Source organism: Nocardioides convexus (genome assembly GCF_011090295.1).
Genome location: NZ_JAAMYA010000001.1, coordinates 1 through 55,486, shown reverse-complemented (window position 1 = coordinate 55,486; position 55,486 = coordinate 1). Strand labels below are relative to the sequence as shown.

The window sequence follows — 55,486 nt, the reverse complement described above, 5'->3', positions numbered from 1 at the left end:
CCGACAACGGCCGGCCCGACGCGGTCGAGTGGTTCCCGCTCGTGCGGACGACGGTCGACCTCACCCCGCGCGTCAGCGACCGCTGGCTCCTCATCAACGCCCGCCACGCACCGATCCCCGACCAGTACGAGGGCGAGATCTACGACTGCGCACCGCTGCACCCGCCGTACCTGCGGCTCCCCGTCCTCGACGCCCCCGCGACCGGCCACCGGTTCGAGCCCAGGACCCTCAAGGCGCTCGAGCCTGACCGGCTGGCGCCTCCGGCTCCTCGACTACACGACATGGGAGGCCGGGCTCCGGCAGCGCCGCCGGTACGTCGCCGTGGTCACCGCCGATGGCGAACACATCGGCTGGACGGTGACCCGGTACGACGGCGACAGCACCGGCCCGACCTACAAGGAGCCACGGTGAGCACCGGCGCGCCGCCGCCGGACCTCAAGGCCGGCGAGCCTGCTCGCCCGGCTCCGTCGCCACTACATCAAGCCCGGGTCCGCGCTCGCCGGCGGCGTCTTCGTACCCGAGTGCGGGATCAACGGCCCGGGCCGGCAGCGGCGCGCGGACGCGCTCTACATCGGCTTCACGTCGACGAGCGGACGCCAGGCTCGTCGGGCACGAGATCAAGGTCTCGCGGGCGGACTGGCGCAAGGGAGCCGACACCGCCGGCAAGGCCGACTTTTGGGCCGATAAGCTGCCACGCCTGGTTCATCGTGGCCCCGGGCCCGCACGTCGTACCCGCCGAGGAGATGCCCCACGGCTGGGGCCTGATGTACCCCGACCCTCGGACCACGACGCGGATGAAGGTCGCCGTGCGACCCGAGATCCACGCCGACCGCCAGCCCTCGTGGAAGGCCGTGCGCTCGATCATGGCTCGCCTCGACACCCTCCACGTCCAGCGCCAGGCGAGCCTCCGAGCGCGACGCCCTCGACAAGGCCCGCGCGAAGGCCGACGAGGAGCGCGAGGCGAACGCCCGCGCCAGCGGACGCCGGGCGCTCTCGACCGAGGACCAGCGGCGCCTCCACGCACTCGACGTGCTCGAGCAGGCTGCTCGGCAAGAAGGCTCGCGCCCTACGTCCTGGACACGGACCGGATCGAGAAGATCCCCGCCGACGAGCTCGCGGCCGCCCTGCGCCTGGTGCTCAGCGTCAAGCGGCTGGACGTGCTCCACGGCGACGCCTACGGCGCCGACAGGCTCCGCAAGCAGGCCCTGGCGATGCTCGCCGGCCTGGACGAGTTCACCGAGGCACGCACCGTGCTCGCCAAGCTCGCGGAGGTGCACCAGTGAGCCGCCGCCGCCCCCGGTCGACCGCCGGCGAGATCACCGAGATGAGCCGCGCGGCGGGCGTCGAGCTCACCCCGTGGCAGCAGGCGTACCTCGAGCGCGTCTACCCGCCGCGCGAGCCCCGCCGGCGGCCCCGGTGGCGGCTCGTGACGGCCTTCCCGCGCAAGCGAGGCCGACTCCCCCACGGCTTCGACCCCCACGACACCCCAGGAGGACTGTGATGCCCACCCCGGGCGCTCTCGACCAGCACCGACAGCGCCAGCCCAGGTCGCAACCGCGGCCCCTCGTGACGATCGCCGCGGTGCTGCTCGCGATCGCCTACCTCTTGGTCCTCGGCTTCGCCGTCTACACGCTGCTCGGAGCAGGACGATGAGCGGCCACCTGATCGGCTGCGCCGGCGACCTCAAGAGCATCCCCGGCCTCGTCGATGACGACGGCCGGCCCGTGCCGATCCCGAAGAGCCACAAGTCGGCGCTGCTCGCCTTCGCCGACTCCGCCGACAACATCACCCACATCGGGTTCGCCGGCTACGCCGGCGTCCAGAAGTGGGCCGTGTGCTCACGAGGGCGGGCCGCCGAGTCGATCCGCGACCTCGTCGAGTGGCGGCTCCTCAAGCCGCACAAGCGCGGGTACCGCGGTCAGCGCGCCGAGTACGTCGTGTTCCCCGATGGGTGCTGCGACCTGCACCGCAAGCCCGTCGACGAGCCCGGGGCGCCCGACGTCGAACAGACTCGCCGCAGCCGCCGGCGTCAGCGTCGACCGGGCCCGGATGATGCTCTCCGCGATGGCCGGTGGCACCCCAGCGACGCCCGTCGTACCAGAGGCCGATCCACGCGGCCTTCCACAGGAGAAAGGGTCCGGCGCCCCGGACGCAGTGAGCGGGACTGAGTCCGACGCGCCGGACCCTATTTCGCCCGTCGTACAGCGCTCCCCCGCTGAGCCTGTGGATAACCCAGGAATGGGTCCAGAAAGGGTCCACGGCTCAGGCGTAAACGCGGACGCCTTCACTCCTTCAAACCAAAACCCCCCAACCCCCGCAAGCGGGGGCGCCGGCTGCGCACGCCACCCCGACCCGGCCAAGCCCGGCGCGAACTGCCGCGGCTGCGGTACGACGAACCGGCAGGCTCGCCGCACGCCGGCGCGCCGACCAGGCCGCCGCGCGCCGGGCCGCTGAGCAGGCCGCGATCGCCGCCGAGCGGGCCAAGCCCCGCGGCCGGAAGCCCGGCACCGACGGAGCCCGCGCGGCCGCCCGCGCCGGCATCGCCGCAGCACGCACGACCGCCACGACAGGAGCCACCCGATGAGCCGCTACGCCGAGAGCACCAGCGTCACCTCCGACGCATCCCGCGCCGAGATCGAGCGCACCCTGGCCCGGTACGGCGCGCAGTCGTTCATGTACGGCTGGGACCAGGACAAGGCCATCGTCGGCTTCATCGCGGCCGGCCGCCAGGTGCGTTTCTACCTGCCGATGCCGGACCGCCAGGCGCGGGAGTTCACCCACACGGCCGAGCGCGGCCTGCAGCGCACGACGGCGGCAGCGGAGAAGGCCTACGAGCAGGCGGTCCGCCAGCGTTGGCGGGCGCTGTCCCTGGTCATCAAGGCGAAGCTCGAGGCCGTCGAGGCCGACATCGTCAGCCTTCGACGAGGAGTTCGGGATGCACTTCATGCTCCCCAACGGACAGACCGTCGGCCAGTGGGTCACCCCGCAGATCGAGCAGGCGTACGCCGGCGGCACCATGCCGGCGCTCCTGCCCGGCGGCGGCGCCTGATGGCCACCGAAAGCGGCGCCGGCAACGCACGGCACCAGGCCGCCCTCGCGACCACCGCTGAGCGCGTCGACGAGCTCCGCGTCGACGTCCACGCCGTGCTCGCCGAGCCTGCGCAAGTTGCTCGCCCAGGCTCGACGACCTCGCCGGCACCCGGCAGTCGATGGGGCTCGGCTTCCAGACCCCACAGTCGCGCGCGGCCCGGGCGAAGCAGGACGCCGCAGACCGGACCGCGATGAGGAGCGCGATCCCGCCGCGCGGGGCCTCGCTCGGGCACGCATGGATGAACACCCCCGCCGGCGCCGTACCCGGCGTACACGAGGCACCGGTCACGATGCCCGCGGTCTCGGTCAGCGCCGAAGTCCTCTTCGCGCTGCAGCACCACATCCGCCGGCTCGGCCGGGCGGTCATGCCCGCCCTCATGGCCGAGGACCTCGTCGAGCACGGCGAGTGGCTGGCAGCGAAGGCCGCGTGGGAGGCCTACGAGGGCGCCCGCCGCGACCGGATCCGCAGCGAGGACCGGCGCGGGCTGTGCGACTGGCCGTCCACCCGGATGCCGGCGAAGATCCCGCCACCCGAGCCTGCAGGGCGCCACCCGCTCGTGCGCAACCCGATCACCACGGACGCGCCCGCGGCCGAGTCTCACCCAGCATCTCGAGCGCCCGGTCGACGCCTACCCCGAGCGGCCCGGCCTCGAGGCACTGCTCCGCGACCTCGAGCACCTCGAGCGCCGGGCGCGCGACGTCGTACACGGCCCCGCACGCACGAACCACCCCAGCCCCTGCCCGTGGTGCGGCCGCAACACCCTCGTGATCCACCACCGGGCCAAGGGGCGCGACACCGCCTTCATCCGGTGCGAGGGCACGCACCCGTGCGAGTGCCGCGACCAGTGGTGCGCCTGCCACCTCCACCCGGTCCGACACCGCCACGAGTGGGCCAACAGCGGCCGCGCGTCCAAGAACTGGCAGACCCTCGCCCGAGAGCAGGACCACCGAAAGGACCAAGAGTTGCTCGAGACCAAGGCGCTCGACGCCGTCGCCCGTGCCCTGACGCTGCACGCCGAGACCACCGTCTACCCGTGGGCCGACGACTGCCCGACCCCCGCCGAGCATGCCCCCGCCTTCCAGGAGCCGATCGGTCCGGACGGCGACCCGGTGATGAATGTCGGGCTGATCTGCACGAAGTGCATTCCCATCTCGACGGTGTGCGTCCATTGTCGTGACGACGCCGGTGACTACCACCCGTACCCCTGCCCCACAGCGCAGGCGCTCGACCTCGAGCAGACCACAACCCCCACCCAGGAGTGAACCGATGATGCATGCCCGAAACCTCACCATCGCCGCCGCCGTGCTCGTCCTCGCCGGCGGATCGGTCATCGCCGCGAACGCCGACACCGACAGCACCAGCGGCCTCGAGGAGACCACCAGCCTCTACGCCTTCGCGGTCCAGCCCGACGGCTGCACCCCCGGCTACGTCCACATCAACTCCGCTCGCGGCGCTGCCTGGTCGATCGGTGGCCAGCCCGTCGACGTCACCGGCCCCTCCTCCCGGTTCGCCTTCCCCGCGGGCCTGCAGGACGACGTCACCGCCACCGCCCTCGACGGGTACCGCATCGCACGCAACGTCCGCAGCACCTTCTACCTCACCGTCAACGCCCTCCCGGCGAGCCTGCACCACGCCCCCCGCAGAGGACGCCACCACCGCACCAACCGGCCCGCAGGAGGCGCCGACCAACACGCCGACCTCCACGCCCAGCGACAGCGCCAGGCTCGAGCGAGAGCGGCACCCCGACCGCGGCCGGGTCGCCCGAGGCCCAGTCGCCGGCCAGCGAAGCGCCCGCCCTCGAGACCGCACCGGCCCCGAGCGCGTGCGTGGTCGACCAGTGACCGCCGTCGGCGACGCGCGCAAGCGCCACCAGGACGCGGCCGGGCACCCCGCACCCGAGCCCACCCCCCATGAGGTGCAGGTCGGAGTCGCGCCGGATCCCGCCGGCCGACTCGGAGTACTCCTGCAGGCTCCCGAACGGCTGGATCGTCACCGCGCCGGCCGGTGCGCGCGCGATCGCCGACGCCCTCGTCGAGGCCGCCGACACCGCCGACGCGCTGCTGAACATCGACCAGAGAAGCGCATCCCTCAGCGCAGCCCTGGCCACGCCGCCCGCGTCTGGATGAGCGCCACCGCACGACGATCGACCGCCCGGCGTGATGACGACCGGGCGGTCATCGTTGCGGCGCTCGAGGAGGCCGGCGGCCCGCTCCGCTTCGACGAGTTTGCTCGCGGCCGTCGTCGGACACAACCGCGGCACCAACCGTGACGAGGCCTACCTCATCACCGACATCCGAGCCCTGCAGCGAGCGGGCACGATCGTCGGCACGTGGGAGGAGGTCTGGACCTACGCCTACCGGCTGGCCACGCCCGAGGACCTGGACGCCGAGGACGACCGCCGGGAGGTCGAACGTCTCCGAGCCTGCCTGGATCCCCGCCGAACTGATCGACGACCGGGGATGATTGCTGCGATGAGGGAACAGACTCTACACCACCGAGCAGGCCGCGGCCGCGCTCGAGGTACCGGCCAGAGTGATCAGGCAGTGGCGGTACGCCGGCCGAGCGATGCCGGCCGGCATGCTGCGGGGCGAAGGCCGCGGCGGCCTGCAGGCGCTCTACACGTTGGGCGAGTCTCGAGCCGCTCGCCGAGAGGTACCACCAGCACCAGCGCCACAAACACACCGCCCGCCACTGACGAGCGAAGGGCCACCCGCCTCCCAGCACGGGACGGGTGGCCCCTCTCGGTCCCTGGCTCATCGCGACCGGCCACCACCCTGCACCACGCCACCGACACCGCCTCACAGCCCCGCTCCCGGCCAATGGCGCGGGCCCGCGCCAGGCGGGCCGACGGCGTGTCGTTTGGCCGCGAGCGGGCCCGCGATGTACAAACGTGCCAGCGGTACACCTGTACCCGCAGCAAGGCCCGAGCGCATCGCAGAGCGCCCGGGCCTTCGTCGTTCTCCGGCCCGGGTTCAGGGTGGGGCTGCCTTCGAGCCCGGGCCGGCGCCACCACCTCGAGGGGGCGAGCCCGATGCCCACCACCTCGGGACGCACGACCTCGTCGACGAGCACCAGGTCCGCGAGCACCGCGGCCACGACCAAGGCGCCGGCGCGCCGGCCGACGAGCACGCGGCCGACGGGCGGAAGCCAGCCGGGCGACCCGCGCAAGACGCGGCAGTGGGTCAAGCTGCGCGACCAGGTCGTGGCCGAGGAGCCGGAGTGCCGGCTCCGCCTGCCGGGCTGCACGATCACCAGCACCACGGCCGACCACATCCAGCCCTTCAAGACGCACCCCCAGCTGGCGCTGGTCAGGTCCAACCTGCGCGGCGCCTGCGAGACGTGCAACAAGAAGCGCGGCACCAAGGCCGACGAGCAAGCTGCCGATCGACCGCGCCAAGCGCCCGCGCGCGCTCGACATCTTCGTCCCGCTGCAGAACCTCTGACTCCCGCGAAAAACTGAGGGGTAGGGGGGTGCAGACACCTGGGGGAAGGCGCCGTTTTATCCCCCCGAGGCGCGAAATTTCCCCCCCGACTGCAGAAATTCCGGCTTACCCCGGGCCCACTCGACGACCAGGGAGGACGCCGCATGCCGCACCCCCTCCGCGACCTGACTGTGCACGACGTGCCGGTCCAGGAGCCTGCGGATCTTCGAGGGGAACGCGCGCCGCGGCGACGTCCAGAAGATCGCCCACTCCCTGCAGGCGAATGGCCAGTACCGGCCGCTCGTCGTGCGCCGCGAGACCAGCGAGGTCCTGGCCGGCAACCACACCTTCCAGGCCGCGCAGTTGCTCGGGTGGGAATCGGTGCTCGTCACCTACCTCGACGGGCTAACCGACGCGCAGGCTCGAAAGATCGTGCTCGTCGACAACAAGAGCAACGACGCCGCCGGGTACGACGACACCGCGCTCGCCCAGCCTGCTCGCCGACATGGACGGCGACTACGACGGAACCGGCTTCGACGACGGCGTGGAGATCCAGGAGCCTGCTCGACCTTCTCGCGCCCGAGCCGGCCGGCGGGAACACGGACGTCGACGACGTCCCCGACGCGCCGACCTACGCACCGCTGACACTGCCCGGCGAGGTGTGGTTGCTCGGCGATCACCGCCTGGTCGTCGGAGACTCCACGGACCCCAGCGTCATCGCCGCGGCCACCGACGGGCGTCTCGCCGACCTCGTCGTCACGGATCCCCCTACAACGTGGCCTACGAAGGCCGCACCCAGGACAAGCCTGGCGATCGCCAACGACGAGATGAGCGACGCAGCGTTCGGCGACTTCCTGCAGCGCGCGTTCACCGCGGCGCTCACGAACACCAGCGCCGGCGGCGCGATCTACGTGTTCTACGCCTCGGCCGAGACGCCGAACTTCCGGCGCGGCCTGAGCGAGGGCGGCTGGCTCTACAAGCAGGACCTCGTCTGGATCAAGGACCGGTTCGTGCTCTCGCGCCAGGACTACCACTGGCAGCACGAGCCCGTGCTCTACGGCTGGAAGCCCGGCGCCGCTCACCGTTGGTACGGCGGCTTCACGCCGGCGACCGTCGTCGACGACCAGGCTCGACCCGACGGCGCTCAAGAAGAAGACGAAGGCGGAACTCCTCGAGCCTGATCGGTCGACTCTAACGCGACCACGACGGCCATCCGTGAGCCACGCCCGGCGCGGAACGAGGACCACCCAACCAGCAAGCCGGTCGCCCTGATCGCCCGCTTGATCAGGAACTCCAGCGCCGCCGGCGACCTGGTGCTCGACCCCTTCGGCGGATCCGGGTCCACACTGCTCGCCGCGCACACCACCCGCCGGCGCTGCGCCACCGTCGAGCCTCGACCCCCGCTACGCCGACGTCATCGCACGACGGTGGCAGGCCCACACCGGCGTCCTGCCCGTCCGGGAGAGCACCGGGCAGGCCGTCGACTTCCTCGCCCACCACGAGCAGTGGAGGGAGCACGCCCAGGAGGTGAGCCTGATGCCGCCAGCCTGGACGACCGCCCAAGCTCGAGCTCGACGACCAGGCTCCGCGGCCGGATCATGGCGATGGTCCGCATGGGCGCCTTCCCCGAGCGCGCGGCCGTTGCGTGCGGGGTCAGCGCCCGCAGCCACTACGCGTGGCAGGAGAAGGGCCTCGAGGAGCGAGCGCACCGCGAGGCCGGCAAGAAGCCCCGCGTGACCTACGAGGCGTACCTCGACTACGTCGACGCTCTCGACCAGGCCGTCGCCGAGGCCGAGATGATGATGCTCGGGAAGATCTCCCAGGGCGGCGACGCCTGGAAGGCCAACTTCGCCCTCCTCGAGCGTCGGTTCCGCGACCGCTGGGGAGCGAAGCCTCCGCCCGCCCCAGTCGCCTCCTCGGGTCCGGCGACGGGCGCCAAGACCACGCCGCTCGACCAGGTGGGCCAGCGGCGCGAGCAGCGACGTGTCAAGAAGGCCTGAGGTCGACCCGAGGCGCCTGCAGGGGATCCCGCGGGTCAAGTGGTCGCAGAAGCCGGCCGGCAGCAACACGGAGGACGCGTCGGACGCGATCCTCCTCGCGAGCGGGTACGGGCTGTTCCCCGACCCCTGGCAGGTCGACATCCTCAACTCGTGGATGCGCCGCCGACGCGACCACAAGTGGGTGCACAAGTCGTGCGGCCTCTCGTGCCCCCGGCAGAACGGCAAGAACGGCGTCGTTGAGGTCCGCGAGGCTCTTCGGGCTGATCTACCTCGGCGAGTACATCCTCCACACCGCCCACGAGCTCAAGACGAGCCGCAAGGCCTTCAAGCGCCTGAAGCACTTCTTCGGCGAGAAGCGCGACGACCCCGAGGCCAAGTTCCCCGAGCTCAACGCCCTCGTCGCCGAGGTCCGCAACACCAACGGCCAGGAAGCGATCGTCCTCAAGGACATCTGGCTCGTTGACGGCGTCGAGGTCCGCTCGGTCGGCCGGCCGACCGGCGACGACGTCGAGCACGTCGCACGCGGCGGCGCGATCGAGTTCTCTACCCGCACCGGCGGCGGCGGCCGCGGCACGACCTACGACCTGCTGATCGTCGACGAGTGCCAGCACCTCGCCGAGGAGGACCTGGCCGCGATCCGGCCCGTCATCTCGTCTGGCGCGCTCGGCAACAGCCAGGTCATCTACCTCGGCACGCCGCCCGACCCCGACAAAGGCTCTCCCAAGGCTTCGGCGAGGCATGGACCCGGATCCGCGGCAACGCCGGCACCGTCAAGACGCAGAGCCTGGATCGAGTACGGCGCACCCGACGGCCCACGGCCCGACCTCGACGACATCGGGCTCCTGTTCGCCTGCAACCCCGCGCTCGACATCCGCCACGGCAACGGGGCGCACGGCCTCGACTTCGAGACCGTCGACGGCGAGCGCGTCGACCTCGACCCCGACGACTACGCCCGCGAGCGGCTCGGGTGGTGGGGCAACCCCGAGGCGAAGAGCCACCGGGGAGTGATCGACATGGACCAGTGGCGCAGCCTCACGGTCGCCGGCGACGACCTACCGACCCGCGGCCTGATCGTCGTCGACGTCGCGCCCGACCTCTCTCACACCACGGTCGCGATCGCAACGGACGGCCCCGACGGCAAGCCGCTCGGCCTGGTCGACCGCCACGAGGGCACCGGCTGGGTGATCAAGGTCGACGACGACGGCCGAGCCCGGGGCCGGCTCCCCCAGGCTCGCCAGGGACCTCGACAAGGTCCTCGAGCTCGCGCTGACCCCGACAGCGCACATGTTCGCGGCCGCGCTCACCAAGGCGAAGATCCCGTTCAAGAAGTCGACGCCGAGCGACGTCGGCGCCAGCCTGCATGGCCGTGCAGCAGATGATCACCGACAGCCAGGTCGCCCACCTCGCGCAGCCGAGCCTCGACATCGCGGCCAAGTCGGCCATCACGAAGTACGTCGGCGACACCCAGCAGTGGGACCGGCGAAACCGCAAAGCTCGACATCAGCCCGCTCGTCGCCTACAGCGTCGCCGTCCACCGGTGGTCGCTCGAGACGGCCAAGAAGGTCGACGTCGGAACTCCACGCCGCCACCGCACCGCGCAGGCGGCCAGCGAGGCGCCCAGGGCGGCCAGGACGGCCGCTGCCGCCCCCGCCCGGCGCCAAGCCCGCGGCGGCGGCTTCGACCCCCGCAGCAGCGGCTTCTAGGAGGTACGAGTGGCCGACGACGTCACCCCCCGCCGACAACACCCCCACCGGAGGACCCGTCCGGGAGCGCGGCTACGCCAACGCGAACCCGGGCCAGTGGTGGGCCGACCTGCAGAGCGAGCGCACCCCCGAGTCTGCGCTGGCCGCAGTGCCTCGAGGTGTTCGAGGCGATGGTCGACCAGGACGGCATGGTCGACAGCACCCTGTCCGCGCTCGTCACCCCGATTCTCCGCGCCGGCTGGCGCATCGACGGGACCGGATGCCGCCCGGAGGTCACCGCCCACGTCGCCGGCGACCTCGGTCTCCCGATCGTCGGCCAGGGCACCGAGGCCCCGCGCGGGCGAACCCGCGGCCGGTTCTCCTGGACCGAGCACCTCGCGATCGCCGTGCCCGATCACCTGCAGTACGGCCACGCACCGTTCGAGCAGGTCTACCACCCGCCCGGCGCCGACGGGCTCTACCACCTCCGCAAAGCCGGCTACCGCCCGCCGCGCTCGATCGCGGCCTGGAACATCGCCCGCGACGGCGGACTCATCTCGATCCAGCAGCACCCGCCCGGATACGCCTCCCCCGGCGTTGGCGGGTGGATCTCGACCACTCCCGGAAACACGCTCCCCGTCAACCGCCTGGTCGTCTACGTGCACCGCAAGAAGGGCAGCAACTGGCCCGGCCGGTCGGTGCTGCGCCCGGGGTACAAGAACTGGCTCCTCAAGGACCGCTTCCTCCGCCTGCTCGCCCAGGTCGCCGAGCGCAACGGCATGGGCCTCCCGGTGTACACCGCGGCCACCAACGACCAGGGCGACATCGACGCCGGCGAGGAGATCTCCGCCGCGGCGCGGGCCGGCGACGACGCAGGGATCTCCCTCCCCCACGACGCGAAGTTCGCCCTGCAGGGCGTCACCGGGACCCTGCCCGACCTGCTCGCCAACATCCGCTACCAGGACGAGCAGATCGCGCGGTCCATGCTCGCCAACGTCCTCAACCTCGGCCAGGCCCGCGGCACCGGATCGTGGGCGCTCGGCGTCACCCTCAACGACGTCCTCTCCCTGGCCATCGAGGCGATCGCCGAGAACATCCGCGACACCGCGACCAGCCACATCATCGAGGACCTCGTCGACCTCAACTACGGCCCCGACGAGCCGGCGCCGCGACTCGTGTACGACGAGATCGGCTCCAAGACCGACGGCATCATCGGCGCCGTCGCGCAGGCTCGTCACCGCCGGCGTGCTCAAGCCGGACGAGGACCTCGAGACCTTCATCCGCACCACCATCGGCCTCCCGCCGCGTGGTGGCGACCCCATCACCGCGGACCCCGAGGAGGCCCCGTGAAGAACCGCACCACCCTCGCTCGGCTGCAGAGCCGCGCCCAGGCGTACGCCGCCCGCCAGGCGCAGACGCGCGTCGTCATCGTCCGCACCGAGACGCCGGCGGAGCCCGCCGGCGACGACGCGGAGAACCCCGCCCCCGCCCGCGTCTCGGCCGAGCCTGTGGCTCTACGGCACCGTCGGCGGCTACTGGTGGGGCTTCGACAGCGACGACGTCGCCGACGCCCTCCGCGCGCTCGGCGACGTCGACGAGATCCTCGTGCGCCTGCACGGCTTCGGCGGCAGCGCGATCGAGGGGATCGCGATCGCCAACCTGCTCGCCAACCACCCGGCCACCATCCGCATCGTCGTCGACGGCCTCGCCGCCTCCGCCGCCTCCATGATCGCGCTCGCCGGCGCCGAACTCGTCATGAGCCCCGGATCCCAGCCTGATGGTCCACGACGCCTGGATGTGCACCTGCGGCAACGAGGCCGAGCCTCCTGGCCGACGCCGCCTGGATCGGCAAGCAGTCCACCAACTACGCCGAGACCTACGCCCACCGCACCGGCAAGACCGCCGCCGAGTGGCGCGAGATCATGCGCGCCAACAACGGCGACGGCACCTGGTACTCCGCGCAGGAGGCCGTCGACGCCGGCCTCGCCGGCCGCGTCGCCAACATCGCCTCGACGACGCCCCCGCCGCCCATGCCCGAGCCCGCCGACCTCGACGACGACCTCGAGGCTCGCCGCGGCCGCCGAGTGGGACCTCGAAGTCCTCCTCCACCCCGCCGCCCTCGCGGCGTGGTCCAGCCTGGCACCACCGCAGCGGTGCCCCCAAGCCCCCGACCGCGTCCGCGGGCGGGTCCACCAACACGCAAGGAACGGAGACCGCGATGGCGTTCACGCCCGAGCAGACTCACCACCATGCGGCAGGAGCTCGGCCTCGCCGAGACCGCGGACGAGGCCACCATCGTGGCGGCCCTGTCCGAGGCGCTCGCCGAGGGTGCCGAGGAGAACCCGGCCGCTCCCCCGACCCAGGCTCGCACCCGGCATGAGCCTGGTCGAGACCTCGGTCCTCGACACCCTGCGCACGCAGGCCGCCCAGGGCGCGCAGGCCCGCCAGCAGCAGGCTGACCGAGCACCGCGACCGCACGATCAACGCCGCCATCACCGACGGCAAGATCCTCGCCTCCCGCAAGGAGCACTACGAGGCCATGTGGGCCGCCGACGCCACGGGCACCGAGCAGGCTCCTCGCCCAGGCTCGCCCCCGGCCTGGTCCCGGTCAACGAGGTCGGCCACGACACCCCGCCCGCCGAGTCGGTCACCGCCGGCGTCAGCGACGACGCGCTCGACACGTTCGCCGCCGGCCTCGGCCTCAAGAAGGAGGACCTCCGTGTCTGACTACCTGCCGAAGTTCACCGGCCCCTACACGCAGACGGCCACCGCCGCGGTCGTGGGCGGCCGGATCGTCACCGCCGGCGGCGCGGTCGCGGGCGCCAACGCCACCGACTTCGTCGGCATCGCGTCCAAGGACGCCAAGGTCGGCGAGTCGTACACCGTGTTCTCCGGTCCGGTCGAGCGGCCCCAGGCCGCCGGTCCGCTCGCCAAGAGCACCCTCGTCAAGTGCGCCGCCAACGGCCAGGTGACGACGTTCGTGGACGGCACCGACGCCGTCACCCGTCTCGTGGGCGTGACCCTCGAGGCGGCCGCCAACGCCGGCGACAAGGTCGCCGTCCACTGGTTCCGCTGAGGAGGAACAGATGACCCTCTACACCCCGCCGGCGCCCGTCGTGGCCGGCACCAACATCACGGTCTCGTACCTGGTGAACAACCCCGAGACTCATCCAGCGCACCCTCCGTGCGCTGGTGCTCAAGCGGCTGATCGGCGGGCGCCTCCTCAAGGGCCGCGTCGACGTGACCGGCTCGGGCGCCGCCATCTTCGAGACGGGCGAGTCGATCTTCGCCAACGACGTCGCGGAGATCGTCGAGGAGCCTCGCGGAGTACCCGCTGACCGACGACGGCGACCCGTCCCTGTCGGTGTTCACCGTCGACAAGTACGGCCTCGCGACCGACATCCCGAACACGCTGATCAAGCGCAACCGGATGGACATCCTGAGCCGGCGCCTCGTCAAGATGGCCAACCGCGTCGTCTTCGGCTTCGACGCCCGGTGCCTGTCCGCGATCGCCTCGGGCGTCACGCAGACCCAGGCCGTTACCGCGGCCTGGAACACGGCCAACGCCGACCAGGCTGCTCGACGTCCTGCTCGCCGGCGCTCTCGTCGACACCCTCGACGAGGGCTTCGCCGTCGACGCGATCGCGCTCAAGCCGGTCCCGTGGGCCCGGCTCGTCGCCTCGACCAAGGTCCTCGAGAGCCGGCCCCGCGAGGGCGCCGACAACCCGCTCGTGACCGGCACGCTGCTCAGGCTTCGCCGGCCTCGACTTCCTCAAGACCAACGCGATGCCCGCCGGCGTCGAGGTCATGCTGGCCGACTCGCAGCGAACTCGGCTCGATCATGGTCGAGGACCAGGGCGGCAACTACCAGGGCTCCTACGCCGACGTCGAGGGCGTCGAGTCCAAGGTCATCCCGCTCGACAAGCGCGACGGCGTCCGGATCCAGGTCCGCAAGGCCCAGGAGCCGGTGCTCAACGAGCCCGGCGCCGGCGTCGACTCGTGGGGGTCTGAGCATGGAGATCTTCATCAGCAAGGCCGCGCTGACCGTCGTCCGCCTCGAGGACGGCCGGCGCGTCAACGTCCACAAGGGCCGCGCGGTGCCGTCGAGCGCCGACCAGGCCGACGTCGACCGGCTCCTCGAGGAGGACTTCCTCGAGGTCATCGAGGTACACCAGCCCGAGGACGACGAGCCCGACGAGGACCTCGACGACTTCGACCTCCACGACGACGAGGAGGGGCCGGTGGCGGTCGACGACTACCCGTCGTACGCGACGCAGCCGCGCCCCGACGGCTGGGAGACCTTCTCCGACGACGAGAAGCGCGCCTACGTCTACGGCCCGCTCACGGAGGGCGACGACGACGTGCCGCCGCCCGCCGTCGACGTCGCCGGGATCCTCGAGAACACCACCGCCGAGGTCCTGGCGGTGGTCGGCAGCAACGCGGAGCTCGCCGCACAGCCTGCTGCCGGCGGAGCAGGCCGCGGCGAAGCCCCGCAAGGGCCTCGTCGAGGGGCTCGAGGCCGTCATCGCGGCCGCCGCCGAGGGGACCGGCAGCGACTGATGTCCGGCCTCACCACGACGACCCTGGCCTACGTCCGCACCGCGGCCGGGGTCGTCAAGGTGCCCGCTGGGGAGCACGTGCCGGAGGACGTGCTCCCCAGCGAGGTCCTGCGCCTCACGACCGCGCGGGTCCTCGTCGACGCCCCCAGCGGGAACGGACACGACCAGGTCGACGAGCACGACCAGGTCGACGAGCACGACCAGGTCGACGAGCACGACCAGGTCGAAGTCGCCGGGCCGAAGCCGGTGGCGCCGAAGGCCCGCCGGCCGCGGAAGCCGGCGCAGGAGAGCCTGAGGAGCGACATGGCCCTGACTGGACTCCTCGGCGACGTGACGCAGAGCCGGGTCGCCGGACTGCTGAACGAGCGCCGGCCCGGGATCCTCGACAGCGAGGATGCCGATCAGGTCGCCAGGTACGAGGCCCGCGTCAGGGGCGCCGCCGTCCAGGTGGTGCTCCTGACCGGGCTCGACCCCATCCCGGGCGCCGTGCGCGAGCTCGCCGTGGAGGCGATCGCCTGCCAGACCGGCAGCGAGATCGAGTACGCCGAGTACCCCGAGCAGCAGGTCGCCGGCGACGACGGCCGCGGGTACCACCTGCACCAGCGTTACCTCGAGTTGCTCGCACAGGCTGCAGCGCATCATCGACAACGCCGGCGGTGTCGTACCCCCGGACGGCACAACCACCCTGCGCGGACGACCCCGCGGACGATTCCCCGCTCCCCAGCCCTACCCCGACCCCGCCTACGTGCGCGGCCCGGGAGGTTTCCGGTGCTGACCGCCGAGGCCGACGTCAGCCGGCTGCAGGCTGCGCGACATCATTGAGCGGCTCGAGGAGCCCCGCGACCTCCACAAGATCATGGGCGAGGCTCCTCGTCGACTTCGAGCGCCAGGTCTTTGCGACCCGCGGCCGCGGCACCTGGGAACCCGACGACCCGGTCACGATCGCGGGCAAGGGCAGCAGCCGCGTGCTGCACGACACCGGCGACCTGCTCGACGCCCTCACTACCCCGCGCACCGAAGGCGAGTCCGAGGTCGTCGACCAGGGCGACGCCTACTACGCGATCTTCCACCGCCTCGGTTCGCGCGGCATGCCGCGACGGGACCCGGCGCCCGAGCCCTCCGACTCCGACGTCGAGGGCTGGGCCAACCAGCCTGCTCGCCTTCATCGTGGACGGCACCCGATGACCGGCATCGTCTCCGTCGACGAGTTCGTGCGTTGCGCTCGAGGACACCCTGCGTGAGCACCTGCGGCCGACGATGACCGCGCTCGGCTTCGACCACGGCGACGTCGTTACCTGGCAGCAGCTTGCCCACGGTCGAGGCACTGACCAGCGCCAACCTGCCCGGTGTCGCGATCACCGCCCCCGGCATTGCTGAGCCGCCTTCGTACTCCAGGTCGTCCAAGGCCTGGTCGGCCACCTGGCGGATGGCCGCCGGCATCTACGTCCGCGGCCGAGACCACGCCGAGACGCAGAAGCTCGTCCGCGACTGGGTCGCCGGGATCCGCATGACCGTGCTCACCCACCGCACCCTCGGCGGAGTCGCCAGGTCCCTGACCTGGACCGGCGAGGAGTACGGCGTCCGACCCGCACGCGAGAACGCTCGAACGCTCGCCGCCGGCGCGGTGGCCATGACGGTTACCGCCACCATCCCCGAACCCACCATCGGCGCCCTGCCGCTGGTGCAGTCCACGCCGACATCCCTGTCGGTCCAGTAACCCAGGAGGAACCGTGACGCGACCGCAGATCGTCGTCAACGTCGCCGCTGCGCTGCAGCGCCGCGGCGCACCCACCGACACCGGCGTCGCCTTCATGGTGTACGCCGGCGCCACCGGCTCGACCGACCCGGTCGAGTGCCTGACCAAGACCGCAGCGACGGCCGCCGGCGCTCCGAGTACCGTCGCCGAGTTCGTCAGCGACGCGCTCAACCAGGGCGCTCCCAAGGTGGTGCTCCTCCGCGCGACCGCCATCGACGCCGGCGCCGTCACGGAGGCCGAGTGGAAGGCAGCGCTGGCCGGCTCGTGCCCGACCTCGGGCCGGGCCAGGTCCTCATTCCCGGCGTCGCCACGTCCGCGGCCCACGCCGCGCTCATCGACCACGCCGAGACGTTCCCGACCCGCACCGTCCTCCTCGACACCGAGGTCGACGCCACGGCCGCCGAGATCACCGCGCTTGCCGCCGGCCTGCGCGCCAGCGGCGGCGCCGAGCGGGCCGGCCTGTTCGCCGGCTGGGCCGTCATGCCCGCGCCCGGCAACGCCACCCGCAACGTGCCCGGCAGCGTCATCGCCGCCGGCCTCTGCGGCCGCAACGACGCCACCGTCGGCCACGCCAACAGCGCGCCCGCCGGCGACCAGGGCCGCGGCGCCGGCTTCGTCACTGGCGCCGCCGGCCTGGCGGTCAACTACAGCGACACCGAGCACGACACGCTCCACGACGCCGGCGTCTGCGTGTTCCGTACCTACCACGGCCAGCCGCAGGCTCTACGGGTGGGTGGCGTTGTCCGACCAGGCCGAGTTCCGCCACCAACTTCGGCCGCATGGCGATGCAAGCTCGCCGCCGGGATCTCCGCCGGCGCGGAGAAGTTCCTGTTCCGCCAGATCGACGGTCAGGGCCTCCTCTTCAGCGAGTCTCGAGGGCTTCCTCCGCGGATACCTCGTGCCGCTGTGGGAGGGTCGCGCGCTCTTCGGCGCCACGGCAGCCGACGCCTTCGACGTCGACGTCAAGGGCGTCAACGACGCCACCACGATCGCCGCGGGCGAGCCTGCGCGCCGCCGTGGCCGTCCGACTCACCCCGCACGCGGAGAAGGTCGTCATCTCCGTGGTCACCAGCATCGCCGAAGGGATCAGCGCATGAGCACCCAGGACCAGTACCACGTGACCGTCAGCATCGACGGCAACCCGATCGGGGTCTTCGACTCCCGCGGAGGCGGGGAGACGACCGCCGAGGTCAACAAGCGCAACACCGGCGAGGGCATGAAGCCTTTACCGCAGCCGCCCGACCACGGGCGACTGCACCGTCACCCGCGGCTACGAGCGCGAGCGCGACCACGAGTCCGATCCGCCGCCTGCGCGGCCGCGTCGGCAAGGCGGTCATGACCGTCAACGAGCAGCCCCTGGACGACGACGGCAACGCCTGGGGCGCGCCGACGACGTACACCGGCATCCTGTCCGGCGTGAACGGCGGCGAGACCGACGCGGACTCCAGCGACCCGCGCGACGTCGAGTCTCACGATGGTCACGAAGGCGGTGTCCTGATGAGCGACACCTTCGTCGACGAGTTCGACGAGTCTCACCAGCCCGCCGGCCGAGGACGAGACCGGCGGCGCGGGCGCAGTCCCCGCCGCCCCGTCGTCGACGCTCGCGGGACTCCGCGCTCGCGTCGCGGCCGCCAAGCAGCGACCTGCACCTCGACTGCGAGGTGCCGCGCCTCGACCCGCCGGTCTACGTCCGCTTCAAGCCGACCACCCAGCACCGCCTCAACGCCGCGGGCAAGATGGCCGGCAAGCCTCCGCAGCAGGAGCGACGGCGACATCGTCGCCAACGCCGGCATCCTCGTCGACGCCTGCGTCGGCGTGTTCGAGGTCATCGACGGCCGGAGGTCTCCGTCGACCCCGACGACCGCGACGGTGAGTGGCCGAAGTTCGACCCCCGGCTTGCCGCACTGCTCGGCATCAGCACGAACAAGGCATCCGACGTCGTGCGCGCGCTCTACCTCACCGACGGCGACATCATCTCCACGGTCACGAAGTCTGGGCGTCTGGTCCGGTTACGCGCAGGAGGAGCTCGAGCGGGACCCCGAGGGAAACTGACCGGCGACCCCGCCGTCGTCGAGGCGGCGGCGGTCGCCATCAACCACGGGCTCGACCCCCTCTGGTACCTCGGGCTGAACCCGCTCGACCAGGGCCTCGTCACCGCAGCCCTGAACCGCGCCCAGGAGCCTCCGCAGACTCCCGAGAGAAGAACCTGGCCGACTACGTCGCCGGCAAGACCGCGGGCCTGACCGCGCGCTCCATCACGCGGTGGATCGCACGCGCCTTCAAGTCCAAGACGTAGCAGCCCAAGGGAGGAGGTGGCCACATGGCGGATCGCGAAGTCGGGATCCGGCTCAGGCTGCGTGACCGCCAGAAGGTCGCCCGTGGACTGAGCGACACCGAGTCCGCGGCCGAGGAGGTCGCCGACGCCACCGAGAAGATCGGCCCTGCCGGCGAGAAGGCGTCGCGTGGCCTTGCCAAGGCCACCGCCGCCCGGTTCGCGCGGGGCTTCCGCGCGATCCTGGGCGGCGCGAAGGGGGTCGCCGGCTTCCTTGGCCGCGGGCTGGTGAGCAGCGCCAAGACCGGCGCGATCGGGCTCAGCATCCTGACCGTCGGCCTTGCCGGAGTGTCGGCGAAGGCGATCAACCTGTCGTCCGACGCCCGCGAGACCTCATCTGCCTTCGACACCGTGTTCGGGCCAGCCGCCGACCGCGTCGGCGGCCGGCTCGACAAGCTCACAGCCCGGTTCGGGCTCTACAACCCCGAGTCTGCAGGACGCCGCGCGCCAGTTCGGGGTGTTCGGCAAGGCGGCCGGCATCCCGCAGAAGGAGCTCGGTCGGTTCTCGACCAGCCTGGTCAAGGCCGGCCTCGACCTGAGCTCCTTCTACAACAGCGACCCGGGCGAGACCTTCGCTGCGCTGCAGTCCGGGCTCGCCGGCGAGGCCGAGCCGCTCCGCGCATTCGGCATCTTCATCTCCGACGCCTCGATGAAGGCCGAGGCCGCCGCGATGGGGCTGACCGGCACCCTGACGGAGCAGCAGAAGGTGATGGTGCGCCAGCGGCTCATCATGAAGAACCTCGGCGACGCCCAGGGCGACCTGGCGCGGACCTCGCAGGGCTTCGCTAATCAGCAGCGCGCCGCGTCTGGCAACGCCAAGACCTTCCTGACCATGCTCGGCGGCCCGCTCACCACCGCCGCGACCGGCGCCTTCCGCGGCTTCAACGCGATCGCCAAGGTCGGGATCCGTGAGCTCAAGAACGCCCTGCCCGGCCTCGAGAAGGACGCCGGCACCCTGTCGAGGCGCTTCGCCCGCTGGGGCACCCAGGCTCGCCCGGGACCTGCCCGGAGCGATCGATGCTGCCGGGGCGAAGTGGGACGAGCCTGAAGGGCAAGTTCAGCGGCGTGAGCATGGGCGACGCCGGCACCCAGGCTCAGCGACCTCGCAGACAACGTCAAGGACCTGGCCCCCGCGATGTCCGCGCTCGGCGACGAGCCTGCCCGGCGTGCGCGACACGCTCGCAGTGACCGGCGTCGTCACCGGCTTCCTCGCCGACCACGTCGACACCCTGAGCAAGCCTGATGCCATACCTCGTCGCCGGCTACATCGCGATCAAGGTCGCCCAGGCTCGCCGCCAACGTCGTGCTCGCCGCCTCCCTCCCGCTGAAGATCGCCGAGCTCGCAACCAACCGCCAGGCTGACGAAGAGCAACCAGGCGCTCGTCGCGTCCCGCGCCGCGGTGACCACCGGCGCCGTAGTCGACACCGCAGCGACCGCCACCAACACCGCCGCTCAGAACACCGGCATCATCGCCCGAGCCCGGGCCGTCGTCGCCATGACCGCGCAGAAGGTCGCGCGACTCGCCGTCTCGGCCGCGACGAAGGCCGCCGCGGCGGCGCAGTGGCTCCTCAACGCGGCGTTCCTGGCCAACCCGGTGGGCGCCGTGATCCTCGGCCTGGTCGCGCTCGGCGGGCTGTTCGTGCTGCTCTACAAGAAGGTCGGCTGGTTCCGCGACGGCGTCAACTTCCTGTGGAACAACGCACTGAAGCCCCTCGGGAAGTTCATCGCGACGATCTTCATCGGCCACCTGGAGTCTGCTCGCCAAGGCCTGGCTCACCGTCGGGATCTTCGGGATCCGGGCCTTCCGCTGGCTCGTGACGGCAGCGTTCAACGCCTTCGACGCCATCCTGTCGGCGGCCGAGAAGGGCCTGGGGTGGGTCCCGGGGATCGGAGACAAGATCAAGGGCGCCCGGGCCGCGTTCACCGAGTTCGGTGACAAGGTGACTGCCAAGCCTGCAGCGCGTCGAGAACAGCCTCGAGCGGGCCAAGAACAAGGTCGACGAGCTCGGCCGCAAGCACGTCACCCCGACCGTGACCGTGACCTACCGGACCCGCAGCGACGGCGTCACCCCGGTGAACAAGTTCGCTGCCGAGCCTCGACGGCACCCGCGCTGCAGGTGGCCCGGTCGTCGCGGGCAAGACGTACCTCGTCGGAGAGAAGCGGCCCGAGTCTGTTCGTCCCCGACACCGACGGCCAGATCATTCCCGACGTGCGGCGCGTCAGTGCGCCGGGCGTCGTGCAGCCGTCGATGCCCACGCCCTGGGGAGCCAACGACATCGACAGACTCCCTGCTCGCCGACAACGACACCACGCTGACCGCAGGTCCGGCGTGGCCGGGAGGCCCGATCGTCCTGCAGGCTCGTGGTCGACCGGAAGGTACTCGCCGAGGCCGTGCTCGACGACGTCGACAGCCGGGTGGCACGCCGGTGACCGTCACCATCAGGCCGGTCAGCCCGCTCGGCTCAGCCGTCGCGTTCGGGCCGACCGATTTCGAGGGCGACACCGGCGGGGTTGGTGGCTGGGAGTCTCTCGCCCGCCCCCGCCGGCGCCCGGCCGCGGGATGGGTCGGTACGCCGGAGCGCACGATCGCTCTCCCGCTGATCGTCGACGGCCTCGAAGGCAGCAACCGGCCCGGCGTGGACCGCGTGGTCGAGACGGAGCCTTGCCCGGATCCGCTCGTGGGGCCAGGCCGTCGCGAGCACGCGTCAGCCTCCGATCCTGCAGGTCTTCGGTGTACGACGGGTCGCGACCACGGACAGGTGGGTGCTCCAGGAGATCGAGTGGGGCCCGTACCTCACCGACGACGCGGGCCGTGTGGTCCAGCAGGAGCTCACGCTGACGCTCCTGCAGTACGAGACCCCGACGCTCCTGCAGGGCCCCGCCAAGAAGGTCCGCAGCGCGAACCCGCCGAAGGCCTCGAGCACGAAGGGCGGCAAGGGCAAGGGCAAGGGCGGGAAGGGCGGCAAGGGCAAGGGCGGTCGGACCAAGAAGCGGAAGCGGAAGTAGTGGTCGACCTCGACACCCTGCGCCAGCAGGTCACGCTCGTGAACAACAACGTCGGCCGGAAGGTCGGGCTCCTCGACGCGATCGTCGCCCCGCCCGTCATGTCGCTGACCATCGACGGCGCGTCGACGCTCACGCTCACCGTTGCCGACCACGAGCGAAAGTCTCATCAACGACCCGACCATCGACGAACGGTCGTGGGCGATCGTCGACGGCGTGCACTTCGGTCTCGTGGCCATCGGGAAGTCCGAGGACACGATCACGCTCACGCTCGAGGACGCGATCGTCGCTGCGCTGCGTCGGCACACCAAGCCCCTGTCGGTGGCGGCGAACAAGACCACGCGCAGGGGCTTCGCCGTCCGCCTGGCCAAGGAGGCCGGCGTGAAGTACTCCATCGACCCCGGGCACCCCGAGAAGGTCCACAACCCCCTGCAGCGCTCGGCCGACGGCCAGGTCAGCAACTCGTGGGAGGTCCTCGGATCCGACGTCGCCGAGCCCATCAACTGGCGCCGCTTCAGCGACGGCCAGCAGACTCGTGCTCGGCGGCGACGCGTGGCTCAAGACCGGGTACAAGAAGCCCGTCGCGATCCGCGAGAACGTCGGGGGCGTCGGGTCGATCGACTTCGACCTCGACGTCGGGAAGCGGGCAAGCACCGCCAAGGTCACCGTCGACACCAGCCTGATCTCCTTCGCCCCCGGCGCGCCGGTCATCCTCTCCCAGGCTCGGCCCGGCTGACGGGACGTGGATCGTTTCCTCCTTCACGCGACCGCTCACCACCACCCGCGGCGAGTCTCGAACTCGTGCGCGAGCGGAAGGTCCTCAAGGAGCCGAAGGCGACCGGCGGCGGCCGCGGCCGCAAGAAGTCCAGCCGCGAAAAGGGCGACCCGGACTACCTGCCCGGGCAGGGCGGCAAGGGCGGCGGCGGCCGCGCCGGCAACGCCGCCCGCGAGCGCATGGTGCAGTTCGCCCTCGCGCAGAACGGCAAGCCCTACGTGTGGGGCGGCAACGGGCCTGGAGGCTACGACTGCTCGGGACTCGTTCAGGCCGCCTCACGGGCGGCCGGGAAGACCCTCGGGAAGCCGGCGGCCAGCCAGTGGGCCACCTGCCGCTCCGCCGGCAAGACGATCTCGATCCGCGATGCCCTCGGGATCAGGGGCGCCCTGCTGTTCCGGATCGGGTCGGGCGAGTACAACCACGTGGCGATCTCGCTCGGCAACGGGTCGACCGTCGAGGCCCGCGGCAGGGCCTACGGGTGCGGCGTCTTCGGAGGCGCAGCCGGCCGAGGATGGACAGGAGCAGCACTGTGGCTCTAGACGCCTTCGAGCAGCCTGCGCGGTCGCCCGCCGAAGATCGATCGCCCCCCGGTCACCGCCCGCGTCACCAAGGTCACCGACGACGGCGCATGGGCCGTGCCGATCGGCGGGGACCAGACCGTCCCGGTCGGCCCCTGCCGCGGCGGCGAAGGCCTCGTCGCCGACGACGTCTGCCTGCTCGTCTTCACCCAGGAGCGACCCTGGGTCTACGCCACCGCGGCCGAGATCCCGCTCGAGCACCTCCCCGTCGCCGACGCCGGCGAGACGTCCAGCACCGAGCCTGGTGCGAGCCGACGACCCGCGGCTGTCGAACGCCAGGCAGCCCACCGCGCACCAGCACGACGCCGCCGACGTCGCCACGGGCACGGTCGCGATCGCCAGGCTGCCCGTGGCGGCCTCGGGCACCTCGAGCGCCACCCAGGTCGTGCGAGCCGACGACAGCCGGCTCGGCGACGCCAGGACGCCCACCGCGCACGTCCACGCCGCCGGCGACGTCACGAGCGGCACCCTCGCGCTCGCCAGGCTCCCTGTGGCGGCCTCGGGCACCTCGAGCGCCACCCAGGTGGTCCGAGCCGACGACAGCCGGCTGTCAAACGCCCGGCAGCCCACCGCGCACCAGCACGACGCCGCCGACGTCGCCACGGGCACGGTCGCGCTCGCCAGGCTCCCCGTGGCGGCCTCGGGCACCTCGAGCGCCACCCAGGTCGTGCGAGCCGACGACAGCCGGCTCGGCGACGCCAGGACGCCCACCGCGCACGTCCACGCCGCCGGCGACGTCACGAGCGGCACCCTCGCGCTCGCCAGGCTCCCCGTGGCGGCCTCGGGCACCTCGAGCGCCACCCAGGTCGTGCGAGCCGACGACAGCCGGCTCGGCGACGCCAGGACGCCCACCGCGCACGTCCACAGCGGGGCGGACATCACCAGCGGCACCGTCGACCGCGCGCGGCTCCCCACGCTGCCCGCCGCCCGGGTGAAGCGCGCCGCCGCCCAGAACATCCCCAACGGCGCCTCCACCACGATCGGCTGGGACACCATCGTGTCCGCTGTCGGGGGCTGCACAGCGAGCGCTTCGGGCATCGTCATCCCCGTCACCGGGACCTACCGGCTGACCGGCCAGGTCGGGCTCGACAACACGACCGGCGGCGCGGCCGGCATCCTGCACGTCGCGATCTCGGGCGCCTCGTCGGGCAGCGTCGTCGTCCACCGCGGCTCCTGCAACGCCTCGGCACCGACCGTCTTCGGCGGCAGCATCGAGGTCGCCTGCACCGCCGGCGACGTCATCACCGTGGGCGCGTTCCACAGCAACGGCGGCACCCGCCCCACCTACGGCGGGATCTACGAGACCTCGCTCTCGGTGAAGTACATCAACCCCTAGGAGTCTGGACGTTGCCCGAGCACCTCGCCTTCCCCATCGCCGTCACCAGCCAGGGCCTGGCGACCGTCGAGCAGGACTCCGACGCCGACATCCGCCAGTCCGTCGCGCTGCTGCTCAACACCCGCCCCGGCGAGCGACGCAGCGAGCCCAACTACGGGCTGCCAGACCCAGTCTTCGGCCAGCCTGCGCCCCGAGGACGTCGTCTCGGTCGTCGCGGAGTGGGAGGACCGCGCCGACCTCGACCAGCCTCGACATCACCCACCTCACCGGACAGGAGGCATAGCCCGTGCCCTTCGACCCGCCCGGAGCTCGACACCGACGAGGACGCCGTCACCGAGCGCATCCTGACCGGCCTCACCACCCGACTCGACGGCTGGGAGGCCTACGAGGGAGCACCCGAGGTCGCCCTGGCCGAGGAGATCGGCCGCGAGGCCGCCGTGCTCAACCAGTCGATGATCGACGTACTCGACCTCGCCGTCGCCGGCATGGGCGAGACGGCTTTCGGGTTCCCCGCCTACCAGGGCGCGCTCGCGACCATCCCGGTCAGCATCGACGTCAACGCGACCGGCACCATCATCCCGGCCGGCTTCACCGTCTACGGCATCAACGACAACGGCGACGAGATCGCCTTCGTGCTGCTCGAGGACGTCGGCGCGCCGACGCCCACCGTCGCAGCGACCATGACCGCCACCGAGTCCGGCGACTTCAGCAACGGCATCCCCGCCGGCGAGACTCACCATCGTCACCGCCACCACCAACGTCACCGCCGTGACCGCCACCGCCCCCAGCAGCAACGGCGCCGACCCCGAGTCTCATCGAGGACTACCTCAACCGGCTCGGCGACTACCTCGGCACACTGCGCCCAGGGGGCGTGACCGCGGCCGACCTCGCCGCCCTCGCCCGCTCCGTGCCCGGCGTGCACCGCGCGCTCGCCGTCGACCTCTACGACCCAGCAGCGCCGGCCGTGCCCGCCGAGCGCACCGCCACGGTGTTCCCCGTCGACGAGACCAGCCACCCCGTCTCCGCTCCGGTGAAGGCGCAGCTGCAGGCCGTCCTCGAGGCCGCCCGCGAGGTCAACTTCGTTATCCACGTCGAGAACCCCACCTACACCGCCGTGGAGATCGTGTACGACGTCGTCGCTGACACCAGCGCCGACCCGGCCATCGTGAAGGTCGAGATCGACACCGCGCTCGCGACCCTGCTCACCACCTGGGGCAGCACGGCCGACGACGACCAGGCGTGGACCGAGAACACCCAGTTCCGGCTCCTCGACGTCGTCCGCGTCATCGGCCGCGTCACCGGCGTCGCCTACGTCAACAGCCTGACGATCAACGGCACGCCGAACGACTACGTGCTCGACGGACCCGCCGCTCTCCCGAGCCCCCTCGACGACCCCGCCACGCCGTCGACGATCACCGGGACCGTCGCGTGAGACTCGGCCGTCGCAACCCGAGTGCTCGACGCTCTCGGCACGGCGTACCGCGCCGCAGCCGGCCCGCTGCTCGAGCCCCTCGTCGACGGCCTCACCGAGCCGCTCGTCGAGGTCGACGAGCGGACCGAGTCTCACCGCGCGCGGCTGGGCTCGAGCATTCGACCTGGACACCACCACCGACCCGGCGTGGCTCGGCGGCGCGATCGGCTCCCCCGTGCCAGGCGGCCTCACCGTCGAGCAGGCGCGCGCGTTCGTCCGCGACCGCGCCTACTGGCGTCGCGGCACCCCCGCCGCCGTGAGAGCCGCCGTCGCGGCGCTCCTGACAGGCCAGAAGCGCGTCGCGCTCGTCGAGCGCGACGGCGGCCCCTGGCGGCTCACCATCCGCGTGTACGCAGCCGAGGTGCCGCCCGGCGTCACCCTCGACGACCTGAAGGCCGCGGCCGCGACGCAGAAGCCCGTCGGGATCATCCTGCAGCCTCCAGGTCGTCGCCGGCGCCACCTTCGCCCACCTGACCGCCGAGCACGGCCCGACCTTCGCTGACGAGGCCGCCGACTTCCCGACCTTCGCCGACGCCGTCAACCACCTCCCCGAGGAAGGCACGATCGCATGAGCACCACCGCCAAGGGCGCACCGTTCCCGGAGACGACCGACACCAACGACGCGCCGGCCCGCATCCAGGCGCTCGCTCAGTGGGTCGACGCCAGGCCCGGCGTCGCGACCTTCACCACCGACGAGCGCAACGTGCTGGTCGGGACCGACATCTGGCCCGGGCGGGTCATCTTCAACAGCACCACCGGCCTCCTCGAGATCAACAAGCCGGGCACCGCCGGCGCGGCGAGTCTGGAGCCCGCTCGCGGACGGCGCGCACGTCCACGCGGCCGGCGACATCAACGCCGGCACGCTGGCGATCGCCAGGCTTCCCGTGGCCGCGTCGGGGACCTCGAGCGCCACCCAGGTGGTGCGGGCCGACGACAGCCGGCTCAGCGACCAGCGCGTCCCCACGGACGGCTCCGTGACGGGCGCCAAGGTCGCGGTGAACGCCGTGACCACGCCGAAGCTCGCCGACGCGGCCGTGACCGGTGCCAAGGTCGCCGACGGCGCGATCGCCAGCGCGAAGATCGTCGACGGCGCAGTGACGACCGCCAAGGTCAACGACGGCGCGATCACCGCGCCCAAGGCTGGCCGCCGGCGTCGCAGCGAAGCCCCGCGACGTCCAGACCCTCAACGCCAGCGGGAACTGGACCAAGCCGGCCGGCGCGACCCGCGTCCGGGTGATCCTCATCGGTGCGGGCGGCCGGGGCCAGACCGCCGAGATCAACGCCAAGGGCGGCGCCGGCGGCGCGGTCCTGGACGTGGAGATCCCCGCGTCGTACCTCGCCGCGGTCGTCGCGGTCACCGTCGCTGCTGGCGGGACCAACAGCAACGGCGGCGTGGGGGCAGGTACCTCGCTCTCGCTCGTCAACAACGTCGTGCTCCGCGCCCAGAGCGGTGCTGGTGGCGGCGCGGCGCCCGCCGCTGCCCAGGCGCTCGTCGACGTGACGACCCTCCCCCAGCCGATGGGTCTGCCCGGCGGCGTCCCGACCGGAGAGTCCACCGACGGCGCGCCCTCGCCCGGCGGCGGGGTCGGCGGCTTCAACCCGGTCGACAGTCCGGCCTACGCCGCCGGCGCCGGTTCCTTCGGCCTGCGGCCGCCGGGCGCTGCCGGCGACGTCACCAACGCGATCGCCGGCGGCGGTGGTGCCGCGCCAGGCGGCGGAGGCCTCGGGGGTAACCCCGGCACGAACGGCCAGCCCGGCGCCGCCTGCCTCATCACCTACTTCGACTGACGTGGAGCGCTTCACCAGCACCGCCGACTTCGTGCTGCTGCTCAGCGCCCTCGGCAGTGCCGTCCTCGCGTGGATCAGGCTGATCCGCCCCTGGGTCCGAACCCGCGCCTCCGAGCGCGACGCGATCAACGACGTCCTCATAGGCCGACCGGCCGTCCCGGCGAACCCGATCACCGGCGATCCCGCACAGCCGGCCAAGCCCGCGATCGGCCAGCAGGTCGCCGACATGGCCGTCGTACTGAACGAGGTGCACCACGAGCCTGCACCCCAACGGCGGCTCCAGCATGAAAGACGCGCTGGGCCGCACCGAGAAGGGCGTGGCCGCCCTGCGCGGCGAACTCGAGCAGATCCGCCAGCGCCTCGCAGCCGGCGAGCCTGCGGTTCGACGACCAGGACGAACGCCTCGAGCGCATCGAAGGCGTGCTGACAGACGAGCCTGCGCGTCGCCACCGACACGGTGGCCAACGCCGCCGAGGCGTCGAAGGCCGTGCTCGAGGTGATCCACCTCGCGCAGGTCTCCGAGCCGCCCCCGGACCTCGCCGATCTCGACTGACCCGAGCAGCACCCCGTCCCGACCCGCCCGGCCGAAGCCCCGGCCGGGTGCTGCAGCGCGCCACCACCACCCTCCAAGGAGCACGCACGTCATGACCACCGCCACCGTCGAGGGCTTCGCCGTCCTCGAGCCCAACAGCCCGAAGCCTGCACCGCTGGGTGCAGCCCGGCACCAACCGCACCATCACCCGCCGCAACGGCTCCGTGGGCCTCGTGCTCGCGCACAACGCCCAGCGGTTCAACGACCTCGTCGAGCGCCTCGACCAGCCCAAGGAGCGCGACGGCGCCCCCGACGACGGCAACTACAACCATCGCAGGATCACCGGTGGCAGCGGCTGGTCCAAGCACGCCACCGGCGCAGCCGACGACCTCAACTGGTCGCGGCACCCGTACAACACCCCGGCCTCGCGGACCTTCACCAAGGCGCAGATCCGGCAGATCCACCTCACCCTGCAGATGTACCGGGACCCCCGCACCGGGATCCTCGTCGTCGAGTGGGGCGGCGACTGGCCCAGCCACCCGGGCAGCACCGCCAAGCCCGACCCGATGCACTTCCAGATCAGGCTCGCGGGCGCGGCTCGAGCACGTCGAGCGGGTCGCCCGCCTCCTGATCCACACCCCGCGCGGCAAGGCGATCCTCAAGGCCAACCCCGGACAGAAGCGCGTGGTGCTCTCGTGACCCGCCCGCTCGTGCGACGCCGCGGCTCCAGGATCCAGGCCTGGAACATGAAGGTCGGTCGCGGTCGCACCCGCAAGGGCCGACGCGCGATCCTGCGCGCGCTCAACGCCCTCGCCGCCGGCCGCACCGAGGTCATCGTCCTGCTGGAGACCGGAGGCAACAGGGCCGCGATCGACCTGTGGCTCGAGCGCCGCAACCGCTCTCGGATCCGGGCCCACGGCTACCGGAAGTACACCGGCCAGGGCGAGATCGGCCAGTCCACGATGATCCTGGTGCGCCGCGACAAGGAGGTGCTCGACCACGGCCTGATCAAGGTCGCCGCGCACTGGAGAGGCCCGAAGGGCAAGGACATCGCCGGCCGCGTCGTCCCTTGGGTGACGATCGACACCACCGGCGCCCCGCTCACCGTCCGTGGACTGCACGCCGTGTGGAACCCGCGGCTGAACCACGTCGCGCACGAGGAGTACGGCACCAGGCTCAGGGCGCACGCCGACACCGTCGACGACCTGATCGACGTCGGCGACCAGAACGAGTCGCCGTCTGCCGGCGGGGAGCACTCCGCTGGGGCGAACGCTCGGGCGATCGGCGCGGCGGTCATCCGCACCGGTGACCCGACCGATTGGGCGTACGCCCGCGGGCGGAGCCTGGCGAGCTCGAACTGGTGCCAAGCACGGCTCGGACCACCTCTCGGTCCAGTACGACGAGCAGGTCGCGGCATGACCTCGGCCCGGCGGCGGTTCGACGAGCTCGGCCAGGTGCCGACCGTCGCCGGGCTCCTGCTCGGCGCGCTGCTCCTGCGGCTTGCTCGCTGGGTCCAGACTCGTCGACGACACCCACGACATCACCTACGAAGGAGACGAACCCCTGTGAGCACCGTGATCCCCGCCAAGACCCGCGTCGCGGCGAAGCGCGGCTTCATCCGCACGACCGCCCAGGCGTACGCCGCCACGATCCCCGCCGGCGGGATCTCGGCCGCGGCGCTCGCCGGCGCGCTCGACGACCCGCAGCCCGTGCTGCTGATCGCCTCGATCGCAGCGTGGCTCGTCACGCCGCTGGCCGCCGGCGCCGCGTCGTACCTGTCGATCCTGTCGAACGGCATCCCGGCGGAGTACTCCGCCGGCGGCGAGGTGGTCGACGAGTAGCCCGTCGCACGACGACGCACCACGCGCCCCGCCTCCGACCCCGGAGGCGGGGCGCTCTTCGTCGTACCGCGACCTCAGCCAGCACCTGGTGGCCGGCCACGCTTCGGCGGCCGCGGCGCGTCGACGAGCGTCAGGCACGAGAACGGGTACCACTCCGCCTTCACGCTCGCGCCGCGGCGCTCGTCGGGCGGAGCGCCGGTGAGCACGAAGCCCTCCCACGTCGTGCTGCCGTGCTTCCCGGACCGCGGCCGCCGCTCGATCAGGATCCCGAAGACCGGGTCGGGGCCGTACATCGTGCCGGGCGCGAGGTCGACCCACACGATGCAGGGCAGGCTCGACCTCGGGCATGCCCCGGAGCGTAGGCCAGGGCTCCGACTTAACCGATAAGGGTTGTTATCCATAACGCCCCCGGAGTGGCGCCACAACGCGCGCCCGCGCCACGGCGACGATGGGCCCCATGTTGACCAGCCCGTGACCTCCGCCGAGGCCGCCCGCGCTGAGCGCGCCGCCGCCTCCGCCCTTCTCGACCTCGCCCGCAACGCCGAGCGCGTGCTGCACATCTCGCCGACGCTCGTCAAGGCCCGGTACACCCTCGAGGACGTCGCGGCGATCGCCGACGTCACCCTCGAGGGCCGCGTCATCCGCGCCAACGGTCACTATCGGTTCGACCACGCCAACGGCGGCCGGATCCGCTTCGTGAGCGGGCTCGGGAGCCTTCACCCCTTCACCGGCCGCTACGACTACCACTTGGTCGTCCTAGCAGCCGGCGTCGACCTCACCCGAGAGCCTGCTCGGTCAGGCTCGCGCTGATGCAGCACCTCGGGGCGAGGGTCCGAACGGAAGGCGGTGATCAGTGAGCGCCGAGCCGGGCGCTGCTCGGCGACCGTGGCGGCTACGGGGGTACCGCAAGGGCGACAAGACCGACAAGCCGTCGATCGAGACGACCGAGCGCGGCGACCAGGCCCTCGACACGGCGCTCGCCCGCCTCGAGGCCGACTCCACGATCGTCCGCACCTCCGTCAAGCAGGCGTGGTGACCCGGTGAGCGGCATCCGGACCGGCACGCGCCTCGAGCAAGCTGCTCGACCTCCGACGTCGTACCGACGTCCACCTCGAGGTCGCACGACGCCGCGGCCGGCCCCACGCCGAGTTCGCCCTGCTCGCCGAGCGCGTCGACGAGGAGATCCGCGCCGAGGGCGGCACTCCGCCGCCGCCCAAGCCCGATCCGGACGCCACGCGGCCGCGGCACCAGCCCAACCAGGTAGACCGCCTCCTCCGCGAGTCCCGGCGTCACCGCCGGCGACGTCAAGCGCTGGGCCGTCGACCAGGGCCTCCTCGACCAGGTGCGCCGCGGCCGCGTCGCCCTGCAGTTCGTCGAGGCGTACGCCGCCCAACACCAGACCACCCACCCCGAAGGGACCAACCCATGATCCGCGCCACCCTCGACCAGTCCCCCGACATCACCCTGCTCGAGTCCGTCGACCGGGTCGACGCCGAGCAACTCCGCGTGCTCTGGATCGCCGACAACGAGGACGCCTGCCAGCAGGCTGGTTCGCGACCTGCAGCAGCACGTGATGGCAACCCGCACCGTCAGCCGGCGCAAGGTCCGCGTCGGCGCGTACCGCGAGGCCTACGAGCACGCCGACGGCGGCCGGATCCTCTTCACCTGGCCCTCGCGCAACCTGCACTGGATCCGCGGCTACTGGATCGACGCCATCGTCAGCGACGCCAACCCGGCGGACTGGCCACGGCACTTCCTCGTCGACCTGCACGTGCTCGAAGGCCTCGGGGCCCTGATCCTCAGGACCGAGCGTGCGAGCCGCTGAGCGCCCGCACGACCTCCCACCGGCCTGGGACGGGCACCCGGTCACCTGGGGGCCGTGGCACGCCGCCGCGACGACGCTCCGGTTCCACCTCGAGCTCCACGAGCTCGCGTGCGAGACCTGCGGCTCGCTCGAGGAACAGGCTCGTGGCCACCGGCCGCCGGGCCGCCGGCGACGTCGACCAGGTCGTCGATCGCGGCCGCGTCGTACTGAGCGACACCCCGACGCGGCTCTACGCCTTCCGGTGCCCCGACTGCGGGCACGACCAGGTGCTCGAGGGCGACGAGTCTGTGGGACCTCGACGAGACCGACTACGGCGACGACGGATCGCGGCCGCCGGATCCGCCCAGCCCGCACCCCACCCCCGTTGTAAGTGCACCGGCGCCCGTCACCCCCCAACCGGATCCGCGCGAAGAGCCTGCGCACCCTCCCAGCCCCCGAGCACGCCCGGAGCTTCTGCCACGGCTGCGGGCGCCTCGTCGTGTGGGCCACCACAGTCGCCGGCCCGAACGGGCCCGGCGGCAAGCCTGCAGCCATTCGACCCGCGCGAGGACCTCGCCGGCAACGTCGCGATCACCCAGCCCGTCGCCCGAGGCCGGCTGCTGGCCCGGGCGCTGCACAAGGACGAGCAGGTCGAGCGCCCGCTCGAGTACTCCGGCATGACCCACTTCGCGACCTGCCCCGTGAAGGCACACCCCGCCCCGCCGATGGCGCTCCTCGAGCACCAGACCAAGCACCTCACCCGACGAGGGCGCCGGTGACAGCCCCGCTCTTCGACACCCGCGATCTCGGAGACTGCTCGTCGTACTGGCGGACCGCGCGCGACGGCGACCCGATCGGGCGAGCCTTGTACGACCGGCACTACTCCCGCCGCTCCTACCGCGACGGGCGCCGGCCATCCCTGTTCGTCGGGCCGGGAGAGAAGCTCGTGCTCCTGGCCCACGACGACCAGGCCCTCCTCGCCTGGCGACGCTTTCACGACGCCTCGGGGCAGCGCGGCGTGAACTGCGCGGTGTTCCGCAACGAGGGCCCGACGCTCGCGTCTCGATTGCTCATCGATGCTGAACAGGCTGGCGTGGCGAAGGTGGCCCGACGAGGTGCGGCTCTACACCTACGTCAACCCGCGGAGGATCCGCTCGAGCAACCCTGGCTACTGCTTCAAGCAGGCCGGATGGCGACCAGCGGGAAGGACCAAGGGGGCCACGGCCGTGAGCCGTTGGTCATCCTCGAACGACTGCGGGGAGCTCGATGAGCCGCCGACCAGTCCCGCTCGAGGACGCGGTCGCCGTCGAGTACCTCGCGTGGTGCGAGCGGCAGCCTGCAGCCGCCCAACACCCTCCGACGCCGCCGTGCAGTACTCCGCTCGATCGGCAACCCAGGCACGGCGACCCGCGAGGAGATCGAGGCCTGGTGGGAGCAGCGCGTCGACCTGCAGGACGGCGGCGCGAGGAAGGGGTCGAGCCGAGCCAACGACCTCGCGATGGTGCGGGCCTTCTACACCTGGTGCCAGATGTGGGAGTACCGCGACGACAACCCATCGGTGAGGCTGCAGGCGCCGACCCAGGGCAAGGGGAAACCCCGGCCGGCGACGCGCCGGGAGTTCGACCAGATCCTGAACCACATCGCCGGCCTGCCCGTCCGCTCGGCCGAGCTGCGCCGCGCCGTTCTGCTCGGCACCTGGGCCGGCCTTCGGGTCTCCGAGGCCGCCGGTCTGGACTGGCCGGACATCGACGTCGAGACCCGCAAGGCCTGGGTGACAGGCAAGGGCGGCAAGACCCGCGAGGTCAGCTCTGTCGGCTCGGCTACTCGAGGAGCCTCGGCCCGCCCCTCGAGGAGGGCAACGTCGTGACCGGGCGGCCGCAGGGGTGGGCGTCGACCACGCTGGGGCACTACGTCAACGCCGCGATCCGCGACGCAGGGGTGCCGGCCGGCGTCCGCTTCCACAAAGCCTCCGACACCGGTACGGCACGGTCGGCTATCAGCGCATCAAGGACCCGCGCGCGCTCGCCGACCTGATGGGCCACGCCTCGGTCGCCACGACAATGAGCTTCTACGCCGCAGCAGCCGACGAGGCCGCCGCGGCGATCGCCGACGCGGTGGTCGACGAGTGAGGCGGTACGCCGGCGCCGAGCCTGCCCGACGACGTCGACGACGACGAGATCGATCCGCTGACGTACACCCGGGCGCAGGCCGCCCGGGTCCGGGCGCAGCTGCGCCAGCGCCAGGCCGAGACGTCGCCGCAGCACCATGACCGCCTCGAGCGCGACCTGGCAGCGTGGGACTGCCAGGTCGCGCGGCTCACGATCGACGAGCACTGGTCGACGGGCGAGGGCGACCGGAAGGCTGTTCTAGCCGCCCGGCTCAGGCGGCGGGCGGGAGCAGGTGGATCGCCTCGCCGGCCTCGTCGCGGGCGGCGTGCACGTAGTGCTCCGTGGAGGACAGCGTGCGGTGCCGGAGCAGGCTCCTGGACGACCTTGATGTTGGCGCCGGCCCGGAGCAGCCGGGTGCCGTAGGTGGCCCGGGTGCGGTGGATGTTGCCGCTGATCCCGTGGGCCTCGTAGAGCCTTGTGGATCTCCCGGTTGATCTTGCCGGTCGTGATGTGACCGCCGTCCTCGCGGGGGAACCAGAAGTCGCGGCGGGGGTAGTCCTGGGCGAGCCTCCCACAGCACAGGGTGCGTTGGCACCATCTCGGCCTGGCCGCCCTTGCCGACGAGGTTGATCGACCGCTGGCTGATGTCGAGGCCGCGGAACTTGGCGATCTCGAACCGCCGGATGCCGGCGTAGAGCCCGAGCAGCAGCCAGGCCCGCACGTCGCCGGTCGCATGGGTCAGGAGTACGTCGACCTCCTCCTCCAGGAGCGGCTTCGGCCGCGGGCGAGGGGACGGTGCCGGGCGGATCGCGGTCACGGGGTTCGAGCTCGCCAGCCCGGCCTCCATCGCCCACTTCCCGAGCGAGATGAAGTGGTTCTGGTAGGTACGCCGGGTCCAGCCCTTGTACGGCTGCAGCCAGTCGAGGATCTGCCGCTGCGTGAGCACCAGCGTGCCGTGCTCGAGGAACAGCCGGCGGGCGATCATCGCGCGCTGGTGGACCGTGCGATCGGCCAAGCCCTGCGAACTCGAGCCAGTCGATGAAGGCGGCGACCGGGTCGTCGTGGTGGCCCGAGGTAACCAGGGCGAGAGGCGTATCTCCATAACTCATACCGGCAAAGAGTGGCGACTGCGACACACCACATTCAACGGAGATTGTCACTTCGCGGGACGCCGCGGTTGCCAGCCGGCTGACCGGCTGCAGGCTCACGCCGCGTCCCGATCGCCGCGCGAGAGGTCGCGGATCGTGGCGTCCCGCTCCCCGTCGGGCACTCCCCACACCACGACGGGCGTGACATGCAGCGAGCACACCAGCCAGGTGCCCGAAGAGGGCAGGCTCGACGGCGTACCCCTGCTCGTTGCGGCAGAGCGCGAACTGGCACCGCTCGGGGTCGGCGAGCGGGACGTCGTCGCTGCGCAGGAGCGGGCCCATCACGCCCTCGCCTCGTCGCCAGCGCGCACCCTCTGCCCGACCTCGATGGAGTGCGCGGACGCGTTGTCCGCGTTCCTGCCGGTCACCCGCTGCGCCACGGCGTCGGCGAGACTCGAAGGCGAGCACGTACCCGTCACGGCCACCGAAGGAGGCCGCGTTGATGGCGGCCGCGACCAGCGAGTCGACGGTGAGGGGCGAGAACGGCACCCAGGCTGACGCTCACGCCACACCCCGCCGCTCAGCGAGGACGACAATGTTGGACGCGCTGGGATGGTCGTCGACGAGCGCCAGGGCGCCCGCGGCCAGCACGCTCGATCGGCAGGCGCAGGACGACCGCGTCACGAACGTACTCCTCGGTAGATTCGCGGCCCTCCCGAAGATACTGCTGGGTAGATTTCCCGCCCTGGATTCGAGTGGAAGGATGGCCTGGTGACCTCCGACACCCCCGATGCCACAAGCTCCGGCCCCACCCCGGCCGCCCGTCCCGCCTCGGTCATCCACGAGGGCCTCCCCACGCAGCCTGCCGGACATCGATCCGGACGAGACGAAGGACTGGATCGACTCCTTCACCGCCCTCGTCGACGAGCGCGGACGCGAGCGTGCGCGCTACGTGATGCTGCGCCTGCTGGAGAGCGCGCGGCAGAAGCAGGTCGGCGTGCCGGCCCTGCGCAGCACGGACTACATCAACACCATCCCGCCCGAGCGCGAGCCGTGGTTCCCCGGCGACGAGGACGTCGAGCGCCGGATCCGCGCCTTCCTGCGCTGGAACGCCGCGGTGATGGTCTCCAGCGCCAACCGCAAGGGACTGGAGGTCGGCGGCCACATCGCGACGTACCAGTCCAGTGCGAGCCTCTACGAGGTCGGCTTCAACCACTTCTTCCGCGGCAAGGACCACCCCGGCGGCGGCGACCAGCCTCTTCATCCAGGGCCACGCCTCCCCCGGCATCTACGCCCGCGCCTACCTGGAGGGCCGGCTCACCGAGGAGCAGACTCTTCCGGTTCCGCCAGGAGGTCCAGCACGGCAAGGGCGCCGGCCTGCCGTCGTACCCGCACCCGCGACTGATGCCGGACTTCTGGGAGTTCCCGACGGTCTCGATGGGCCTGACCGGCATCAACTCGATCTACCAGGCGCGGTTCAACCGCTACCTGGAGAACCGCGGCATCAAGGACACCGCCGACCAGCACGTGTGGGCCTTCCTCGGCGACGGCGAGATGGCCGAGCCGGAGTCCCTCGGCGCGATCCGGATCGCCGCCCGCGAGGAGCCTCGACAACCTCACCTGGGTGATCAACTGCAACCTGCAGCGAACTCGACGGCCCGGTCACCGGCAACGGCAAGATCATCCAGGAGCCTGGAGGCCAACTTCCGCGGCGCGGGCTGGAACGTCATCAAGGTCGTCTGGGGCCGCGAGTGGGACGCCCTGCTCGCCAAGGACGTCGACGGTGTCCTGGTCAACCAGATGAACAGCACCCCCGACGGCGCCTTCCAGACCTTCTCGGTCGAGAGCGGCGCCTACAACCGCGAGCACTTCTTCGGGCCGGACCCCCGGCTGCGGGCGATGGTCGAGCACATGACCGACCGCCAGATCGAGAAGCTCGCCGCGCGGCGGCCACGACTACCGCAAGGTGTACGCCGCCTTCGACGCCGCCACCAAGCACGTCGGCCAGCCGACGGTGATCCTGGCGCACACCGTCAAGGGTTGGACGATCGACGCCCTGGAGGGCCGCAACGCGACCCACCAGATGAAGAAGTCTCACCCAGGACGACCTCAAGAAGTTCCGCGACCGGCTCTACCTGCCGATCAGCGACCGGGACCTGGAGACCGCCTACGAGTCCACCGGGACCGCGCCCTTCTTCCACCCCGGGGCGGACTCCCCCGAGATCGAGTACATGATGGAGCGCCGGCGCCAGGCTCGGCGGCTCGATCCCGCGCCGCGTCATCCGGGCGAAGCCGCCGAAGGCTCCCCGGCGATGCGACGTACGCCGAGCTCAAGAAGGGCGCCGGCAACCACAAGGTGGCCACCACCATGGCGGCGGTCCGGCTCCTGCGGGACTGGATGAAGGACCCCGAGATCGGCAAGCGCATCGTCCCGATCGCGCCCGACGAGTACCGCACCTTCGGCATGGACTCGATGTTCCCCTCGGCGAAGGTCTACGACCCGGCCGGGCAGAAGTACGAGTCCGTCGACCGCAACATGCTGCTGCAGTACAAGATGTCGCCGCAGGGCCAGATGCTGCACGAGGGCATCTCCGAGGCCGGCGCGATGGCCTCCGCGACCGCGGCCGGGTCGTCGTACTCCACGCACGGCGAGGTGATGATCCCGTTCTACATCTTCTACTCGATGTTCGGCTTCCAGCGCACCGGCGACTCGATCTGGGCGATGGCCGACCAGGCTCGCGCGCGGCTTCCTCGTCGGCGCCACCGCCGGACGCACGACGCTCACCGGTGAGGGCCTGCAGCACGCCGACGGCCACTCGCCGCTGATCGCGGCGACCAACCCGGCGGTCGTGCACTACGACCCGGCCTTCGGCTACGAGGTCGGCCACATCATGCGCTCGGGTCTGGAGCGGATGTACGGCACCAGCGAGGAGCACCCGCTCGGCGAGGACATCATCTTCTACCTCACCGTCTACAACGAGCCGGTCGCCCAGCCCGCCGAGCCCGCGGACCTCGACGTGGCCGGCCTGCTCAAGGGCATGTACCGGGTCAGCGCGGCGCCCGACGCCGAGGGCCCGCGGGTGCGCCTGCTCGCCTCCGGCGTCGGCTTCCCGTGGATCGTCGAGGCGGCGCAGATGCTCGCCGACGACTGGGGCGTGCAGGCGGAGACCTGGTCGGTGACCTCGTGGAACGAGCCTGGCCCGCGACGGCATCGCGACCGGCAAGTGGAACCTGCTCCACCCGGAGGAGGCCCACCGCACGGCGTACGTCACGAAGGTGCTGGGCGAGGGCGAGACGGCGAACGCGCCGGTCGTGGCCGTGTCGGACTACATGACCGCCGTACCGCTGCAGATCGCGCCGTGGGTGCCCGCCGACTACCGGGTGCTCGGTGCCGACGGGTTCGGCTTCGCCGACACCCGCCCGGCGGCGCGGCGCTTCTTCCAGGTCGACGCCCCCTCGGTCGTCGTGCAGGCGCTCGCCGCGCTGGCCGACGCCGGCGAGATCGACCCGGGCCGGGTCAAGGACGCGCTGGAGAAGTACCGCATCGATGACCCGACCGCGGTCGCCGGGGTCCAGCAGGAGGGCGGCGACGCCTGACCGTGCGACATGACGAGGGGCGCGAGGAGGAGAGGTTCTTCGCGCCCCTCGTCGTCGTCAGCGGCCCGCGACCTGGCTCGGGAGCGCGACCAGCGCCGTACCGGCACCGGCGATGCCCGTGGTGAGACCCACCACGGTCACGAAGCCTGCCGAGAACCATCCGCCAGGACCACTTGCCACTCACACCGGGAGGACACCGGCGCGCGGACTTCCTTACGCGGGTGCGGGCTGCGCCGCCGGAGCGACGGTCGTGACCGGGGCCGAGGCGCCGGCGGTGAGCATCCGGCGGAACCGGGCGCGGTTGTACGTCGCCGGCTCGGTCGTGCTGACGAAGTCGTCGAGGATCCGCGCGAACTCCTCGGGGTGGTTCTTGTGCGGGAAGTGCCCGGCGTCCTCCAGCACCTCGACCCGCACGTCCGGCGCGAGGGCCGCGGCGTTGCTCGCGTGCCGCACCGGGATCACCTGGTCCTGGCGTCCCCACACGACCGCCATCGGCATCGCGTCGCTGAGGTAGGCGCGGTCCGACATCGTCACGATCTGGCCGCGCCAGTCGATCACCGCCCGGACCAGGTGCCGGATCGCGAACCGGGTCCGCCGGTCCTTCCACGACTCGACGATGTCGGCGACCTCGTCGAGGTCGCGGGTGACCTTGCGCAGGGGCCCCAGGTCGCCGTACTGGTGGGCGGTGCGGAGCGCGAAGGTCTCCAGGTGGCGCACGCCGGGCAGGGTGAGCGCGCCCATCACCCGGAACCAGCCGGGCACCTGGATCAGCCTTGATCAGCGGCGTGACGTCGGGCCCGAGGCCGCCGGTGGACACCAGCATCACCCGCTGGGTCCGCTCGGGGAACTGGTAGGCGAACTGCATCGCCACCCCGCCGCCGAAGTCTGTGCCCGACGACGGTCACCTTGTCGATGCCGAGGACGGTGAGCAGGTCCCGCATCCCGTTGGCGTAGCCGCCGAGGGTGTAGTCGGCGCGCGGCTTGTCGGACAGGCCGTGGCCGAGAAGGTCGGGGGCGATGACGGTGTACTTCTCCGCCAGCGCGTCGATCACCGGGGTCCACGTGGTGTGGTCGCAGGCCAGTCCGTGCAGCAGCAGGAGCGCTGGGCCGCTGCCCTGCTTCACGAAGGCGCGGCGCTTGCCGTGCAGGGTGACGTACTGCACCTCGTGGGTCGTACCCGCCATGGCGGCTCCCCCTCGCCGTCGTGCTAGCAGGCGCTTGCTCCTGCTAGCGGGTGGTGGACGATTCAACCACGCGACGGCGCGGTTGCGACAGCACCCGTCCGGATCCCCGGTCCCCGACGGGACCTAGGCTGGGGACATGTCCCCCACCGGCCCGGCTGCCCGGGAGAGCGCCACCCGGCAGCTTGCGCGCCGCGACCGGCTCGCTCAGCACCGCCGCGGTCACCCGGATGGAGGCCGACCTGGCCTGGTTCCGGGAGCTCGGCGCCGAGGAGCGCTCCTGGGTCGGGATGATCGTCCAGGCCGGTGTCCAGGGCTTCGTGGACTGGTTCGCCGACGGCGGCGGCGCGGACCCGGCGGACCAGGAGGTCGTCGTCCAGGTCTTCGGCGCGGCGCCGCGCACGATGGCCGGCGCCGTGGACCTGCACCAGACCGTCGACTTGATCAAGACTCACCATCGACGAGGTCGAGCGCAACGTCCAGCCTGCTCCTCGAGCCCGACGTGATGGCCGAGGTGCACGCCGCCGTGCTGCGCTACGGGCGCGAGGTGGCCTTCGCCACCGCCGAGGTCTACGCCCGTGCCGCGGAGGTCCGCGGTCGCTGGGACGCGCGCCTGGAGGCGCTCGTCGTCGACGCCGTCCTCCGCGCCGAGACCGACGAGTCCGTGCTGTCCCGCGCGAGCGCGGTCGGCTGGGCGGCCCGCGGCGAGGTCGCCGTGGTCGTCGGCACCGCTCCCGCGGAGGCCGCCTGGGCGCAGGCCGGGGTCTTCGACGCCGTACGACGTGCGGCCCAGGAGCGCGGCCTGGACGCCCTCTGCGCCGTCCAGGGCCACCTGCTGGTGGTGATCCTCGGTGGCGTCAACGCCCCCGAGAAGGACGCCGCCGCCCTGCTGGAGGTGTTCGGCGAGGGTGCCGTCGTGGTCGGCCCGGTGGCCGTCGACCTCGCCCACGCGCACGCCTCCGCCCGGGTCGCCCTCGGTGCGCTGCGTGCCGCGGTCGGCTGGCCCGGCGCCCCGCGCCCGGTCTCCGCGCACGACCTGCTCCCCGAGCGGATCCTCGCCGGTGACGCCGAGGCCCGCACGGAGGCCGTCGAGCAGGCTCTACCGCCCGCTCACGGAGGCCCGCGGCGAGTCTCGTGGAGACCCTGGTGGCCTACTTCGCCCACGGGGGTGCCATCGAGTCGACCGCCCGCGCGCTGTTCGTGCACGCCAACACGGTGCGCTACCGGCTTGGGCAGATCGGCGACCTCACCGGGCTCACCCCGTCCGTCCCCCGCGACGCGCTGGTGCTCCAGGCTGGCGCTCGTGCTGGGGCGCCAGTCCGACTAGCCGGCAGCGCGGCGGGAGCCGGTCGCGCTCAGCCCATCCAACTTGTAGGACTCCCACAAAGCCTTGCCGCGAGATTCGTCGGCGCCGGATGCGCGATCGGGTCCGCCCGCCCGGCACTCTGGATCCGTGCTCGTGATCGTGGCCCCCGGACAAGGGGCACAGACCCCCGGATTCCTGTCCCCCTGGCTGGAGGACCCGACCTTCGCCGCCCGGATCGACTGGCTCTCGGCCGTCGCCGGCCTCGACCTGGCGCACTACGGCACGAACGCAGACGAGGCGACCATCCGCGAGACCCAGATCGCGCAGCCGCTGCTCGTGGGCTCCGCGCTGGTGACCACGCTGCAGGCTCTACCCGCACCCGGCGGACGCCTACCGCGGCCTCGGTGCGGTCGCTGGCCACAGCGTCGGCGAGATCACCGCGGCCGTCGGCGCCCGGGTGATCACCGCCGAGCAGGCCATGGTCCTGGTCCGCGAGCGCGGCCGGGCGATGGCCGAGGCCGCCGCGGTGACCCCGACCGGGATGACCGCCATCCTCGGCGGCGACCGCGAGGAGGTGCTGGCCGCGCTCACGCAGCACGGCCTCACCCCTGCCAACGACAACGGCCCCGGCCAGATCGTCGCCGCCGGCACGACCGAGCAGGCTGGCCGCCTTCGCCGAGGCCGCTCCCCAGGGCGCGCGCCTGCGCCCGCTGTCGGTCGCGGGAGCCTTCCACTCCGTGCACATGGCCCCGGCCGTCGACCACGTCGCCTCGTTGGCCCGCTCGGTCTCCACGCACGACCCGCGGACCCGCTTCATCTCCAACACCGACGGCACCGTGGTCCACGACGGCCGCGAGGTGCTGCGGCGCATCGTCGGCCAGATCGCGCGCCCGGTCCGCTGGGACCTGTGCCTGGAGACGATGGCCGACATCGGCATCACGGGCCTGCTGGAGATCCCGCCGGCCGGCACCCTGACCGGCATCGCGAAGCGCTTCTTCCGCGACCGCGGGATGAGCGTGGAGACCTTCGCCCTCAGCACCCCCGACCAGGCTCGACGACGCCCGCGCCTTCTGCGAGCGGCACGGCGAGCCCTCCACGATGGAGTCCAGCCCCACCTGGCGGATGGTCGTCTCCCCCGCCAAGGGCGTCTTCCACCGCTCCGAGGAGGCCGCGGACGCCGACGTGCTCGGCGCCGGGGTCACCATCGGCGACGTCGCCAGCCTGCGCGACCGGATCGCGGTGACCGCGGCCCACGGCGGCCAGGTCGTCGAGTGGCTCGTCGAGGACGGCGACCCGGTCGCCCCCGGCCAGCCCCTGCTACGCCTCTACCCCGAGGTCGTCCCGGCGTGACCACGCTCCAGGTCGAGACCGGCGCACGGTACGCCGCGATCCTCGGCGTCGGCGCGTACCGACCCGCCCGCGTCGTGCCCAACGCCGAGGTCGTGGACGCGATCGACTCCAGCGACGAGTGGATCCAGCAGCGCTCGGGCATCAAGACCCGCCGCTTCGCCGACGACAGCGAGACGGTCGTCTCGATGTCCGTCGCCGCGGCGCGCACCGCGCTGGAGCGGGCCGGGATCGACGCCCAGCAGGTCGACGCAGTGGTCGTCGCCACGGTCAGCCACCTGCTCCAGACCCCCTCCGCCGCGACCGCGATCGCCCACGCGCTGGGCACGAACCAGCCGGCCGCCTTCGACATCTCCGCGGCCTGCGCCGGCTTCTGCCACGGCGTCGCGCTGGCCTCCGACATGGTGCGCGGTGGCAGCGCGCAGCACGTCCTCGTGATCGGCGTGGAGAAGGCTCTCCGACATCACCGACCCGACCGACCGCGGGACGGCGTTCATCTTCGCCGACGGCGCCGGCGCGGTCGTCGTGGGACCATCCGGGACGCCCGGCATCGGCCCGGTCGTGTGGGGCTCCGACGGCGAGCACTACGACCACATCCGCACCCCCGACTGGCGCGAGGTCGTGGCTGCAGGCACCGGCATGCCCTACCTGGCGATGAAGGGCAACGAGGTGTTCCGCTGGGCGTCGTACAGCATGGCGAAGGTGGCCCAGCAGGCCCTCGACCGCGCCGGCGTCAGCGTGGAGGAGCCTCGACTGCTTCGTCCCGCACCAGGCCAACAACCGGATCACGGACGCGATGGCGCGCACCCTCCGGCTCCCCGAGACCGTGAAGATCGCCCGTGACATCGTCGACGCCGGCAACACCTCCGCGGCCTCGATCCCGATGGCCCTCGACCGGATGATCGCCGACGGCGACGCGCGGTCCGGCGACACCGCCCTCCTCATCGCCTTCGGTGCCGGCCTGGCGTACGCCGCCCAGGTCGTCACCGTCCCCTGACCCCTCGAGTTCCCACCAACAACACTGGAGAAGAAGATGAGCACCGAAGAGATCCGCGCCGCCCTCGCCGACATCGTCAACGAGGTCGCCGGCATCCCCGCCGACAGCGTCCAGACTCGACAAGTCGTTCAGCGACGACCGGACGTCGACTCCCTGTCCATGGTCGAGGTCGTGGTCGAGGCCGAGGAGAAGTTCGGCGTCACCATCCCCGACGACCAGGTCAAGAACCTCAAGACCGTCGGCGACGCCGTCGCCTACATCGAGCGCAACCGCGCCGCCTGATCCGGACGGAGACCTTCAGCCATGTCGCGCACCCGTGTCGTCGTCACCGGCCTGGGCACCACCAGCCCGCTCGGTGGCGATGCCGCCAGCACCTGGGAGGGCCTGCTCGCCGGCCGTTCGGGGGTACGTCACCTCGGCGACGTGGCTGAAGGCCTCCCCGTGACCATCGGCGCCCCGGCCGCCGTGGACCCCACAGAGGTCCTCGACCGGGTCGTCGCCCGCCGCCTCGACCGCTCCTCGCAGGCTCGCGCTCGTCGCGGCCCTCGAGGCCTGGGGCGACTCCGGCCTGGACGCCGCGCAGGAGGCCGGGGACCTCGACGGCGAGCGCTTCGGCGTCGCCTTCGCCTCCGGCATCGGCGGCGTGCAGACGCTGCTGTCCAACCACGAGACGCTGCTCGAGAAGGGTCCGCGTCGGGTCTCCCCGATCGCCGTACCCATGCTGATGGCCAACGCCCCGGCCGCCACCATCAGCCTCAAGCTCGGCGCCCGCGGCCCGGTCAACACGCCGGTCTCGGCGTGCGCGTCGGGCAACGAGGCGATCTCGCTGGCCGTCGACCAGATCCGGCTCGGCCGGGTCGACGTCGCGATCGCCGGCGGCACCGAGGCCGCGATCCACCCGCTGCCGATCGCCGCCTTCGCCAACATGATGGCGCTGTCGAAGAACGACGGCGACCCGGCCACCGTCTCCCGTCCCTTCGACACCGGCCGCGACGGCTTCGTGCTCGGTGAGGGCGCGGGCGCCCTGGTCCTGGAGTCGCTGGAGCACGCCCAGGCCCGCGGCGCCCGGATCTATGCCGAGGTGCTCGGCGCCGGCATCACCGCCGACGCCCACGACATCGCCCAGCCCGACCCGGCCGGCCGCGGCGGCGCGCGGGCGATCCGCCTCGCCGTGCAGGACGCCGGGGTCTCCCCCGGCGACATCGCGCACGTCAACGCGCACGCCACGTCCACCCCGCAGGGCGACGTCGCCGAGTCGCTCATGCTGCACGCCGTCCTCGGCGCGCACGCCGGCGAGCCTGGTCGTCTCGGCGACCAAGTCGATGACCGGCCACCTGCTCGGCGGCGCCGGCGCCCTGGAGGCCGTCGCGACGGTGCTCGCGATCCACCACCGCACGGCTCCGCCCACGATCAACCTCGACGAGCAGGACCCGCAGGTCGAGCTCGACGTCGCCACGAAGGTCCGCGACCTGCCGCTCGGCGACATCGCAGCGCTCAACAACTCCTTCGGCTTCGGCGGCGCGAACGTCGCCGTCGTGTTCGGCTCGGTGGGCTGATGACCGCCACCCAGACCACTTCCCCGGCCACCAAGCCGCCGCGCGAGGACGACCCTCGCCACCCGCTCAAGCGGCTCGGTGCCCTCCTCGATCCAGGGTCACTGGAACTCCTCCCTACCGGTGACCCTGACTGCGGGATGATGGCCGCGACCGGCACGGTCGACGGCGCCCGCGTGGTGGCGTTCTGCTCCGACGCGACCGTCATGGGTGGCGCGATGGGCAACGACGGCTGCACGGTCGTCGTCGATGCCTACCACCGCGCTCTCACCGACCGCATCCCGATCATCGGGCTGTGGCACTCCGGTGGGGCGCGTCTCGCCGAGGGCGTGCTCTCCCTGCACGCCGTCGGCCGGATCTTCGAGGTGATGACCGCCGCGTCCGGCGTCATCCCGCAGGTCTCGGTGGTGCTGGGCCCGGCGGCCGGGGGCGCGGCCTACGGGCCGGCGCTGACCGACGTGGTCATCCTCGGCCCGGAGGGCCGGATCTTCGTCACCGGTCCCGAGGTCGTCCGCTCCGTCACCGGCGAGGCCGTCGACATGCTGCGCCTCGGCGGCCCGGAGCCGCACGGGCGTCGTTCCGGCGTCGTGCACATCGTCACCACCACCGAGGACGAGGCGCTCGCCAAGGCCCGGGCCGTCTCGGTGCTCGTCGGCGCGCAGGGCCGGCTGGACGCGGAGGCGGTCGAGGACCGCGACCTCGCCGCGATCCTGCCCGAGTCCCGCAAGCGCGCGTACGACGTGCACCCGCTCGTCGAGGGCATCCTCGACCCGGAGACCGTGGTCGAGTCTGCACGCCGGGTGGGCGCCGAACATCGTCACCGCGCTGGGCCGCCTCGGCGGGCGCAGCGTCGGCGTCGTCGCCAACAACCCGCTGCGTCTCGGCGGCTGCCTGGACTCCCCCTCGGCGGAGAAGGCGTCCCGGTTCGTGCGGATGTGCGACGCCTTCGGCATCCCGCTGCTGGTGGTCGTGGACGTCCCGGGCTACCTGCCCGGCGTCGGCCAGGAGTGGGACGGCGTCGTACGACGCGGGGCGAAGCTTGCTGCACGCCTTCGCCGAGTGCTCGGTGCCCCGGGTCACCCTGGTCACCCGCAAGTCCTACGGCGGTGCCTACATCGCGATGAACTCCCGCTCCCTCGGCGCCACTCGGGTCTTCGCCTGGCCGGGCGCGGAGATCGCGGTGATGGGCCCGCTCGCCGCGGTCCGGATCCTGCACCGGCGCCGCCTCGCCGAGGTCGCTCCCGAGCCTGCGCGACCAGGTGGAGGCCGAGTCTCGCCGCCGAGCACGAGCGGATCGCCGGCGGCGTGGAGCGCGCGGTCGAGATCGGCGTCGTGGACGAGATCGTCAGTCCGGCCGCGACCCGCACCGCGCTCGCGGGGGCACTGCTGGACGAGGTGCACGCCCACGGCGTACGTCGCGGGCAGCACGGCAACATCCCCCTCTGACGACTCTCCGCAGACGCACAGAAGGCCCCGGCGCGATCGCGCCGGGGCCTTCTGCTTCGGGTTCCAGGGGCTGGTCAGACGACCTGGTGCAGCCAGCGCACCGGGGCGCCCTCGCCGGCGTGCCGGAAGGTCTCCAGGCTCGTCGTCCCAGGGCTTGCCGAGCAGGCTTTGTCGATCTCGATCTCCAGGGTCACCTCGCCGAGGGCCGCGCGCACGACGGCGGCCTTGAGCCGGTCCTCGGGGATCATGATGTCCCCGTGGATGCCGGTGACGGCGTGGAAGACGCCGAGGTCGGGGGTGTACGAGAAGCGCGCACCCTCGGTCGCCGGCGTCGGCTCCTCGGTGATCTCGAAGCGCAGGTGGTTCCACCCGCGCAGCGCGGAGGCCATCTCGGCCGCCGCGCCGACCTTGCCCGACCACGAGAACTCGCAGCGGTAGGCTGCCCGACTGTGCGGGCTGCGGCGTCCAGTGAGGGTTCACGGGTACGCCGAGCACGCCGCCCACCGCCCACTCGATGTGAGGGCACAGCGCGGACGGCGCAGAGTGGACGTAGAACACGCCCCTGGTTGCACTCATGCTTCCGGTCACGACAACTCCTCGACTTCTCCCCTACCTCCGACGCGAGATGCGCCTTCCCCAGCGGTCTCCTCGGAGGTGGTTCGTCGTCACGGAGCGGCAGTCACCGTCACCTGAGCGACACTTGTGTGGTTGTCGTGCCCATTGTTACCCATGGGACGGCAGGACACCAGTGGTTACGCGGTGTGTCCTGCGTGACGTCAGCCTAGCGGGCGCCCAGCGCCACCAGGGCGTCCATCACCTGCTGGGCGATGCCGAGCCCACCGAGGTGGCTCTCGCCGTCGATGACGGTCATCGTGGCGTCCGGCAGTCGGTCCACGCAGTGCTGGCCGTGCCGGAAGGGCACGATGTGGTCGTCGTCCCCGTGCCACCACCGCACCGGCACCCGTACCTCGCCCAGGCCGAAACCCCAGTCCCGGGTGAACAGGACCAGGTCCGCGAGCGGCGCCGAGGTCTGGAAGCGGCTCCCGTTGAGCAGGTCGTCGAGGAACATCGCCTTGAACTCCGGGCGCCCGAGCAGGTTCTTGTCGCCCGGCGGCTGCAGCGCGGCGTACAGGTCGAGCGCCGGGCCCGCCAGCGGCCGCACGCTGCGGATGGCACCGGTCAGCGCCACCCCCAGCGGGACCCGGGTCGCCGCGAGCAGCGGAGCGGCGTGCACGGCGAGCCTGGATGATGCCGCCCTCGGCGGCGTCCGGACCGCGGGTCGGGGCGACCCCGCCCAGCACCCCCACGCCCCGCACCCGGTCCGGCAGCGCGGCGCCGGCCGCCAGCGCGTACGGCCCTCCGCCCGACAGCCCGATCACCCGCGGGTCCTCCACGGCCAGGGCATCCAGCAGGAGCCTCCAGGTCGCGGGTCCAGTCCAGCACCTCCGGATACAGGTACGGCGTGGACGAGCCGATCCCCGGGCGGTCGATGCCGATGATCCGCAGGCCGGCCTCCTCGGCGTACCGCCGGGCATCGACCGGGATCTGCCGCCGCGCACCCGGTGTGCCGTGCATCCACACCAGCGCCGGCCCCCGCGGTGAACCGTACTCCGCGAAGGCTCAGCCGCCGGCCGTCGCGCACCGCCACGCTGCCCTCGAGCGTGGGGCGCTTCGGTTGTGCCGGGATCCGGCCCGCCGGGAAACTCATGCACCGGAGTGTGGCAGGTGCCGGGCACCCCGGTCCTGGTGTCCTAAGGTTCGACCATGACCGACCGGGACCGCGCCCTGCGCAAGCCGCCGCTCCCCCGGATCTCGTTGCAGTCGCGCGGGCGGCGCATCGTCATCGCCGTCGCCGCGGTCCTCCTGCTGGTCGGCTGGCTGGTCTGGTACGCCATGACCCCGGAGAAGTCGCCGACCAGCGACAAGACGATCAGCGCCAGTGGTGTGGTCGGCACCCCGCTGTACGTCGGCATGTTCGCCGCCTCCGACGACTTCGGCCGCACCCTGCGGATCTCGGGGGTGAAGGTGCACGCGAGGACGAGCTCCGACCTCCGCGTGACCCCGCTGCTGTGCCGGCGCGGCACCGTCGGCGTCACCACCCAACCGGACCAGTTCTGCGCCGACCTGCTCGACCCGCAGGGCCAACGCCTGGTCGCCGGCGACTCGATCGTGCTCAAGGTGGAGTCCGACGAGCCCGCCGTCGCGGTCATCGACCAGATCCAGATCGCCTACCGCGAGGACATCCGGTGGGACACCCAGCCGGCGGGCGCGGACAAGGCGATCGTCACGATTGCCGGCCGCGACGCCGCCGAGTGAGCCTCAGGAGCGGTCGATCCGCTTCTCCAGCGCCTCCGCCCGCTCCGCCGCGTCGGTGATCTCCTCAGCGTCGATGGCGTTGGTCTTGTGGAACCAGGTCAGGGCGTCGTTCAGCCGGTCCGCCGCCTCGAGGGTGTCGGCGTAGGCGTAGCGCAGGCGCACGACCCACGACTCCCGGCTCTTGCTGTTGAGCGGGGAGACCTCCAGCGTGCGCAGCGCGGCGTCGAGCCTGGCCGAGGTCCCGGCGGGCGCCGGCCTCGACGATGGTCATCTCCGCCTTGGCAGCGGACGGGAAGCCCACGACGGACGGGCTCTTCGCCAGGCTCCAGTGCCCGGGTGGGGTTGCCCAGGGCCCGGTGGCAGTCGGCCATGATCGGCAGGTACGCCGTCGCGCCGTTCATCCGCTTCGCCGCACGCAGGCTCCGCCAGCGCCTCGGCGTAGTGGCCCGCGGCGTAGGCCGCCTCACCGACCGCCTCGCGCACGACCGCGATCCGCGCGGCTCGCGCCTTGGCCGCCAGCGAGTGCTGGTAGGCGATCTCCGGGTCCTCGTCGACCATCTGTCCGGCCGCGGCGAGGTGACGCGCGACCCGGACCGAGAGCCTTCTCCGGCAGACTGCGCAGCCTGGGCGCGCACCTGCGGGCTCGACTCGGCGCCGGTGATCTCGTCGGGCAGCGGCGGGCCGTCGTAGACCGACTGCTCCACGGTGCGCTCCCGCCGCTCCGGCGTGCCGCCGATCCGGCGCTCGGCCGGCTTGCCGCTCCGCCCGCCCGCGGGCTTGCCCCGACCGGTCGGCTTGCGGTCCCCGTCCTTGCGCTCGGACGGCTTGCGATCACGACCGGAACCGCTGCCGCGGGAGGCGCTGTCGCCCCGCGACGCGCTGCTCTTGCGGGGACCACCACCCTGCCGGGGGCCACCCGACCGTCCACCGCTGTCCCGGGATCCGCCGTCGCGACGTCCTCGCTGGTCTGCCATGTCCGTGCACCTGTTCCGTCTGATCGCTATTGAGGTAGAAGTCTGTCTGCAAAACACAGTAGAGGCCACCCGCAAGGGTGGCCTCTACTGGAATGATTGTCCGGCGGCGTCCTACTCTCCCACAGCCTCTCGGTTGCAGTACCATCGGCGCTGGCAGGCTTAACTTCCGGGTTCGGGATGGGACCGGGTGTTTCCCTGCCGCTATGGCCGCCGTAACTCTATGAACCCTTCCACCAAACCCCGGTGGGGGTTGGTGGGGGTTGGTCTTGTAGTGGACGCGCAGTGTGTTGTCCCGTGACAGCATCAAACTGTATCGACCTGGGTCGATGTGTATCGAATCGTTGTTGATGTGTGTTGGGGGTTTGTTGTGGCAAGTCTTCGGCCTATTAGTACCGGTCGGCTGGGCATTGCTGCTGTACACCTCCGGCCTATCAACCCAATAATCTGTTGGGGGCCTTAACCCCACAAAGGGGGTGGGAAACCTCATCTTGAAACGTGCTTCCCGCTTAGATGCGTTCAGCGGTTATCACTTCCGAACGTAGCCAACCAGCCATGCACCTGGCGGTACAACTGGCACACCAGAGGTTCGTCCATCCCGGTCCTCTCGTACTAGGGACAGCCTTTCTCAAGTTTCCTACGCGCGCGGCGGATAGGGACCGAACTGTCTCACGACGTTCTAAACCCAGGCTCGCGTGCCGCTTTAATGGGCGAACAGCCCAACCCTTGGGACCTACTCCAGCCCCAGGATGCGACGAGCCGACATCGAGGTGCCAAACCATCCCGTCGATATGGACTCTTGGGGAAGATCAGCCTGTTATCCCCGGGGTACCTTTTATCCGTTGAGCGACGACCCTTCCACTCGGAGTCGCCGGATCACTAGTTCCGACTTTCGTCCCTGCTCGACATGTCTGTCTCACAGTCAAGGCTCCCTTGTGCACTTACACTCAACACCTGATTGCCAACCAGGCTGAGGGAACCTTTGAGCGCCTCCGTTACATTTTGGGAGGCAACCGCCCCAGTTAAACTACCCATCAGGCACTGTCCCTGAACCAGATCATGGCCCTAGGTTAGACATCTAGTACGACCAGAGTGGTATTTCAACGATGACTCCACAACCACTGGCGTGGCTGCTTCAAAGTCTCCCACCTATCCTACACAAGCCGAACCAAACACCAATGCCAAACTATAGTAAAGGTCCCGGGGTCTTTCCGTCCTGCCGCGCGTAACGAGCATCTTTACTCGTAGTGCAATTTCGCCGAGTCCATGGTTGAGACAGTAGGAAAGTCGTTACTCCATTCGTGCAGGTCGGAACTTACCCGACAAGGAATTTCGCTACCTTAGGATGGTTATAGTTACCACCGCCGTTTACTGGGGCTTAAATTCTGAGCTTCGACTTGCGTCTAACCCGTCCTCTTAACCTTCCAGCACCGGGCAGGAGTCAGTCCGTATACATCGTCTTACAACTTCGCACGGACCTGTGTTTTAGTAAACAGTCGCTTTCCCCTGGTCTCTGCGGCCCTTCACGCTTCCTCAGCAAGTGAGTACACGATCCGGGCCCCCCCTTCTCCCGAAGTTACGGGGGCATTTTGCCGAGTTCCTTAACCATGGTTGTCTCGATCGCCTTGGTATTCTCTACCTGATCACCTGAGTCGGTTTCGGGTACGGGCGGCTCATGGCTCGCTAGAGGTTTTTCTCGACAGCATAGGATCACCCACTTCGGCCCTACGGCCTCGGCATCACATCTCAGACTCACCCACCAAAGGGTTGCAACCCGGATTTGCCTAGGTCACGTCCTACATGCTTACCCGCCGTCTACCATCGCGGCGGTTGGGCTACCTTCCTGTGTCACCCCATCGCTTGCCTACTACCGGGTCGGATCCCACGCTCCACACACACGCCTCACCCCGAAGGGATCGGTCACGTGCGCTTCGGGTGGTTAGCATCACCGGGTTCAGCATGGGCGCCAAGTTGCCGGTACGGGAATATCAACCCGTTGTCCATCGACTACGCCTGTCGGCCTCGCCTTAGGTCCCGACTTACCCAGGGCAGATTAGGCTTGACCCTGGAACCCTTGATCAATCGGCGCACGGGTTTCTCACCCGTGATTCGCTACTCATGCCTGCATTCTCACTCGTGTCACGTCCAGACCTGGATCACTCCGGCCCTTCACCCGTGACACGACGCTCCCCTACCCATCTGCACCCCTGAACCAACATCAAGTGCGGCTTGGGTTAAATGCAAATGCCATGGCTTCGGCGGGCGGCTTGAGCCCCGCTACATTGTCGGCGCGGAATCACTTGACCAGTGAGCCTATTACGCACTCTTTCAAGGGTGGCTGCTTCCAAGCCAACCTCCTGGTTGTCACTGCGACTCCACATCCTTTTCCACTTAGCCGCCTCTTAGGGGCCTTAGCCGATGGTCTGGGCTGTTTCCCTCTCGACTATGAAGCCTTATCCCCCACAGTCTCACTGCCACGCTCTCACTTACCGGCATTCGGAGTTTGGCTAACGTCAGTAACCTGGTCGGGCCCATCGGCTATCCAGTGCTCTACCTCCGGCAAGAAACACGCAACGCTGCACCTAAATGCATTTCGGGGAGAACCAGACTATCACGGAGTTTGATTGGCCTTTCACCCCTATCCACAGGTCATCCCCTCCATTTTCAACTGAAGTGGGTTCGGTCCTCCACGCCGTCTTACCGGCGCTTCAACCTGCCCATGGATAGATCACTCCGCTTCGGGTCTTGATCGTGCGACTCAAACGCCCTATTCAGACTCGCTTTCGCTACGGCTTCCCCACACGGGTTAACCTCGCCACACAACGCAAACTCGCAGGCTCATTCTTCAAAAGGCACGCCATCACCCCCACCCCGAAGGGCATAAGGCTTTGACGGATTGTAGGCACATGGTTTCAGGTACTATTTCACTCCCCGCCAGGGGTACTTTTCACCTTTCCCTCACGGTACTGGTCCGCTATCGGTCATCGAGGAGTATTTAGGCTTAACGGGTGGTCCCGCCAGATTCACACACCATTCCAGGAGTGGCGTGTTACTTGGGAAATGCTGAACACAGCCTCACACTATCGTCTACGGGGCTATCACCCGCTACGGCACCGCTTTCCAACGGACTTCGACCTCGTCTAAGGTTTCTTACTGTGCGCCACCCCGGCAGAGACGGCAACAACACTCCCACAACCCCCCAACTGCAACGCCTGCCGGCTATCACACAACTGAGGTTTAGCCTCATCCGATTTCGCTCGCCACTACTCTCGGAATCACGGTTGTTTTCTCTTCCTGTCGGTACTGAGATGTTTCACTTCCCGACGTTCCCTCCACACACCCTATTTTATTCAGGTGCAGGTAACACGACATGACTCGTGCTGGGTTTCCCCATTCGGACATCCCCGGATCAACGCTCGGTTGCCAACTCCCCAGGGCATATCGCAGGCTCCAACGTCCTTCATCGGCTCTCGATGCCAAGGCATCCACCATGTGCCCTTAACAACTTGCCCACAACAAACCACCAACACACACAAACAACCGAAACTGTCCGCAGCACCAGTGGCCCTCATGGAACAAACCGATTAAGAGAACACACAAAACAATCAATTCGATACGAAACAACACAACACCCACACCAACCCAAAGCAGACTCGACAAACGCCGAACAACTCCGGATCACGCGGGTGTAATGCTCGCGTCCACTATCAAGAAGTCAAACAACCAGAAGCCAACCAGCACCCCCACCCACCAAAGGACGGACGCGTCTGATGCCTCAGACACCCAACAGCGTGCCACACGTTCAGAACCCACCCCACCACCACAAGGCGACAAGACAAGTCTCAGCAAGACGATTGTGTTCCACTAGTGAACACCCCATAACACCAACAGACTCATTCGGCTGCCGGACGCGGGTGTGCTCCTTAGAAAGGAGGTGATCCAGCCGCACCTTCCGGTACGGCTACCTTGTTACGACTTCGTCCCAATCGCCAGCCCCACCTTCGACGGCTCCCCCCACAAGGGTTAGGCCACCGGCTTCGGGTGTTGCCGACTTTCGTGACGTGACGGGCGGTGTGTACAAGGCCCGGGAACGTATTCACCGCAGCGTTGCTGATCTGCGATTACTAGCGACTCCGACTTCATGGGGTCGAGTTGCAGACCCCAATCCGAACTGAGACCGGCTTTTTGGGATTCGCTCCCCCCTCACGGGATCGCAGCCCTTTGTACCGGCCATTGTAGCATGCGTGAAGCCCTGGACATAAGGGGCATGATGACTTGACGTCATCCCCACCTTCCTCCGAGTTGACCCCGGCAGTCTCCCATGAGTCCCCGGCATAATCCGCTGGCAACATGGAACGAGGGTTGCGCTCGTTGCGGGACTTAACCCAACATCTCACGACACGAGCCTGACGACAGCCATGCACCACCTGTACACCAGTATCAAAGAGACCCCCATCTCTGGGGGCTTCCGGTGTATGTCAAACCCAGGTAAGGTTCTTCGCGTTGCATCGAATTAATCCGCATGCTCCGCCGCTTGTGCGGGCCCCCGTCAATTCCTTTGAGTTTTAGCCTTGCGGCCGTACTCCCCAGGCGGGGCGCTTAATGCGTTAGGCTACGGCACGGAACCCATGGAATAGGTCCCACACCTAGCGCCCAACGTTTACGGTGTGGACTACCAGGGTATCTAATCCTGTTCGCTCCCCACACTTTCGCTCCTCAGCGTCAGGTAATGCCCAGAGAACCGCCTTCGCCACCGGTGTTCCTCCTGATATCTGCGCATTTCACCGCTACACCAGGAATTCCATTCTCCCCTGCATACCTCTAGTCTGCCCGTATCGAAAGCAAGCAACCAGTTAAGCCTGGCTGTTTTCACTCCCGACGCGACAAACCGCCTACGAGCCCTTTACGCCCAATAATTCCGGACAACGCTCGGACCCTACGTATTACCGCGGCTGCTGGCACGTAGTTGGCCGGTCCTTCTTCTGTACCTACCGTCACTCCCCAAAAGGTCGCTTCGTCGATACTGAAAGAGGTTTACAACCCGAAGGCCGTCATCCCTCACGCGGCGTTGCTGGATCAGGCTTCCGCCCATTGTCCAATATTCCCCACTGCTGCCTCCCGTAGGAGTCTGGGCCGTGTCTCAGTCCCAGTGTGACCGGTCACCCTCTCAGGCCGGTTACCCGTCAAAGCCTTGGTGAGCCATTACCTCACCAACAAGGCTGATAGGCCGCGAGCACATCCTGCGCCGAAAAACTTTCCACCACCAACCCATGCGGGTAGCAGTCATATCCGGTATTAATCACCGTTTCCGGTGGCTATCCCAGAGCGCAGGGCAGATTACTCACGTGTTACTCACCCGTTCGCCGCTCGAGTACCCCCGAAAGGGCCTTTCCGCTCGACTTGCATGTGTTAAGCACGCCGCCAGCGTTCGTCCTGAGCCAGGATCAAACTCTCCATAAGAAAATCAAAATCCCAACAAACTTCAAACTGCTGACATCTCTGTCCACAGAATCACTTCATTGACAAGCAAACAACCACACGACCAAAGCCGCATGATCGAAAGCACACAAACGTCACAATCGAATCTATGCATGACACACTGTT

The 55,486-nt window shown here is 70.6% G+C and carries 63 protein-coding genes, 3 rRNA genes and 9 pseudogenes (1 of these 75 cut by a window edge); 60 read left to right on the top strand and 15 right to left on the bottom strand.

All coding sequences use genetic code 11. The annotated features are described in order from the left end of the window. The 30 genes from G5V59_RS00380 to G5V59_RS00235 form a co-directional block, all read left to right on the top strand. Nucleotides 1-1,283: the 3' portion of a hypothetical protein gene (locus G5V59_RS00380; protein WP_278255225.1), read on the top strand. Its footprint begins 85 nt before the window's first position; 1,283 of the gene's 1,368 nt are visible here — the last part of the coding sequence; its start codon lies off the left edge, out of view; the stop codon is at nt 1,281-1,283. Continuing rightward, nucleotides 1,280-1,501 carry a hypothetical protein gene (locus G5V59_RS00375; RefSeq protein WP_278255224.1) on the top strand — a complete coding sequence of 74 codons (222 nt, stop codon included), beginning with the start codon at nt 1,280-1,282 and terminating at the stop codon, nt 1,499-1,501. The genes G5V59_RS00380 and G5V59_RS00375 overlap by 4 nt, the downstream gene beginning before the upstream one ends. Continuing rightward, nucleotides 1,501-1,653 carry a hypothetical protein gene (locus G5V59_RS00370; protein ID WP_278255223.1) on the top strand — a complete coding sequence of 51 codons (153 nt, stop codon included), beginning with the start codon at nt 1,501-1,503 and terminating at the stop codon, nt 1,651-1,653. Before G5V59_RS00375 ends, G5V59_RS00370 begins: the two co-directional genes overlap by 1 nt. After that, nucleotides 1,650-2,168 carry a hypothetical protein gene (locus tag G5V59_RS00365; RefSeq protein ID WP_278255222.1) on the top strand — a complete coding sequence of 173 codons (519 nt, stop codon included), beginning with the start codon at nt 1,650-1,652 and terminating at the stop codon, nt 2,166-2,168. The genes G5V59_RS00370 and G5V59_RS00365 overlap by 4 nt, the downstream gene beginning before the upstream one ends. 412 nt (nt 2,169-2,580) lie before the next feature. Further along, nucleotides 2,581-3,285 (top strand): hypothetical protein, encoded by a 705-nt coding sequence (locus tag G5V59_RS00360; RefSeq protein WP_278255221.1) that lies wholly within the window; start codon nt 2,581-2,583, stop codon nt 3,283-3,285. 40 nt (nt 3,286-3,325) lie between these two features. After that, complete coding sequence (locus G5V59_RS00355) at nt 3,326-3,859, top strand: hypothetical protein (RefSeq protein WP_278255220.1); 534 nt, start codon at nt 3,326-3,328, stop codon at nt 3,857-3,859. After that, nucleotides 3,856-4,353: a hypothetical protein gene (locus G5V59_RS00350; protein WP_278255219.1), complete on the top strand. Its 498-nt coding sequence runs from the start codon at nt 3,856-3,858 to the stop codon at nt 4,351-4,353. The genes G5V59_RS00355 and G5V59_RS00350 overlap by 4 nt, the downstream gene beginning before the upstream one ends. A gap of 4 nt (nt 4,354-4,357) precedes the next feature. Next, nucleotides 4,358-5,005 carry a hypothetical protein gene (locus G5V59_RS00345; protein WP_278255218.1) on the top strand — a complete coding sequence of 216 codons (648 nt, stop codon included), beginning with the start codon at nt 4,358-4,360 and terminating at the stop codon, nt 5,003-5,005. A 1-nt stretch (nt 5,006) separates the two neighbouring features. Continuing rightward, on the top strand, nt 5,007-5,360 hold the full coding sequence (locus tag G5V59_RS00340; protein WP_278255217.1) for a hypothetical protein: 354 nt from the start codon (nt 5,007-5,009) through the stop codon (nt 5,358-5,360). 762 nt (nt 5,361-6,122) lie between these two features. Further along, nucleotides 6,123-6,551 (top strand): HNH endonuclease, encoded by a 429-nt coding sequence (locus G5V59_RS00335; protein ID WP_278255216.1) that lies wholly within the window; start codon nt 6,123-6,125, stop codon nt 6,549-6,551. A 151-nt stretch (nt 6,552-6,702) separates the two neighbouring features. Next, on the top strand, nt 6,703-7,158 hold the full coding sequence (locus G5V59_RS00330; protein WP_341351105.1) for a ParB N-terminal domain-containing protein: 456 nt from the start codon (nt 6,703-6,705) through the stop codon (nt 7,156-7,158). 14 nt (nt 7,159-7,172) lie between these two features. Next, entirely contained in the window at nt 7,173-7,694 is a 522-nt protein-coding gene (locus G5V59_RS00325; protein WP_278255215.1) for a hypothetical protein, read from the top strand. Between the two features lie 30 nt (nt 7,695-7,724). Then, complete coding sequence (locus G5V59_RS00320; RefSeq protein ID WP_278259534.1) at nt 7,725-8,513, top strand: DNA methyltransferase; 789 nt, start codon at nt 7,725-7,727, stop codon at nt 8,511-8,513. A gap of 236 nt (nt 8,514-8,749) precedes the next feature. Next, nucleotides 8,750-9,892, top strand: a complete 1,143-nt coding sequence (locus G5V59_RS00315) for a hypothetical protein (RefSeq protein ID WP_278255214.1) — start codon at nt 8,750-8,752, stop codon at nt 9,890-9,892. After that, nucleotides 9,874-11,973, top strand: coding sequence for a hypothetical protein (locus G5V59_RS00310; protein WP_278255213.1), 2,100 nt, complete (start codon nt 9,874-9,876; stop codon nt 11,971-11,973). Before G5V59_RS00315 ends, G5V59_RS00310 begins: the two co-directional genes overlap by 19 nt. Then, a complete protein-coding gene (locus tag G5V59_RS00305; RefSeq protein ID WP_278255212.1) occupies nt 11,973-12,575 on the top strand; it encodes a hypothetical protein in 603 nt (200 codons plus the stop codon). Before G5V59_RS00310 ends, G5V59_RS00305 begins: the two co-directional genes overlap by 1 nt. Further along, the gene (locus G5V59_RS00300; protein WP_278255211.1) at nt 12,572-12,922 is read left to right on the top strand and encodes a hypothetical protein; all 351 of its coding nucleotides are present in this window, start codon (nt 12,572-12,574) and stop codon (nt 12,920-12,922) included. The genes G5V59_RS00305 and G5V59_RS00300 overlap by 4 nt, the downstream gene beginning before the upstream one ends. After that, nucleotides 12,915-13,271, top strand: a complete 357-nt coding sequence (locus G5V59_RS00295) for a capsid cement protein (protein WP_278255210.1) — start codon at nt 12,915-12,917, stop codon at nt 13,269-13,271. The genes G5V59_RS00300 and G5V59_RS00295 overlap by 8 nt, the downstream gene beginning before the upstream one ends. 10 nt (nt 13,272-13,281) lie before the next feature. Beyond that, complete coding sequence (locus G5V59_RS00290; protein WP_278255209.1) at nt 13,282-13,533, top strand: hypothetical protein; 252 nt, start codon at nt 13,282-13,284, stop codon at nt 13,531-13,533. Then, entirely contained in the window at nt 13,436-13,930 is a 495-nt protein-coding gene (locus tag G5V59_RS00285) for a hypothetical protein (protein ID WP_278255208.1), read from the top strand. The genes G5V59_RS00290 and G5V59_RS00285 overlap by 98 nt, the downstream gene beginning before the upstream one ends. Before the next feature lie 51 nt (nt 13,931-13,981). Next, entirely contained in the window at nt 13,982-14,206 is a 225-nt protein-coding gene (locus G5V59_RS00280) for a hypothetical protein (protein ID WP_278255207.1), read from the top strand. A 2-nt stretch (nt 14,207-14,208) separates the two neighbouring features. Next, the gene (locus G5V59_RS00275; protein WP_278255206.1) at nt 14,209-15,576 is read left to right on the top strand and encodes a hypothetical protein; all 1,368 of its coding nucleotides are present in this window, start codon (nt 14,209-14,211) and stop codon (nt 15,574-15,576) included. Further along, nucleotides 15,573-15,995, top strand: coding sequence for a hypothetical protein (locus G5V59_RS00270; RefSeq protein ID WP_278255205.1), 423 nt, complete (start codon nt 15,573-15,575; stop codon nt 15,993-15,995). Before G5V59_RS00275 ends, G5V59_RS00270 begins: the two co-directional genes overlap by 4 nt. 65 nt (nt 15,996-16,060) lie before the next feature. Next, a complete protein-coding gene (locus G5V59_RS00265) occupies nt 16,061-16,471 on the top strand; it encodes a hypothetical protein (RefSeq protein WP_278255204.1) in 411 nt (136 codons plus the stop codon). Between the two features lie 135 nt (nt 16,472-16,606). Next, nucleotides 16,607-18,562 (top strand): hypothetical protein, encoded by a 1,956-nt coding sequence (locus tag G5V59_RS00260; RefSeq protein ID WP_278255203.1) that lies wholly within the window; start codon nt 16,607-16,609, stop codon nt 18,560-18,562. Nucleotides 18,563-18,830: 268 nt separating this feature from the next. Then, nucleotides 18,831-19,631, top strand: coding sequence for a hypothetical protein (locus G5V59_RS00255; RefSeq protein ID WP_278255202.1), 801 nt, complete (start codon nt 18,831-18,833; stop codon nt 19,629-19,631). 43 nt (nt 19,632-19,674) lie between these two features. Further along, on the top strand, nt 19,675-19,890 hold the full coding sequence (locus G5V59_RS00250) for a hypothetical protein (protein WP_278255201.1): 216 nt from the start codon (nt 19,675-19,677) through the stop codon (nt 19,888-19,890). A gap of 17 nt (nt 19,891-19,907) precedes the next feature. Further along, a complete protein-coding gene (locus G5V59_RS00245) occupies nt 19,908-20,030 on the top strand; it encodes a hypothetical protein (RefSeq protein WP_278255200.1) in 123 nt (40 codons plus the stop codon). Next, on the top strand, nt 20,009-20,170 hold the full coding sequence (locus tag G5V59_RS00240; RefSeq protein WP_278255199.1) for a hypothetical protein: 162 nt from the start codon (nt 20,009-20,011) through the stop codon (nt 20,168-20,170). The genes G5V59_RS00245 and G5V59_RS00240 overlap by 22 nt, the downstream gene beginning before the upstream one ends. Nucleotides 20,171-20,242: 72 nt before the next feature. Beyond that, entirely contained in the window at nt 20,243-20,779 is a 537-nt protein-coding gene (locus tag G5V59_RS00235; protein ID WP_278255198.1) for a hypothetical protein, read from the top strand. Nucleotides 20,780-20,885: 106 nt separating this feature from the next. Here G5V59_RS00235 and G5V59_RS00230 read toward each other — a convergent pair whose 3' ends face one another. Continuing rightward, nucleotides 20,886-21,284 carry a hypothetical protein gene (locus G5V59_RS00230; RefSeq protein ID WP_278255197.1) on the bottom strand — a complete coding sequence of 133 codons (399 nt, stop codon included), beginning with the start codon at nt 21,282-21,284 and terminating at the stop codon, nt 20,886-20,888. Between the two features lie 323 nt (nt 21,285-21,607). Here G5V59_RS00230 and G5V59_RS00225 point away from each other — a divergent pair, with 323 nt between their 5' ends. The 10 genes from G5V59_RS00225 (at nt 21,608) to G5V59_RS00180 (ending at nt 30,168) form a co-directional block, all read left to right on the top strand. After that, the gene (locus G5V59_RS00225; protein WP_278255196.1) at nt 21,608-21,850 is read left to right on the top strand and encodes a hypothetical protein; all 243 of its coding nucleotides are present in this window, start codon (nt 21,608-21,610) and stop codon (nt 21,848-21,850) included. A gap of 213 nt (nt 21,851-22,063) precedes the next feature. After that, the gene (locus G5V59_RS00220) at nt 22,064-23,161 is read left to right on the top strand and encodes an NlpC/P60 family protein (RefSeq protein WP_278255195.1); all 1,098 of its coding nucleotides are present in this window, start codon (nt 22,064-22,066) and stop codon (nt 23,159-23,161) included. Nucleotides 23,162-23,257: 96 nt separating this feature from the next. Beyond that, nucleotides 23,258-25,411: a GPW/gp25 family protein gene (locus tag G5V59_RS00215; RefSeq protein ID WP_278255194.1), complete on the top strand. Its 2,154-nt coding sequence runs from the start codon at nt 23,258-23,260 to the stop codon at nt 25,409-25,411. Continuing rightward, entirely contained in the window at nt 25,408-25,968 is a 561-nt protein-coding gene (locus G5V59_RS00210) for a baseplate J/gp47 family protein (protein WP_278255193.1), read from the top strand. Before G5V59_RS00215 ends, G5V59_RS00210 begins: the two co-directional genes overlap by 4 nt. 214 nt (nt 25,969-26,182) lie before the next feature. Further along, a complete protein-coding gene (locus G5V59_RS00205; RefSeq protein ID WP_278255192.1) occupies nt 26,183-26,509 on the top strand; it encodes a hypothetical protein in 327 nt (108 codons plus the stop codon). 66 nt (nt 26,510-26,575) lie between these two features. Further along, nucleotides 26,576-27,244, top strand: coding sequence for a hypothetical protein (locus tag G5V59_RS00200; RefSeq protein WP_278255191.1), 669 nt, complete (start codon nt 26,576-26,578; stop codon nt 27,242-27,244). Continuing rightward, a complete protein-coding gene (locus tag G5V59_RS00195; protein WP_278255190.1) occupies nt 27,241-27,795 on the top strand; it encodes a hypothetical protein in 555 nt (184 codons plus the stop codon). The genes G5V59_RS00200 and G5V59_RS00195 overlap by 4 nt, the downstream gene beginning before the upstream one ends. A 1-nt stretch (nt 27,796) precedes the next feature. Continuing rightward, nucleotides 27,797-28,222, top strand: coding sequence for a hypothetical protein (locus G5V59_RS00190; protein WP_278255189.1), 426 nt, complete (start codon nt 27,797-27,799; stop codon nt 28,220-28,222). Then, a complete protein-coding gene (locus G5V59_RS00185) occupies nt 28,216-28,443 on the top strand; it encodes a hypothetical protein (RefSeq protein ID WP_278255188.1) in 228 nt (75 codons plus the stop codon). The genes G5V59_RS00190 and G5V59_RS00185 overlap by 7 nt, the downstream gene beginning before the upstream one ends. A gap of 63 nt (nt 28,444-28,506) precedes the next feature. Next, nucleotides 28,507-30,168 carry a M15 family metallopeptidase gene (locus G5V59_RS00180; RefSeq protein ID WP_278255187.1) on the top strand — a complete coding sequence of 554 codons (1,662 nt, stop codon included), beginning with the start codon at nt 28,507-28,509 and terminating at the stop codon, nt 30,166-30,168. A gap of 74 nt (nt 30,169-30,242) precedes the next feature. On the opposite strand, the gene G5V59_RS00175 is transcribed toward G5V59_RS00180, so the two are convergent. Continuing rightward, on the bottom strand, nt 30,243-30,488 hold the full coding sequence (locus G5V59_RS00175) for a hypothetical protein (protein WP_278255186.1): 246 nt from the start codon (nt 30,486-30,488) through the stop codon (nt 30,243-30,245). 151 nt (nt 30,489-30,639) lie between these two features. Here G5V59_RS00175 and G5V59_RS00170 point away from each other — a divergent pair, with 151 nt between their 5' ends. The 7 genes from G5V59_RS00170 (at nt 30,640) to G5V59_RS00140 (ending at nt 34,006) form a co-directional block, all read left to right on the top strand. Further along, complete coding sequence (locus G5V59_RS00170) at nt 30,640-30,978, top strand: hypothetical protein (RefSeq protein WP_278255185.1); 339 nt, start codon at nt 30,640-30,642, stop codon at nt 30,976-30,978. 43 nt (nt 30,979-31,021) lie between these two features. Beyond that, nucleotides 31,022-31,204, top strand: a complete 183-nt coding sequence (locus G5V59_RS00165; protein WP_278255184.1) for a hypothetical protein — start codon at nt 31,022-31,024, stop codon at nt 31,202-31,204. 4 nt (nt 31,205-31,208) lie between these two features. Next, entirely contained in the window at nt 31,209-31,742 is a 534-nt protein-coding gene (locus G5V59_RS00160) for a hypothetical protein (RefSeq protein ID WP_278255183.1), read from the top strand. Further along, on the top strand, nt 31,739-31,993 hold the full coding sequence (locus G5V59_RS00155) for a hypothetical protein (protein ID WP_278255182.1): 255 nt from the start codon (nt 31,739-31,741) through the stop codon (nt 31,991-31,993). The genes G5V59_RS00160 and G5V59_RS00155 overlap by 4 nt, the downstream gene beginning before the upstream one ends. Nucleotides 31,994-32,136: 143 nt before the next feature. Continuing rightward, nucleotides 32,137-32,751 carry a hypothetical protein gene (locus tag G5V59_RS00150; RefSeq protein WP_278255181.1) on the top strand — a complete coding sequence of 205 codons (615 nt, stop codon included), beginning with the start codon at nt 32,137-32,139 and terminating at the stop codon, nt 32,749-32,751. Continuing rightward, nucleotides 32,748-33,242 (top strand): hypothetical protein, encoded by a 495-nt coding sequence (locus tag G5V59_RS00145; RefSeq protein WP_278255180.1) that lies wholly within the window; start codon nt 32,748-32,750, stop codon nt 33,240-33,242. Before G5V59_RS00150 ends, G5V59_RS00145 begins: the two co-directional genes overlap by 4 nt. Further along, nucleotides 33,239-34,006, top strand: a complete 768-nt coding sequence (locus tag G5V59_RS00140; RefSeq protein ID WP_278255179.1) for a hypothetical protein — start codon at nt 33,239-33,241, stop codon at nt 34,004-34,006. Before G5V59_RS00145 ends, G5V59_RS00140 begins: the two co-directional genes overlap by 4 nt. A gap of 345 nt (nt 34,007-34,351) precedes the next feature. Here the strand turns inward: G5V59_RS00140 and G5V59_RS00135 are convergent, their stop codons facing one another. Then, a complete protein-coding gene (locus G5V59_RS00135; protein ID WP_278255178.1) occupies nt 34,352-35,095 on the bottom strand; it encodes a hypothetical protein in 744 nt (247 codons plus the stop codon). Nucleotides 35,096-35,324: 229 nt separating this feature from the next. On the opposite strand from G5V59_RS00135, the gene G5V59_RS00130 reads away from it, so the two are divergent. Continuing rightward, a complete protein-coding gene (locus G5V59_RS00130) occupies nt 35,325-35,726 on the top strand; it encodes a hypothetical protein (RefSeq protein ID WP_278255177.1) in 402 nt (133 codons plus the stop codon). Nucleotides 35,727-35,729: 3 nt separating this feature from the next. On the opposite strand, the gene G5V59_RS00125 is transcribed toward G5V59_RS00130, so the two are convergent. Next, nucleotides 35,730-35,852, bottom strand: a complete 123-nt coding sequence (locus tag G5V59_RS00125) for a hypothetical protein (RefSeq protein ID WP_278255176.1) — start codon at nt 35,850-35,852, stop codon at nt 35,730-35,732. Between the two features lie 178 nt (nt 35,853-36,030). Here G5V59_RS00125 and aceE point away from each other — a divergent pair. Then, nucleotides 36,031-38,765: pseudogene (gene aceE / locus G5V59_RS00120) on the top strand (pyruvate dehydrogenase (acetyl-transferring), homodimeric type). A 2-nt stretch (nt 38,766-38,767) separates the two neighbouring features. Further along, on the top strand, nt 38,768-38,890 hold the full coding sequence (locus G5V59_RS00115; protein WP_278255175.1) for a hypothetical protein: 123 nt from the start codon (nt 38,768-38,770) through the stop codon (nt 38,888-38,890). A gap of 88 nt (nt 38,891-38,978) precedes the next feature. On the opposite strand, the gene G5V59_RS00110 is transcribed toward G5V59_RS00115, so the two are convergent. After that, on the bottom strand, nt 38,979-39,527 hold the full coding sequence (locus G5V59_RS00110; protein WP_278255174.1) for an alpha/beta fold hydrolase: 549 nt from the start codon (nt 39,525-39,527) through the stop codon (nt 38,979-38,981). A gap of 5 nt (nt 39,528-39,532) precedes the next feature. After that, nucleotides 39,533-39,949: an alpha/beta fold hydrolase gene (locus tag G5V59_RS00105; RefSeq protein ID WP_278255173.1), complete on the bottom strand. Its 417-nt coding sequence runs from the start codon at nt 39,947-39,949 to the stop codon at nt 39,533-39,535. 182 nt (nt 39,950-40,131) lie between these two features. Between G5V59_RS00105 and G5V59_RS00100 the strand changes: the two genes are divergently transcribed. The 9 genes and pseudogenes from G5V59_RS00100 (at nt 40,132) to G5V59_RS35350 (ending at nt 46,595) form a co-directional block, all read left to right on the top strand. Then, the gene (locus G5V59_RS00100; protein WP_278255172.1) at nt 40,132-40,452 is read left to right on the top strand and encodes a hypothetical protein; all 321 of its coding nucleotides are present in this window, start codon (nt 40,132-40,134) and stop codon (nt 40,450-40,452) included. Continuing rightward, nucleotides 40,452-40,877 (top strand): annotated as a pseudogene (locus tag G5V59_RS00095) (PucR family transcriptional regulator); the annotation flags it as partial. The gene G5V59_RS00100 and the pseudogene G5V59_RS00095, both read left to right, overlap by 1 nt. A gap of 203 nt (nt 40,878-41,080) precedes the next feature. Beyond that, nucleotides 41,081-41,191: pseudogene (locus G5V59_RS00090) on the top strand (helix-turn-helix domain-containing protein); the annotation flags it as partial. Nucleotides 41,192-41,459: 268 nt separating this feature from the next. Next, a pseudogene (locus G5V59_RS00085) lies at nt 41,460-42,301 on the top strand (ACP S-malonyltransferase); the annotation flags it as partial. Nucleotides 42,302-42,350: 49 nt separating this feature from the next. Then, the gene (locus G5V59_RS35355; RefSeq protein WP_341351104.1) at nt 42,351-42,602 is read left to right on the top strand and encodes a biotin/lipoyl-binding protein; all 252 of its coding nucleotides are present in this window, start codon (nt 42,351-42,353) and stop codon (nt 42,600-42,602) included. Next, a pseudogene (locus G5V59_RS00080) lies at nt 42,599-43,596 on the top strand (beta-ketoacyl-ACP synthase III). Before G5V59_RS35355 ends, G5V59_RS00080 begins: the two are co-directional and overlap by 4 nt. A gap of 36 nt (nt 43,597-43,632) precedes the next feature. Then, complete coding sequence (locus G5V59_RS00075; protein ID WP_278255171.1) at nt 43,633-43,878, top strand: acyl carrier protein; 246 nt, start codon at nt 43,633-43,635, stop codon at nt 43,876-43,878. Between the two features lie 21 nt (nt 43,879-43,899). Then, nucleotides 43,900-45,152 (top strand): annotated as a pseudogene (locus tag G5V59_RS00070) (beta-ketoacyl-[acyl-carrier-protein] synthase II). Further along, nucleotides 45,152-46,595 (top strand): annotated as a pseudogene (locus tag G5V59_RS35350) (carboxyl transferase domain-containing protein). The pseudogenes G5V59_RS00070 and G5V59_RS35350 overlap by 1 nt, the downstream one beginning before the upstream one ends. Nucleotides 46,596-46,669: 74 nt before the next feature. Here the strand turns inward: G5V59_RS35350 and G5V59_RS00050 are convergent. The 4 genes and pseudogenes from G5V59_RS00050 to G5V59_RS00035 form a co-directional block, all read right to left on the bottom strand. Continuing rightward, nucleotides 46,670-46,996: pseudogene (locus G5V59_RS00050) on the bottom strand (DUF3145 family protein); the annotation flags it as partial. A gap of 106 nt (nt 46,997-47,102) precedes the next feature. After that, nucleotides 47,103-47,171, bottom strand: a pseudogene (locus G5V59_RS00045) (DUF3145 family protein); the annotation flags it as partial. 205 nt (nt 47,172-47,376) lie between these two features. Beyond that, nucleotides 47,377-47,829, bottom strand: coding sequence for a hypothetical protein (locus G5V59_RS00040; protein ID WP_278255170.1), 453 nt, complete (start codon nt 47,827-47,829; stop codon nt 47,377-47,379). Continuing rightward, nucleotides 47,775-48,176, bottom strand: a complete 402-nt coding sequence (locus G5V59_RS00035; protein ID WP_278255169.1) for a hypothetical protein — start codon at nt 48,174-48,176, stop codon at nt 47,775-47,777. Before G5V59_RS00035 ends, G5V59_RS00040 begins: the two co-directional genes overlap by 55 nt. A gap of 183 nt (nt 48,177-48,359) precedes the next feature. Here G5V59_RS00035 and G5V59_RS00030 point away from each other — a divergent pair, with 183 nt between their 5' ends. Next, nucleotides 48,360-48,911, top strand: a complete 552-nt coding sequence (locus G5V59_RS00030) for a hypothetical protein (protein WP_278255168.1) — start codon at nt 48,360-48,362, stop codon at nt 48,909-48,911. A gap of 64 nt (nt 48,912-48,975) precedes the next feature. Here G5V59_RS00030 and G5V59_RS00025 read toward each other — a convergent pair whose 3' ends face one another. From G5V59_RS00025 to G5V59_RS00005, 5 genes are all read right to left on the bottom strand, one after another. Continuing rightward, nucleotides 48,976-49,182, bottom strand: a complete 207-nt coding sequence (locus G5V59_RS00025; RefSeq protein ID WP_278255167.1) for a hypothetical protein — start codon at nt 49,180-49,182, stop codon at nt 48,976-48,978. Beyond that, entirely contained in the window at nt 49,179-49,469 is a 291-nt protein-coding gene (locus G5V59_RS00020) for a hypothetical protein (RefSeq protein WP_278255166.1), read from the bottom strand. The genes G5V59_RS00025 and G5V59_RS00020 overlap by 4 nt, the downstream gene beginning before the upstream one ends. A 514-nt stretch (nt 49,470-49,983) precedes the next feature. Continuing rightward, nucleotides 49,984-50,100, bottom strand: a 5S ribosomal RNA gene (gene rrf, locus G5V59_RS00015). A gap of 151 nt (nt 50,101-50,251) precedes the next feature. After that, nucleotides 50,252-53,394 (bottom strand): 23S ribosomal RNA (locus G5V59_RS00010). 415 nt (nt 53,395-53,809) lie between these two features. After that, nucleotides 53,810-55,342: ribosomal RNA gene (locus tag G5V59_RS00005) — 16S ribosomal RNA — on the bottom strand. The 16S, 23S and 5S rRNA genes sit together here, the layout of an rRNA operon. Nucleotides 55,343-55,486 lie beyond the last annotated feature (144 nt).

Excerpts from the sequence above, each read along its gene's own strand:
- G5V59_RS00370 (WP_278255223.1), top strand. The coding sequence starts at position 1,501 with ATGCCCACCCCGGGCGCTCTCGACCAGCACCGACAGCGCCAGCCCAGG.
- G5V59_RS00365 (WP_278255222.1), top strand. The coding sequence starts at position 1,650 with ATGAGCGGCCACCTGATCGGCTGCGCCGGCGACCTCAAGAGCATCCCC.
- G5V59_RS00360 (WP_278255221.1), top strand. The coding sequence starts at position 2,581 with ATGAGCCGCTACGCCGAGAGCACCAGCGTCACCTCCGACGCATCCCGC.
- G5V59_RS00355 (WP_278255220.1), top strand. The coding sequence starts at position 3,326 with ATGGATGAACACCCCCGCCGGCGCCGTACCCGGCGTACACGAGGCACC.
- G5V59_RS00345 (WP_278255218.1), top strand. The coding sequence starts at position 4,358 with ATGATGCATGCCCGAAACCTCACCATCGCCGCCGCCGTGCTCGTCCTC.
- G5V59_RS00335 (WP_278255216.1), top strand. The coding sequence starts at position 6,123 with ATGCCCACCACCTCGGGACGCACGACCTCGTCGACGAGCACCAGGTCC.
- G5V59_RS00310 (WP_278255213.1), top strand. The coding sequence starts at position 9,874 with ATGGCCGTGCAGCAGATGATCACCGACAGCCAGGTCGCCCACCTCGCG.
- G5V59_RS00305 (WP_278255212.1), top strand. The coding sequence starts at position 11,973 with ATGGTCCACGACGCCTGGATGTGCACCTGCGGCAACGAGGCCGAGCCT.
- G5V59_RS00300 (WP_278255211.1), top strand. The coding sequence starts at position 12,572 with ATGAGCCTGGTCGAGACCTCGGTCCTCGACACCCTGCGCACGCAGGCC.
- G5V59_RS00290 (WP_278255209.1), top strand. The coding sequence starts at position 13,282 with ATGACCCTCTACACCCCGCCGGCGCCCGTCGTGGCCGGCACCAACATC.
- G5V59_RS00280 (WP_278255207.1), top strand. The coding sequence starts at position 13,982 with ATGCCCGCCGGCGTCGAGGTCATGCTGGCCGACTCGCAGCGAACTCGG.
- G5V59_RS00275 (WP_278255206.1), top strand. The coding sequence starts at position 14,209 with ATGGAGATCTTCATCAGCAAGGCCGCGCTGACCGTCGTCCGCCTCGAG.
- G5V59_RS00255 (WP_278255202.1), top strand. The coding sequence starts at position 18,831 with ATGGCGGATCGCGAAGTCGGGATCCGGCTCAGGCTGCGTGACCGCCAG.
- G5V59_RS00250 (WP_278255201.1), top strand. The coding sequence starts at position 19,675 with ATGCTCGGCGGCCCGCTCACCACCGCCGCGACCGGCGCCTTCCGCGGC.
- G5V59_RS00230 (WP_278255197.1), bottom strand. The coding sequence starts at position 21,284 with ATGGTGACGGTCACCGGCGTGCCACCCGGCTGTCGACGTCGTCGAGCA.
- G5V59_RS00200 (WP_278255191.1), top strand. The coding sequence starts at position 26,576 with ATGAGCACCACCGCCAAGGGCGCACCGTTCCCGGAGACGACCGACACC.
- G5V59_RS00140 (WP_278255179.1), top strand. The coding sequence starts at position 33,239 with ATGAGCCGCCGACCAGTCCCGCTCGAGGACGCGGTCGCCGTCGAGTAC.
- G5V59_RS00105 (WP_278255173.1), bottom strand. The coding sequence starts at position 39,949 with ATGGCGGGTACGACCCACGAGGTGCAGTACGTCACCCTGCACGGCAAG.
- G5V59_RS35355 (WP_341351104.1), top strand. The coding sequence starts at position 42,351 with ATGGAGTCCAGCCCCACCTGGCGGATGGTCGTCTCCCCCGCCAAGGGC.
- G5V59_RS00075 (WP_278255171.1), top strand. The coding sequence starts at position 43,633 with ATGAGCACCGAAGAGATCCGCGCCGCCCTCGCCGACATCGTCAACGAG.
- G5V59_RS00030 (WP_278255168.1), top strand. The coding sequence starts at position 48,360 with ATGACCGACCGGGACCGCGCCCTGCGCAAGCCGCCGCTCCCCCGGATC.
- G5V59_RS00025 (WP_278255167.1), bottom strand. The coding sequence starts at position 49,182 with ATGACCATCGTCGAGGCCGGCGCCCGCCGGGACCTCGGCCAGGCTCGA.
- G5V59_RS00020 (WP_278255166.1), bottom strand. The coding sequence starts at position 49,469 with ATGGTCGACGAGGACCCGGAGATCGCCTACCAGCACTCGCTGGCGGCC.